Origin of the sequence: Bacillus stercoris (genome assembly GCF_029772985.1) — a bacterium.
Classification (GTDB): domain Bacteria; phylum Bacillota; class Bacilli; order Bacillales; family Bacillaceae; genus Bacillus; species Bacillus stercoris.
The window spans coordinates 3,270,192-3,327,862 of the sequence record NZ_CP121861.1 but is presented as its reverse complement, the minus strand read 5'-3'; the positions used below and the strand labels follow the sequence as shown (position 1 = coordinate 3,327,862).

Below are 57,671 nucleotides of genomic sequence, written 5' to 3'. Positions count from 1 at the left end.
GATAGGCCAAAAGCGCTTCATTAAGCACATGTTTTAAGCCGCACACCGGGGAAATAATGCAGAGATTCTTGTTCGCATCAAAACATTCAACAATATTAAAATCGTCCTCCGTTTTTCTGACAACCTCACCGATGTTGATGTCTTCAGGAGACATGCCTAATCGTATGCCGCCGCCTCGTCCGCGTATCGTTTCTACGTAGCCGAGCTGGCCGAGCCTGTAAATGACTTTCATAAGATGATTTTTTGAAATAGAATACGTTTCAGCAATCTGTTTTATATTTGAAAGTTCTCCGGGACGCACTGCAGCCAGAAAAATTAACACTCTTAATGAATAATCTGTATAATTGGTTAACTTCATAATAAGACCTCAGAATAAGACATTTTCTATATCTTATCATAATCGATTGAAAAATGAAAAAAAAGGAATTAAAAAACATGCACCCTGCTGGGTGCATGTTCTTTTGTTTACATGTCATTTGGCGGATTTTGGTTTTGGCGTTTTTTTTCAATTTCGGTGTTTTGCATTTTGCGTTCAAATGTAGACAGATAACGTGATGCAAAATCTTTTCCGCCAAGGCCGAAGGATAAACCAAAAGCAAGTGCGAAGCCGCTAAGAACGATGATGAACGCGGAATTGACAATTGTCGCAGCGACACCAAGCTGATCCAGGGCCATAAAGAAAGCAAGTGCGATAATGGTGTATTTAGCGATGGCCGCTAAAGATTTGAATTCCTTGCCTTTTATCATGCTTGCGAGCACTTTCCGCACCAATTCCCCGGCGTAAAGGCCGATTCCGAGAATGAATACGGCGACAAGGACATTCGGCAGATACGCGATGATGCCAGTCGCAATTTCTACGAGGAAGTGCAGCCGAACAATTTGAAGCGCCTCGGCTGTAAACAGCAGAATGACAATGATTTGCGCAATCAAACCGACAACTTGAGACAAGGACAGCTTTGCAGGCGTTCCGGCTTCCATGCCCATTTTCCCTAAGACAGAATCAAAGCCTGCGCGATGGAGCAGTCCGGACACCATGGATTTCACCCATTTTCCTGCCCATATACCCGCTAAAACAAGCACGATGGCAATCATGATGTTCGGAAGCATGTTTAAAATCGTATTCAGCATAGAGACAGCCGGTTTTGAAATGCCCGCGACATCCAGCTGATCCAGCGCCGAAATGACCACCGGAATCATAATCAGCACATAAGCGATTGTTCCGATGACTGCAGAAAGGCTTGTATCTTTTAAGTAAATAGATAAACCCATACGTGCCGCGAATCTTTCCGTGCCGATGCTTGCAAGGAAATTCGTAACGATATCACGTACAAGGCGGGCAACAAGCCAGCCGATTAATACGATAAGCGCCGCTGCAAATAATTTCGGCAGAAAAGCGAGCACGCTTTCCATCATATTTGTAAAAGGACCTGAAATGCCGCTGATTTTCAAAGAAGATAAGACCCCTGGCAGGAAAACAAGCAGCACGAGATAAAAGACAATTTGTGAAGCGGCATTGACAGCCTGATGAATATCTTTTCCTTCAGACACCAAATTCCACTTGAGCAGTTTGTCACTCGTGTTCAGCTTCATCCCGATTTTTTTGACAAGGAAGCTCAAAACAGAGGCTGCAGCCCATCCTAACAGCAAAATGAGTCCGGCTTTCAGCACGCTTGGGATCGCCGCTGCAATCGCCGACAGCATACTGACAAATGGTGATGCCACTGTTGTCAGGTGCAAAATGTTAAAGAATAAAATAAAGACGATGATCAATGCGATAAAATAAACGACCTTGCTTATGACTTTTTCCGAGGAATAGCGTGAAGGCTTTTTCCCAGCAAAGAGCTTGTCATCGATTTTTGTTTTGCTGAGTCCTTTGTATACCGCTTTTTCAATGATTTTAGCGATAGCCCATCCGATTAATAAGACAAGTAAAGCAATAATTACGTTTGGCAGCTTACTGAGATAAGAAGAAAGCACGTCTGCTACATTCAATTGGTATCGCTCCTTTTTTTCGTAGTATGGTGTGTGTTTACCCACTGATCCAATAAGCAAACTACTGAATGTGCCGGGGAATTTTTTTCTAGCCAGAGTGAGGCTATCATCTTTTGTCTGGCGGGCTCATACATTATAGATAAGTCCAAGTAGGGGGGATTCGGTTGAACGCGGAGGAGAAGAAAGAATTACAGCGGGCAATTGAGGAAATTACCGAAATTGCAAAAGGATTCGGCCTTGATTTCTACCCGATGAGATATGAAATCTGCCCGGCTGAAATTATTTATACATTTGGCGCGTACGGGATGCCGACAAGATTCAGCCACTGGAGCTTTGGCAAGCAGTTTCACAAAATGAAGCTGCATTATGATCTGGGGTTAAGCAAGATTTATGAGCTGGTCATTAACTCAGATCCATGCTACGCTTTTTTGCTGGACAGCAACTCACTGATCCAAAATAAATTGATTGTCGCTCACGTTCTTGCCCATTGCGATTTCTTCAAAAACAACTGCCGTTTCCAAAACACGAAGCGCGATATGGTGGAAAGCATGGCGGCAACGGCTGAACGGATAAAACACTATGAACAGGTTCACGGGATAAAAGAAGTAGAGTCATTTTTAGATGCGATCCTTGCGATTCAGGAGCATATCGATCCGTCGTTGGTCCGCCCAAAGCTCCAATGGAGTGTGGATGATGAGGAAGAGGAGATTGAAGAGGCAGCCACACCTTACGATGATTTATGGTCTTTGGATGAAAAGAAACCGAAAAAACAAGTGAAAAAATCGAAAAAACCGTTCCCGCCGCGGCCGGAAAAAGATATCCTGCTTTTTATCGAGGAGCATTCCCGGGAGCTGGAGCCATGGCAGCGTGATATATTAACGATGATGAGAGAGGAAATGCTTTATTTCTGGCCTCAGCTGGAAACAAAGATTATGAATGAGGGCTGGGCTTCCTATTGGCACCAGCGAATTATACGTGAGCTTGATTTAACCTCTGATGAAGCGATCGAGTTCGCCAAGCTGAATGCAGGTGTCGTTCAGCCGTCCAAAACAGGCATTAACCCTTATTATTTAGGGCTGAAAATATTTGAAGACATTGAGGAGCGGTACAACAACCCGACGGAGGAAATGAAGAAAATGGGCGTGCAGCCTGACTCCGGCCGGGAGAAAATGTTTGAGGTCAGGGAGATTGAATCCGATATCTCTTTCATCCGCAATTATTTAACCAAAGACTTAGTCATGCGCGAAGATCTTTATTTGTTTCAAAAACAGGGCAGAGATTATAAGATCATTGATAAAGAGTGGAAGTCGGTGCGTGACCAGCTCGTAAGCATGCGGGTAAATGGCGGCTTTCCATATTTGACGGTAAACGACGGCGATTATATGAAAAATAACGAACTCTATATTAAGCATTGGTATGAGGGCATAGAGCTGGATTTGAAATACTTGGAGAAAGTGCTCCCTTATTTATTCCAGCTTTGGGGAAGAAGCGTGCACATTGAGTCTGTGCTTGAGGATAAGGAAGTCATGTTTTCGTACGATGGAAAAGGTGTTCACCGCAGGTATTTATAAAAAAAAGGATGCAGCGTTCTGCATCCTTTTTATTTTCCAGTTTTTAAAATCTTAAATATGATATTTGCCTGATCAGTATTGTTAATCAATCCGCGGAATTTTTCTTTTCCGGGACCGTACGCGTATACCGGCACTTGTTCGCCGGTGTGATCGGTACTCGTCCATCCGCTGTTAGAGCGAGTATTAAAAATCTTGATGATGGCTTTGTAGGCGCCTTTGCTTTTGTCAGCCTGTGCAGCAGCTTCAACGCTTTTGATTTCTTCTGATGTAAATTTCAGATTTGTATAGCGGGCGAGCACATCTTTGACCGGTTTGCCTTCACTGATTTTTTTGGCCATAAATTCAGGCGTTTTCTTTGCGGAGAGAATCGGCTCTGCATGCCAATTCTTTTCGCCGTTTGCGCCAATGGTAAAGCCGCCGGTTGTATGGTCTGCAGCTGCAATCACAAGTGTATGTTTATCTTTTTTCGCAAATTCAATCGCGGCTTTATAGGCCTGTTCAAAGTCTTTCACCTCGCTCATGGCTCCTACTGTATCATTGTCATGGGCCGCCCAGTCAATCTGGCTCCCCTCGACCATTAAGAAAAATCCTTTTTTATTTTGGTTCAAGCGTTCAATTGCTGAAACCGTCATTTCTTTGAGAGACGGTGTTTTGCTGTCGCGATCAAGCGCTTTAGCAAGCCCTCCATCCGCGAAAAGCCCGAGCACCTGCTGATCCTTATTTTTCTTCAGTGCTTCTTTAGTTGTCACATAGCTGTAGCCGGCTTGTTTGAATTCCTTTGTCAAGTTTCTGTCCTTGCGGTTAAAATACGATTTTCCGCCGCCAAGCAAAACGTCTATTTTTTGTTTGCCTTTTATTTTGTCATCCATATAGCTATTGGCGATTTGGTCCATGTTTTTCCGAGATTTATTGTGGGCCCCATATGCGGCAGGGGTGGCGTGGTTAATTTCAGACGTTGCAACAAGCCCTGTTGACTTGCCTTGCTGTTTGGCCTCTTCAAGCACAGATTTCACTTTTTTCCCGTTTTTATCGACGCCAATTGCATTGTTATATGTCTTAACGCCTGTCGCTAATGCTGTTCCGGCAGCTGCTGAATCTGTGATATTATAATCAGGGTCATCCGGATGCGTCATCATCATGCCTGTCAAATTCCGGTCAAATTCAGTCAATTTGGGGTTATTCGGTGTTTCACCGTTATTTTTCATGGAACGGTAGGCGTTTATGTAAGACGTCCCCATGCCGTCGCCTATCATCACAATGACATTTCTGATCTCAGCTTTGTCTTGTTTTTTGGCGCTGGCCTTTTCTGTTTGCTGGAGCTCGGCTCCGGCAAAGATTCCAGCTGTAAGGACTGAAACAGCGGCGATTGGCAGAAGTTTTGATTTCATATTTTGAAACAAATTCATTTTTAGCATGCCTCCTTTAATGTGTTCCATTTATTATGTTAGGGGAATATTGTTAAATATGGATGTTGATCATGTAAACAATAAGTAAAGCGTTGTAAGGAAATGAAAAAACGCTTTTCGTTATCTTGCCATATTTGATGTAAAGCATTCCTTTTTCAGAAAAATCTTTACCTCTCTGTCCTTGCATGATATGTTTGTTTAAATAAAAAAACTGCGGATAACCGCAGCTTTCCTCTTATATTCTTTATCATACATTCTTCCATAAGTGAGTGAACCCCCCCGAAAGTTTTCATTGATTTCCTTTATGTTGAAAAACATCCCATAAAACATGACAAAAGCACTCGTTTTTTGTCACCTTTGCAACGAAAATGAAATATTTAATACCCTTAAAAACTTTTTTTTAGAACGAATAATTAAGAAATTTGTCACATGAAGTCAAGACTATTTCTAATGGGAATCTATCCTTATAATAGAAACCAATAAGATTAATTAAAAAAAAGAGATACATATATAGAGAGTTAACATTTGGGGAGGAAAATATGAAAAAGCAAATCATTACAGCTACGACAGCAGTTGTTTTAGGATCGACATTATTTGCAGGAGCGGCGTCTGCACAAAGCATTAAGGTGAAAAAAGGCGACACGTTATGGGATCTTTCAAGAAAATACGACACAACGATCAGTAAAATTAAATCAGAGAACCACCTTCGTTCGGACTTTATTTATGTGGGACAGACTTTATCGATTAACGGCAAATCTACAAGTTCAAAAAGCAGCAGTTCTTCTTCTTCCGCTTCTTCTACATACAAAGTAAAGAGCGGAGACAGCCTGTGGAAAATTTCAAAAAAATACGGCATGACAGTCAATGAACTGAAAAAACTGAATGGCTTAAAATCAGACTTGCTTCGTGTTGGACAAGTCCTGAAACTGAAAGGCTCATCAAGTTCAAGCAGCTCCAGCTCATCGAGCGTATCAACGTCTTCAACTTCCACTTATAAAGTGAAGCGCGGGGACAGTCTGTCTAAAATCGCAAAACAATACGGCACTACGGTTAGCAAATTAAAAAGCTTAAACGGCTTAAAATCAGATGTAATCTATGTCAACCAAGTATTGAAGGTGAAAGGAACAAGCACAAGCAGCTCCAAGCCTGCTTCTTCTTCATCATCTTCAAGCAGCAAAGCATCATCTACTACATCACTGAATGTGAGCAAGCTGGTTTCTGATGCGAAAGCGTTAGTCGGCACGCCATATAAATGGGGCGGAACGACAACTTCTGGCTTTGACTGCAGCGGATTCATTTGGTATGTACTGAATAAACAAACAAGTGTGGGCAGAACAAGCACTGCGGGATACTGGAGTTCTATGAAAAGCATTGCCAGCCCGTCTGTTGGTGACTTCGTCTTCTTCACAACATATAAATCCGGCCCTTCTCACATGGGGATTTACATTGGAAACAACAGCTTCATTCATGCAGGATCTGACGGCGTACAAATCAGCAGCCTGGACAACAGCTACTGGAAGCCTCGTTACCTCGGTGCGAAAAGATTCTAATTTTAGAGGAAACCCGTTCATTGGAACGGGTTTTTTTCATTAGACGGAGCACATCCATTTTGGTTGCTCCTAAAAATGAAAATGTGATAAAAAATCCAAGAATTTTTTTTCTTTCTTATTTTCATAAAGGGCGATTGCATAAGCGCCGGCATAGGGCAGCTGAGCAGACTGATAAGGGATTCTGATCATCTGTTTTTCTGCTAACTCCCGCTTTACTGTAGATAAAGGCAGAAATGAAACCCCGAGTCCTTCCTTGATAAACCGTTTCGTTATATGTGTTTGTGTAACCTTCATTGTCCTCACAAATGGAAATGTCACTCTGACTTGACGGAGCAAGTCGTCCCAGTAATCAGGATGATTGTGGGTCAAAAGCAGGTATTGCTCGAGCACCTCTTTGGCATCAATTTCTTTGTCTTCTATGAAGCGCTGATCGGGCGGGGCAACAAGGACGACAGGGTCTTTATAAAGGCAGTGGCAGCTTAAAGAGGAAGACTGTACCTTTAGACAGCTCAGTCCGATATCAGCTTCCCCGGCTTTTATCAGTGACGCGATTTCCGCTGATTCGAAAATCGTCACCGCCATTTCTGTTTCCGTGTTCATTGCTGTGTACCGCTTCATGACAGAAGGAAGCACAGTATCTGCAATAAGCGGAGAAACCGCGAGCTGTAAGGTTTGAGAGTAGCCTTGTCGCACTCTGTGAAGCTCTGCCATGCTGTTTTCATAATCATCAAGCAGCCTGAGCGCATACGGTAAATAAGCCCTGCCTTCATCAGTCAGCTGGATCTGTCTGCCTTTTCGCTCAAACAGCTTGCAGCTGATTTCTTTTTCTAATTGCTTGATATGCACAGTCACAGTGGGCTGAGATAAGAAAAGCGTTTCCGCTGTTTTTCGGAAGTTTTCATATTTCGCAGCAGTCACAAAGGTATGAAGCCATTTGAAATCCATTTCTATTCTCCCTCTGATTAATATTTTTAATTAATTTCCTTTAAAATATTCATTATTTTTTAAATATTATATTTACTATAATAACAGAAAAGGATAGGGGGAATACAAATGGTACATTACGGATTAAAGGGAATTACATGTGTGGAAACATCCATCAGCCATATTGATGGTGAAAAAGGGCGTCTGATTTACAGAGGCCATCATGCAAAAGACATCGCACTGAATCATAGCTTTGAAGAAGCGGCTTATTTGATTTTATTTGGGAAACTGCCTTCAGCTGAAGAATTGCAGGTATTTAAAGATAAGCTGGCTGCGGACCGGTACCTTCCGGAACACATTGAGCGCTTGGTTCAGTCATTGCCAAACAATATGGACGATATGTCGGTGCTGAGAACGGTTGTGTCAGCATTGGGGGAAAATACGTACACATTCCATCCGAAAACAGAAGAAGCAATCCGGCTTATTGCAATCACGCCCTCCATCATTGCCTACAGAAAAAGGTGGTCGCTCGGTGAACAAGCAATAACACCTTCTTCCCAGTACGGACATGTCGAAAACTATTATTATATGCTCACAGGTGAACAGCCTTCAGAGGCAAAAAAGAAAGCGCTTGAAACCTATATGATTCTGGCCATGGAGCACGGCATGAACGCATCCACTTTTTCGGCAAGGGTCACATTATCTACAGAAAGTGATTTAGTGTCAGCCGTCACGGCTGCTCTTGGCACGATGAAAGGCCCGCTCCACGGAGGCGCCCCTTCTGCTGTGACAAAAATGCTTGAAGACATTGGAGAAAAAGAACATGCTGAAGCATATCTGAAAGAAAAACTCGAAAAAGGAGAGCGCTTGATGGGATTCGGCCACAGGGTGTACAAAACAAAAGACCCGCGGGCAGAAGCTTTGAGACAGAAAGCAGAAGAGGTGGCCGGCAATGACCGCGATCTCGATCTTGCACTCCATGTAGAAGCAGAAGCGATTCGTTTGCTTGAAATCTACAAACCGGGACGAAAGCTGTACACAAATGTTGAATTTTATGCGGCTGCTGTGATGAAGGCCATCGATTTTGACGATGAATTGTTTACACCGACCTTTTCTGCAAGCCGAATGGTGGGATGGTGCGCCCATGTGCTGGAACAGGCGGAAAACAACATGATTTTCCGTCCATCAGCGAAATATACAGGTGCCATTCCTGAGGAAGTTCTTTCATAGCATATTTTGGCGTTTACTCACTTCTGTCGTGTGGTAACGTTCAGTATTAACCACATGTCTAGGAGTGATGAATGTGAACCCAATGGACAGACAAACAGAAGGACAAGAACCCCAGCATCAGGACAGACAGCCGGGCATTGAATCAGAAATGAATCCGCTGCCCCTGTCAGATGACGAGGATTATCGAGGAAGCGGAAAATTGAAAGGAAAAGTCGCGATCATTACCGGAGGCGACAGCGGGATAGGGAGAGCGGCTGCCATTGCGTTTGCTAAAGAGGGGGCTGATATCTCCATTCTTTACTTAGATGAGCATTCGGACGCAGAGGAAACACGTAAACGGATCGAAAAGGAAAATGTCCGCTGCCTGCTTATCCCGGGAGATGTCGGGGACGAGAACCATTGTGAACAAGCTGTGCGGCAAACAGTGGACCATTTTGGCAAACTAGATATCTTGGTGAACAACGCCGCTGAACAGCATCCCCAGGACAGCATTCTCAATATTTCAACAGAACAGCTGGAAAAAACCTTTCGCACAAATATTTTTTCCATGTTTCATATGACGAAGAAAGCTTTGCCTCACTTGCGAGGGGGCAGTGCCATTATCAATACGACATCGATTACCGCTTATGAAGGAGATACGGCGTTAATTGATTATTCCAGCACAAAAGGTGCGATTGTCTCCTTTACGCGGTCCATGGCGAAGTCGCTTGCGGATAAAGGCATCAGAGTGAATGCGGTGGCGCCTGGTCCGATTTGGACACCGCTTATTCCGGCGACATTCCCTGAGGAAAAAGTGAAACAGCACGGCTTGGATACCCCAATGGGAAGACCGGGACAGCCGGTTGAGCATGCGGGCGCCTATGTTCTGCTGGCGTCTGACGAATCTTCCTATATGACAGGGCAGACCATTCATGTGAATGGCGGCCGTTTTATTTCAACGTAATCAACGAAAAACCAGCTTTGATAGCTGGTTTTTTTGTGTGGTTAGAAATTGGAAAATAAAAAATTTGTCGATTTTTCTAACAATTTTGTTTTCATTTTTGCAATTTTATATATAATATTGAGTAGGAGAAAGGAATGATTCACGACCAGTACAAATATAGTAGAAAAACAGAAAAATGACCATTGCCGCTCATGAATTCAGAAAATTCAAATAAAATATATAAAAATAGATGATCGGGAGTTGAAGGGGAATGAAAGGGAGCGTATTTAGGAAGAAAAGCATTCAGGATTTAATCGCTGCGACGAGCGGTGAAAAGTCTTTAAAAAGAGAATTAGGGGCGTTCGATTTAACGTTGCTTGGAATCGGCGCCATTATTGGTACAGGAATTTTTGTTCTGACGGGAACAGGCGCAGTCACGGCAGGTCCCGGACTGACCATTTCATTTGTTGTGGCGGCGCTGGCTTGTTTATTCGCCGCCCTGTCTTACGCGGAGTTTGCGTCAAGTGTGCCTGTTTCAGGTTCGGTGTATACATTCACTTATGCGACATTGGGAGAGCTTATGGCCTTTATTATCGGGTGGGATTTAATTTTAGAATACATGCTGGCGGTAAGTGCAGTGTCGGTCGGCTGGTCTGGTTATTTCCAATCATTTTTATCAGGGCTCGGCATTCATCTTCCGGTTGCTTTAACAGCGGCACCGGGCGCAGTGAAAGGCACCTTTACTCTGTTTAATCTTCCTGCATTCGTCATTGTAATGGCGATCACATATTTGCTTTATTTAGGCATCAAAGAATCAAAAAGAGTCAACAATATCATGGTTATCTTGAAGATACTGGTTGTTCTGCTGTTTATCGCGGTGGCAGCCGTTTACGTGAAGCCGCACAACTGGCAGCCGTTTATGCCAATGGGCTTTGGCGGCGTATTCAGTGCAGCGGCGCTCGTATTCTTTGCTTTTATCGGATTTGACGCTGTATCCTCTGCTGCGGAAGAGACGAAAAATCCCGCAAAGGATCTGCCTAAAGGCATTATTTTCTCTTTACTGGTTTGCACGATTTTATATGTCACCGTATCAGCAATCATGACTGGGGTTATCCCGTTTGCTCAATTTGCGGGTGTGGATCATCCGGTTTCTCTTGTTCTTCAAAGCGCAGGGCAAAACTGGGTGGCTGGCATCATTGATATTGGCGCCGTGCTGGGAATGACAACAGTTATGCTCGTGATGCTTTACGGGCAGACCCGCGTCATGTTTGCCATGTCGCGTGACGGACTTGTGCCGGGCTCACTTTCTAAAGTGCATCCAAAGCACAAAACACCTTATGTAGCCACTTGGTTTTTCGGAACGATGTCGGCGCTTCTCGGCTCACTTGTTCCGCTGGATGAACTTGCAAAGCTGGTAAACATCGGGACGTTGTCGGCATTTGTCCTGATTTCTGTGGCAGTTATCGTTTTGAGAAAGAAACAGCCTGATCTTCCGAGAGCTTTTAAATGCCCGGGAGTTCCCGTGATCCCAGGCCTGGCGATTCTGTTCTGCCTGTTCTTGATTTTAAATCTGGGATGGGTGACGATTGTCCGCTTCCTGGTGTGGCTGTTAATCGGCTTGGTCATCTATTTTCTGTATTCAAGAAAGCATTCAAAATTAAATCAATAAATAACCTTTTGATAAAGAGAGCGGCCATACAGGCCGCTCTCTTTTCTGTTCTTGGCAAATGAATCTATAGAAATGAAGACAAAAATAAGAGATAATATAGGCTGGAAAGGAAGTGACGTTTATTGTCTGAGCAAAAACCAGTCCAATGGGCTTCGAAAATTGGTTTCGTCATGGCAGCGGCCGGCTCGGCTATCGGCTTGGGCGCGATTTGGAAGTTCCCTTACGTAGCGGGGACCAATGGGGGAGGAGCCTTTTTTCTTATCTTCGTGTTATTTACCATCCTCTTAGGCTATCCGCTTTTGGTGGGGGAATTTATTTTTGGAAGACGGAACCAGACGAATGCCATTGATGCATATAAAAAAGAAGCGCCGCGATCAGCTTGGTTTCTTACCGGGTGGATCGGTGTAGCCGCGTGTTTCTTAGTGCTGTCGTTTTACAGTGTAATCGGGGGATGGATTTTGCTGTATATCGTAAAAACAGCGTCAGGCTCACTGTCCGGGCTTTCCCAAGCACAGTATGGCGCTCTTTTTGCTTCTATTATCCAAAATCCGGTGCAGACGCTCACGGCTCAGCTTGTTTTTATGGTACTGACTGTCATCGTTGTCGCCAGAGGGGTTCAAAAAGGGATTGAACGGGTCAGCGCGGTGATAATGCCGATTTTGTTTTTGTTGTTTATTCTGCTTGTTCTCCGGTCTCTTACGCTTAATGGTGGAATGGAAGGCGTAAAGTTTCTGCTTGTGCCACATTTCAGCGATCTGACTCCGGAATCTATATTATTCGCTCTGGGACAGGCTTTCTTTACGTTAACATTGGGGGTATCGGTGATGGTGACCTATAGCTCTTATTTGCCGAAAACACAAAATATCCCTCGTTCAGCAGCCTCCATTGTCTTGATGAATATCATTGTGACACTCTTGGCAGGTTTGGCTATTTTTCCGGCGGTTTTCTCATTCGGTTTTCAGCCGAATGAAGGACCGACACTGCTGTTTACAGTGCTTCCAGCCGTTTTTGAACAGCTGCCGTTTGGCACGTTGTTTTTTATCGGCTTTCTCGTTGCATTTTTATTTGCGGCCTTAACCTCAGCATTTTCGATGGTTGAAATTATTGTCGCCACAATCGGAAAAGGGGACGAAAAGAAGAGGAAAAAACTGTCATGGACGAGCGGGCTTTTGATCTTTTTGGTCGGAATCCCATGCTGCTTGTCTTATGGCGTATTGAGTGATGTGCACCTATTTGGCAAAACGTTTTTTGATATTGCTGATTTTACCGTCAGCAATGTTTTAATGCCCTCAGGCGCTCTGTTAATTTCTCTTTTTATCCCGCTTAAAATTTCGAAGAGTGAGCTCTTGGCAGAAATGAGAAATGGATCAAATACAGGCAAAGCATTCTTTTACACATGGTTTTATTTGCTTCGTTTTATCGTGCCGCTTGCCATTATTATCGTGTTCTTAAATTTAATTGGAATTTTATCTTTTTAAAAAAACAGGCTCCGGGAATGGAGCCTGTTTTTTTATTTAATAAGATGATATCAACGGCGCCCATGCCGTTTTTAGTTTTTGGATGCCGAGCCTGATGTCCTCTTCTGACAAACCGCCATAACCGATTAAGACAGAAGCAAAAGGTGTTCGTTCTTTATATGAAGGGGAGACGGGATAGATGGTTACACCGTTGTTTGCGGCTGCTTTTATTGCTTCTTCCTCATTTGCTGGAAACAAAAGACGCAGCAGAATGTGAAGCCCTGAGTTTTTACCGAGAATCTCAACGGTGTTTCCTAGTTCAGAGCGGATGGCTTCTAACAGGACAGCGTGTTTTTTTCGGTATAGGCCTCTCATTCTATTTATGTGTTTTTGCCACTCTCCGGTTTCGATGAAGTCTGCCAGCGCGAATTGCGAGTGGGCAGAGACGGTTTGCTTCATTAACTGAGCGTTGTTTTTGATCGATTTCATGAGTTTAGGGGGCACAATCATGAAGCTAAGCCGCAAGGAAGGCAGAAGTGACTTTGAAAAAGTGCCAAGATATATGACTCTGCCATTCGGATCTAGGCCCTGTAAAGACGGAATGGGATGGCCGCTGTAGCGAAATTCCCCGTCATAATCATCCTCTATAATGAATGAATTTGATTTTGCTGCCCATGCAAGCAGCTCCTGTCTGCGGGTTATCGTCATGATGGTCCCAAGCGGAAACTGATGCGAAGGAGTCGTATACATGAAATAAGGATTCCGGCGGTAGAGCTCATCCGGCAGGACGCCTTCTGCATCAGTACAAATCGGAATGACATTCATGCGATTTGCTTCAAACATCCTTCTTGAACGGTGAAAGCCCGGTTCTTCAAAGCCGATTTTTGTACCTGGTTTTAGCATAAGGCAAAGAATTTGCAGAAGCACGGTGGTTCCTGCACCAATGATAATCTGGCCGGGATCGCAATTTACTCTCCGAGACAGCCTGACGAATCGGGCAATCGTGTGCCTGAGTTCGTGTTCTCCCTGAGGGTCACCAGAGGTGTGAAACGAATCGGAATAGCGATCCAGACTTTTTACTATGCTTTTTCTCCATGCGGTAAACGGGAAGTGGGCCGGATCAACATTGCCTTGATGGAAGTCAATAGCAGGTGCGTTCTTTTTATGTGAGCCAGGCTGTGCAGACTGCTGAAAATGGTCAGGAGCTGACGGAAAGTCTGGCTCTACTTCTGCCGCGAACCAACCGATTTTCGGCTTGCTTTTGACATAGCCCTCAGCAGTTAATTGCTCGTAAGCTCGTTCTATTGTTGCCGTGCTGACATCGAGCAAGCTGGAGAGCCTGCGTTTTGAAGGAAGTTTTGTTCCCTTTGTGATTCGCGCATGTGAAATCTCTTGTTTGAAAAAGGTATAGAGCTGCTCATACAGCGGTATTTGCTCTTTTTATCAAGAAACGGCGTGATATCCATCTCATGTCTCCTTTTTATCTGGCATGGTCATTTTTTCTGATATTGGCTATTTGGTAAATGCCATTTATTAGCTATGATCATTGTAACGAAAGGAAAGGGGATTGAGAAGATGATTCATATCAAACAATTAACCACGAAAGAAGAATGGGCTGAGTCGTATCCGGTCATGGGTGAATTGAGAACAGAACTAGATATCGAGACATATTTACAAAGGCTTGAAGCCTGTGTGCAGAAAGAATCGTATATGCTTTTTGCCTTATATGAAGATACAGAGATCAGAGCGCTGTGCGGCGCTCAGCCGAGGGTTTCCATTCATAAAGGAGAGCACTTGTGGGTTGCGGATCTAGTTACAACGGCACCTAGCCGATCAAAGGGATACGGCAAAATGCTTTTGGATTATGCCGCAGACTGGGCGAGTAAAGCCAGACTTGGCTTTGTCAGTCTTTCATCTGGCCTTCAGCGTAAAGACGCACATCGATTTTATACAGAAAAAATGGGTTTTGCTATAGAAAGCTATTTGTTCCGAAAACCGGTGTAAATGAAAAAAGACGCCTGAAAAGGCGTCTTTTTTTAAAAGCCAAACTGTAAATTTGTATCTACAGAAACAATGGTATACACACAAATAATCACAAAGAGATTAAGGATGACGCCGAGCAGGCCGGGGCCTGTGCGTCCTCTCTTGATGAAGAGTTCAACAACGCCGAACGGAACGGCAGCCATGGCGAACGGAAGCATTTGATAGGAATAAAACGTGACATTGCTGATAATCGCCAAATTCAGCAAGAGCAGGGACAGAACCGCTGTCCCGACAGAGATCCAGCCGAATACATTGTGTTCTTTAAAAATTCTTACCAGTTCCATAATTCCACCTCGCCGACATTCGCTGATTTTACAGATTTGTTTTTCAGCATCCGCTGGATTTCCTTGGTTGGTCCTGTAACGACCGAACCGTAAACATTGACACCGTTTTTCTCTACATAATCTAATCGGTTATCTACATTCAGGTCTTTGCGTTTTGAAATGACCTGAGCCCATTTTTCGTGTTTGGACATAAATTTCAGGGCGTTAATAAACTGATCGCCATTCGACTTGCCTTTTGTATTAAGGGCAGCCAAGAACTTTGAATCCTTTCCAGGATAGCCAAGAGGTTCTGTTGAAGCTGTCTTATTTGTGTTTTTCTCTGTTTCGATTGCGTTCCACAAAAAGCTCACATCATAGCCTTTGAATTTGTTATACACGTCTTTTGTCGGATATGCGCGGTCATATGAAAGGTAGACCTCGGATACCGTTCCTTCAGGCAATGTCTTTAATGTTTTTTCTGCTTTTGCGGTTGTTTGTTCAGACGTGTTTGAAGGGTGTGTGAAGTAATGGCCGGTTTTATTCGCTTCTAAGTCATAGTAGTTTACAGCCGGCGCTTTTACTTTGTTATAAAACATTTCAACCCGTTCATTCCCTACGGCAGCCGTCTTCGTGCCAATCTGCTTTTGCAGCGGGAATTCCGTATTCATGCCAAACAGCTTCACTTGGCTTTTCAGCCCGGAAGTATCAACAAGAACATTCGGCATGGTCAGGGCTACAGTGACGGCGGCGGTTTCCATAAACTCATTGCCGGTGCTGTGTTTTCCGCCCATCCCGTAATAGAGGTAGCTTCCCAGCGTGCAAAGCGGCAAAATCATCAATGTCGAAATGACGGCAAGCACAGAAATTCGCAAATAAGATTTGCGTTTGCCGTAGGCTAAAATCGCTTTTTGTTTTTCAGGACTGATGCTGATATCCCAATCGTTATCGTCCTCTAGCTCGCTGTCAATCAATTCCTGATATACTTCGAGCTTCTCAAGTTCTTCCTCAAATGCGTTCATTTCCTGGTCGCTCATTTCCCCATTTTTATATTGATCAAAACGCTTTTTAAATTCTTCATTCATCATTAACACCTCTATTATAAAGTGCTTTCAGCCGCTGTCTGGCACGAAATAAAACACTTTTAAAATTCGCCTCTGAAATATTCATAATATGGGATGCTTCTTTGTAATTTAACTCTTTTAAATAATATAACGTTAAGGCCTCCCGATAATTATCGGGGAGCTCGGACATATAACCAGTCAGCACTTCCTTTATCTCTACCTGATGGGCAGGGCTCTGAACAGCATTTTGAAAGAGGCTTCCGATTAAGTCATCAGAAATGGTTACTTCTTTCTTATGCTTTCTGACGTAATCAATGAAGGCGTTTCGCGCCACTTGAAAAAGCCAGGGCTTTACTTTGCTGTGATCATAGGAGTGAATGTGTATGTATGCCCGCATAAAGGTTTCCTGCAGCAAGTCTTCGGCAAGATGCTTGTCTTTTGTCATGGAGAGCAGGAACCTGTAAACATCATTCATGTATATTTGGTAAATTTCATCGATCGTCACTGCCTTTTCTCCCCTCTATGTTATACACGCATAAGAAAGGTTTAAAGTTGCACATTACATGCAAACGGCTTTTTTATACCTAATCAAACACCATTCCTATATAGTACCCAAAAATGGCCGCAAAAGATAGTGCGGAGAAATGTTTAACAATTTTTCCAGAGGGGAAAAGATAGTGAAAAAGTGAAGGAGTGGCACAATGGAATATACCAGTATCGCAGAAACAGGAATAGAAGCCTCCAGAATCGGCCTCGGCACATGGGCGATTGGAGGAACGATGTGGGGAGGCACTGACGAAAAAACATCGATTAAAACAATCCGCGCCGCTCTTGATCAGGGGATTACACTGATTGACACCGCGCCGGCTTACGGCTTCGGGCAGTCCGAGGAAATCGTCGGAAAGGCAATCAAGGAGTACGGCAAAAGAGACAAGGTAATTCTCGCAACCAAAACGGCTTTGGACTGGAAGAACAACCAGCTGTTCCGCCATGCGAACAGAGCGAGAATTGTAGAGGAAGTTGAGGATTCTTTAAAACGGCTTCAAACAGATTATATTGACCTTTATCAGGTGCATTGGCCTGATCCGCTTGTGCCAATTGAAGAAACAGCGGAAGTCATGAAGGAATTATATGATGCGGGAAAAATCCGGGCGATTGGCGTAAGCAATTTTTCGATTGAGCAAATGGATACATTTCGCGCCGTTGCACCCCTCCATACGATTCAGCCTCCTTATAATTTGTTTGAAAGAGAAATGGAAGAGAATGTTCTTCCGTATGCGAGAGATCACAAGGTGACAACCTTATTATACGGCAGTTTATGCAGAGGGCTGTTAACAGGCAAAATGACTGAAGAATATACATTTGAGAGCGATGATCTGCGTAATCACGATCCAAAATTCCAGAAGCCCCGCTTTAAAGAGTATCTTTCTGCTGTGAATCAATTGGATAAGCTGGCGAAGACTCGTTATGGAAAATCAGTGATTCACTTGGCTGTCAGATGGATCTTAGACCAGCCGGGAGCGGATGTCGCTCTTTGGGGGGCAAGGAAGCCTGAGCAGCTTGAGGCGCTATCTGAGATTACAGGCTGGACGCTGAATAGTGAAGATCAGAAAGATATCAATACCATATTGGAAAATACAATTTCAGACCCAGTCGGACCGGAGTTTATGGCCCCGCCGACCAGAGAGGAAATATAACAAAAGCTGAGGGCGAATCCTCAGCTTTTTGGCGTTTTAACGGGAGAAATCTTAAAAATTAGTACCAGGTAATAAAAAATATTGTTATAATAGATGACAGAAAGAATCATTGATTACGACAAAGGAAGTGCGATATGTATAAGTTTTGTGCAAATGCTTTAAAAGTTATTCTTTCTCTTCGCGGAGGAGTGAAGGTGTATAACAAAGAAAACCTTCCGGCCGATTCAGGTTTTGTCATCGCGTGTACACATTCCGGCTGGGTTGATGTGATTACACTCGGAGTCGGGATTCTTCCTTATCAAATACACTACATGGCGAAAAAAGAGCTTTTTCAAAATAAATGGATCGGTTCGTTTCTGCAGAAAATTCATGCCTTTCCGGTAGATCGGGAAAATCCCGGGCCAAGCAGTATTAAAACACCGATTAAGCTGCTGAAAGAAGGAGAGATTGTCGGTATCTTCCCAAGCGGAACAAGAACCTCTGAGGACGTGCCTTTGAAAAGAGGTGCGGTGACAATTGCGCAAATGGGGAAAGCGCCGCTTGTTCCTGCTGCATATCAGGGCCCTTCAAGCGGAAAAGAATTGTTCAAAAAAGGAAAAATGAAGCTGATTATCGGTGAGCCTCTTCACCAGGCTGATTTTGCCCACCTGCCGTCAAAGGAAAGACTTGCAGCAATGACAGAGGCTTTGAATCAGCGGATTAAAGAATTAGAGAATAAACTTGATCAGCTATAAGGCGTTAGCCTGAAACTGTGAAAATAAGAAAAGCACCTTTTATAAGGTGCTTTTCTTATTATGCTTCCTGCTGGTTAGCAGTCTCGAGAAGTTCTTCTTCTTGAAGCTTTTTCACTTCAATATATGCGACGTGGTGGCCGTCAATTTCATTAATGATGAATTCGCAGCCTTCTTCGATGATAGAATCATCTTTTTCAACATCGTATTTTTGAGTAAGGAACCAGCCGCCGATTGTATCGACTTCTTCGTTCTCTAAATGAATGCCGAGCAGGTCGTTTACTTGGTCAATTAGCACTTTTCCGTCAAGAATATAATGGCCTTCGCCGATTTTGCGGATTTCGCTAATTTCATCAATATCAAATTCATCGCGAATTTCACCGACAATTTCCTCGATGATGTCCTCAACCGTTACAAGCCCGGCAGTGCCGCCGTATTCATCAGACAAGATGGCCATGTGGACCCTCTCTTTTTGCATTTTGACAAGCAGGTCTTGGATCGGCGCAGATTCAATGACATGAATGATCGGATTGACGAATTCAGAAATGGTCGAATCAACAGATACCTCGCCGCTGATGCAGGCGGTCAGCACTTCTTTTATGTTAATAACCCCGATAATGTTATCTTTATCGCCCTCTTCCACAGGGTAGCGGGTATATTTTTCGATCTGAATGATATCCATCATTTCAGAAATCTTGATATCATGCGGAAGGCTGACAATTTCGGTCCGCGGAATCATAATTTCTTTCGCGAGCCTGTCGTCAAATTCAAAGATTTTATTTACATATTTAAACTCTGACTGGTTGATTTCACCGCTTTTATAGCTTTCAGACAAAATGATTCGCAGCTCTTCTTCAGAGTGAGCCAGTTCGTTTTCTGAAACGGTCTCCAGGCCAAATGCTTTTGTCAATAACCGTGCGGAATTGTTCAAAAGCCAAATGAACGGGAACATAATGCGGTAAAACCAAATCAGCGGTTTCGCAAACAGCATAGACACTGCTTCCGCCTTTTGGATAGCGACTGTCTTAGGTGCAAGTTCTCCAACAACAACGTGCAGGAACGTGATAATGGCATACGCAAAAATAAACGATATGACATGTGAAAGGGAACCTGGAACGTTCAATTTTACGAAAAGCGGGTGAAGCAGCCTTTCAATCGTTGATTCACCTAAGACCCCTAATCCGATGGAAGTCAGTGTAATTCCGAGCTGACACGCAGATAAATATTCATCAAGATGCGTGGTCACTTTTTTTACGGCTATTGCTGCTTTATTTCCTTCCGCGATCAGCTGATCGATCCGTGAGCCTCTGATTCTGATAATGGCAAACTCAGATGCCACGAAAAATGCCGTCAGGGCGATTAAAACAGCAACTAAAATCAAATTCACTATGTCCAATTAGAACCTTCACTCTAGCAATGAGAATGAAGGTAACACCTCCTGTTAGATAAAATGGTTTTAACTTAACAGCAGCATTAATGATTGGAACACGGCGAGCTTTTCAGGCGGGAGCTTGCTTTTCAGCTTGTCACGATCCTCAGGCTTCAGCCGTTCAAACCGATGCAAGATTCCGGAGATGTTTTGATTCATATGATCAATTTCTAATGCCAGATTTCCAATTTCATCATTAAGTTTAGCTGAAGAGGGAAACTGGTTCTCCAGTCGATCTTTAATATCGGACAGGGCCAATCGCTGCTTCTTGCAATCTACAATAAATATAAGCCGTTTGAGTGCATTTTCGTCGTAGTAACGGTAATTTGAACAGGATCTGGCCGGCGTAAGCAGACCGAGATTCGTATAATAATCAACTGTCCGTTTCGTTACTCCGGCGAGCGCCGCTAGTTCACTGATGCGATAAGTCTCAGCCCCATCTATATCCCTCCCAACCATCACGTTATAGTTATGAGAATAGTTTAATATATGAACGGTGTCTTGCACAAGTTTATTGTTTTTTCCTAGATGGGAATTGGAAGTTGTGGAATTCATGATCTGATTGAAGTAACATAAAAAGATAGAATTTTCAAATGATGATACACGGAAGGGACAGATGAAATTGGCTGGGTTATCCCGGGAAGTTAAAGAAAACTTAAATAAAGGATCATGGATTCGCAAGCTGTTTGATGAAGGTGCAAGGCTGAAGAAAGAGTTCGGGGAGGAACAGGTATTTGATTTTTCACTCGGCAACCCGATTGTTGAACCTCCTGAAGCTTTTAAGAGAGCGTTAATAGCGGAAGCTGAAAAAGGCAGCCACGGATACATACAAAACCAAGGTCTTCCGGCAGCGAGAGAAAAAGTCGCGCAATTTCTGGGGTCACGTTTTGAAGCTGATTTCCTAGCGGAGCGCATCGTCATGACGGTGGGCGCGGGCGGCGCTTTGAATGTTGCGTTAAAAAGCATCATAAACCCTGGGGAAGAAGTCATTATTCTCGCACCTTATTTTGCCGAATATAAGTTGTATATTGAGAACTATGGGGGCAAGGCCGTCAGCTGCCCGTTGACAGACCGGTTCGAGATCGACATTGAAGCGGTAAGGCAATCGATCACCCCGCAGACAAAAGGGCTGATTCTCAATACACCGCATAACCCGACAGGCACTGTTCTCAGCCAGAAAAATATAGACGATTTAGGTGCTTTATTAAAAGAAATAGAAGAAAAAAACGGCCAGACGATTTATGTGCTGTTTGATGAACCGTATAGTCAATTAATCTATGATGAAGAGCTGGCAAATCCGTTTCAATCGTATCATCGTGTGATTTTGGCCAGCTCATTCAGTAAGGATCTCGGCATAGCCGGGGAGCGGCTCGGGTATATCGGATTAGACAGCCGAATGCCGAATGCGGACCTTTTGATCAACGCTTTTGTGTATTGTAATCGAACGCTTGGATTTGTGAATGCCCCTGTTATGATGCAGCGGACTGTGGCACGAATGGATGATTTAAGAGTAGACGCAAGCGCGTATAAGGAGCGCCGGGATTTAATGGTAGATATTTTAAAAGAAGCCGGTTTTGAATTTGAAATGCCAAAGGGAGGCTTCTTTGTTTTTCCGAAATCGCCGATTGAAGATGAAGTCGCATTTTGTGTGCATGCCGCCCAAAAATACAAATTATTAATTGTGCCGAGCAGCGGTTTTGGAATGAGCGGGCATTTCCGTTTATCCTTCAGTGTGCCGATCGAGCAGATTAAAAACTCACGGGATATTTTCATTTCTTTATATAAAGATTTTGCTTAAGAAGGCAAAGAAAGAGAAAACAGTTTTCCATGCTGTTTTCTTTTTTATATTCACGAAATCCTTACTTCTCCAATCCAGGCAGTCAGCAGAATTGACAAGCAGCGCGTGCAATTAAGGCTTTCTCTATAATAAAAGTCTAAAAATTAAAAAAACATTTTTGGAATGAGTTGTGTTACAATAAAATATACAATTTATAATCAAACTTTGACTTTTGGAGGTGGTATGATGGGGCCCTCTGCTTAGGCAACAATACACCGCGTACCTCAATGTTAAGGAAAAATGATTATATCAGGAGGTGACTCCTTATCCTTTAATAAGAGGGATAAGGTTAAATGGACGATATTGACAGTCTGATTTTAATTGGCGTGCTCATTGCTTTAACCGCGTTTTTCGTTGCAAGCGAGTTTGCGATTGTTAGAGTAAGGAGATCCAGAATAGATCAGCTTATCACAGAAGGAAACAAACGGGCGATACTCGCAAAGCGTGTCATTACAGATTTGGATGAATATTTATCCGCATCCCAGCTGGGCATTACATTGACATCAATTGGACTTGGCGTACTGGGTGAACCGGCCTTTGAACGGCTTCTGCATCCATTATTTGAACCGCTCGGCTTGCCGGACTCGGTTTCTCATGCAGTCTCTTTTGCAGTCGCGTATGGCTTGATCACATTCCTGCACGTCGTTGTAGGTGAACTGGCCCCGAAAACGGTCGCGATTCAAAAGGCAGAGCAGCTGACCTTGCTGATAGCGGGTCCTTTGCGTTTATTCTATTTGCTCCTGTTTCCGTTTATTTGGATCCTCAATGGATCGGCGCGGCTTTTATGCGGAATGTTCGGTTTAAAGCCTGCGTCAGAACATGACGGTTCCCATTCTGAGGAAGAACTCAGGATGCTATTGTCTGAGAGTTTAAAAAACGGAGAGATTAATCCGTCTGAATATAAATATGTGAATAAGATTTTTGAATTTGATAATCGGATCGCGAAAGAAATTATGATACCGCGGAAGGAAATGGCCGCGGTCTCCACAGAGATGACGATGGCTGAAATGCTTGAAGTCATGCTGAAGGAAAAATACACGCGCTGGCCAGTCACAGCTGGGGACAAAGACAGTGTGATCGGTTTGGTCAATACGAAGCATTTGTTTTCTGATTTGCTGTTTATGACAGAAGAAGAACGAATGAAGATGACGATCCATCCGTATGTGCGGCCGGTCATCGAAGTGATTGAAACGATCCCGGTTCATGATTTGCTGATTAAGATGCAGCGCGAGCGCATTCATATGGCTATATTGTCTGATGAATACGGAGGAACCTCGGGACTTGTGACGACAGAGGATATTCTTGAGGAAATTGTCGGCGAGATCAGAGATGAATTTGATGAAGATGAACAGCCGCTGATCCAAAAGCTTGGCGACGGCCATTATGTGATGGATGGAAAGGTTCGGATCGATCAGGTGAATAGCCTTCTTGGCGCGTCGATTCAAGAAGACGTCGATACGATCGGCGGATTGATATTAAAAGAAAACATCGATATTGAGGCTGGTGAATCCATTCGCATCGGTTCATATACGATAAAGGTGCTGAAGATGGACGGCCGATTAATCAAGCAAATCGATATAAAAGGAGAAGCCGGCAGCACAACAGGGATTATGGCGCACCGCAAGCTGCCGCTGCCCGAGCCTGTGATGCTGAACAGTGCAACCTTGAGCGAGAAATAAGCTCAAGGTTTTTTTACATTGCGATTGTCCAGCCGCACCAAAACGCCAAAAGCGACCCGCAAAGTGTCAGGGCGATGTACAGGAGGCTTTCCATTACACGTTTGGCCATTAGGAGTTGAACACTTTCAACGCTGAAAGTGGAAAAGGTCGTAAAGGCGCCAAAAAAACCCGTTCCGATGATAAGCGAAACCGAAGCATTTGTAACGTGAAGCCCTGTAAATATTCCGAGCCCGAGAGCTCCGAGAATATTGACTGTCAGTATGCCAATGGGCAGGCTGAGACCTTTGGCTCTGGCGGTTATCACATTGCCAAGCCAGAAGCGAAGCATGGCGCCAAGTCCGCCCCCTATGAAAATACCCGCTAGTGTCATCTTTCCTGCAGCCCCTTTCTTTGCTGAATGTCTGCTATGCGCCGTCCTGCAAAAACACCAATCAGTGCAAATATGATCCCTGATATCAATGAGATTGCCAGATACAAAACAGCCAGTGAGGGTTGTCCTTGCAAAAGCATCACTGTTTCCTTAGAAAACGTGGACATTGTTGTGAAGCCTCCGCAAAAGCCGGTGCCTAACAAAGCTGACAGCAGAGGGCGTTTTGCCCCAATCATAAAAAATCCGGTTAGAATGCCTAATAGAAGGCTGCCTGCCGCATTTTCCAGCCAGGTTGCCGCAGGGAACTGACCGGTGTGTATCCATAAGTTTAATCCGTATCGGAGGCAGGCGCCAAGCGCGCCTCCGATAAAAACCGCGCTATATCTTTTCATGTTTGCCATCCTTTATGATCAAATCCGGGTAATCTGTAACGATGCCGTCCACGCCCATGGCTCGTAATTTTGCCGCTGTCTTTTCATTGTTGACAGTCCATGCAAATATGTTTAAGCCGCTTTTATGGACGGAACCAATCATCATACGGTTGAGCCGTGTGTATTTTATATTGACATAGTTTGCAAAAGAGCGGAAGGCCCTCAGCTGATTTCTGGACAGCATGCCAAAATTGGGTCTTGTAATGACCGCTGTCGGAATCGATGGATAAAGCTCGCGGAACCTCTGAACGGAACGTAACTGAAAGGATTGGACAATATTGTTGATAGAAAAAGAAAATTGCCCTAACAGCTGTCCCACCTCTTCTTCAATTCCAACTTGAGACGGATGGCCTTTTAGCTCAATTAAAAGGCCGATTTTTTTGTGGTAGCGCTTGAGCACCGCTTCCAGGGTCGGAATACGCTCACCTTGAAAAGCGGGGCCGTACCAGCTTCCTGCATCGAGTTTCTGCAATTCCTCCAAGGTAAAATCCTTAACAAAGCCCGACCCGTTTGTCGTTCGGTCAACTCTGTCATCGTGTATCACAACAATCTGCCTGTCTTTTGTAAGCTGGACATCCAGTTCAATCATATCTGCATTCATTTTCACCGCAAGGTCAAATGCGGCAATCGTATTTTCCGGAGCGTAACCTGATGCTCCGCGATGGGCAATGGTGTACAAGCTAAGTCAGCTCCTCGTATGGGCATTTCTGTTATTGTATCAAATCCATATATGCACAGCGATACAAAGTGGTGAATTTTTTCTGCCATATCGGAATGGTCCGGGCTGAGGAATGCGTATAACTAAAAAAAGACATTCAGCGTATCAGAACACATTTCGTCAGAAAATTAGGTCTTTCGACATGTTCACAACAAAATATGATCCTTTATAATAGCAAAAAAGGAGGCGAGATCATGGGAAAAGGGAGAATCAGAGTGGAGGAAAGAATTAAAGCCGAAACGGATGCTGAAATGCAAAAAGCAACTCTCCTTGATCAGACACAAACGAAAAAAGGTAAGTGACTGTCCCTATTGAATCTGGCTGATAGATGAATTGAGAAATGACCCCGGCGTTTCGCCGGGGTTTTGTGCTTGAAAAAAGACATTTAAATAAGCATCATTACGAATATTTTAGTATAATAAACAATCGATTGGGATAGAGGGGAGACAGTCATGCCAGATTATTTGCAGCAGTATTTTACGCTTGATAACATCATACAAATCGGCATCAGCTTGGCGATTTTGCTGGTGTTTCTTATACTCAGAAAATTGTTCACGAGATATTTCTTTAACCTGCTTTTTAATTTGACAAACCGGCCGAAAACAGAAATTTTTAAACAGGTGGTACTGGCGTTTGATAAGCCGGCCAGATGGTTTTTTGTTGCCCTTGGGCTGTTTTTAGCGATCCGGTATTCACCGTTTTTTGACGAGCAAATGCCTGTCATCAGCAAAATATACCGTTCGCTGATTGTGGCGCTCTTGTCCTGGGGGCTTTGTAATTTGACCGCAACGTCGTCGTTTATCTTCCATAAGGTGAATCAGCGCTTCGATTTGGACATGGATGACATTTTGGCGCCGTTTTTATCCAAGCTGCTCCGTTTTGTGATCATAGCGCTCAGTGTCAGTGTGATCGCTCAGGAATTCAATTATGATGTCAACGGATTTGTAGCGGGCCTTGGTCTTGGCGGACTGGCTTTTGCGCTTGCTGCAAAGGATACCATCAGCAACTTCTTTGGCGGTATTATTATTATTACTGAAAAGCCGTTTACGATTGGTGACTGGGTGGAGACGTCGACGGTAACAGGGTCAGTCGAGGATATTACCTTTAGGAGCACGAGATTCAGAACAGCACAGGGGGCGCTTGTAACAGTGCCGAACTCTACGCTGTCGATGGAAGCGATCACGAACTGGACAAGAATGACCAAACGTCAGATTACGTTTTCCATCCATGTGTCCTACGCTACGCCGATTGAGAATCTTGAACGTTCCATTCGTTCTCTCAGAACAATGCTGCTGGAGCATGAAGGCGTTGATAATGAAACAATCATGGTCAACTTTGATACGTTTGCCGACAGCTACTATAGTTTATTTTTTAATTTCTATACAAAAACGACGGTTTGGGCTGAAAACCTTGATATTCGAGAGGACATCAACTATAAAATTATTGATATTTTAGGTGCGGAAGGCGTCCAGTTTGCATATCCCGGCCAAATGGTTGTTGTAAAGCAAAAGCACGAAAGCGACCCATTCCAAGTGAATCTAAATAAAGAGGAAAAGGAACGGGCTTAAAAGAGAGACTTCGTCTGACAGAGGCGGAGTCTTTTTCATGGTAAAATAAGAGAAAAAGGCGGTGTTGAGTTGGAAGCATTCAAAAAAATTCTAAATGAAGCACAGAGAATTGTCGTGCTGACTGGAGCGGGGATGAGCACAGAATCAGGAATTCCAGACTTTCGTTCAGCAGGGGGCATTTGGACGGAGGATGCCTCAAGAATGGAAGCGATGAGCCTTGATTATTTTTTAAGCCATCCGCGTCTGTTTTGGCCCAAATTCAAAGAATTGTTCCAGATGAAAATGAGCGGCAGCTTCGAACCGAATGAAGGGCATTTGCTTCTAGCTGAGCTCGAGAAACAAGGGAAGCAGGTCGATATTTTCACGCAAAACATTGACGGTCTTCATAAAAAAGCCGGGAGCAGGCATGTATACGAGCTGCATGGTTCTATCCAGACAGCAGCTTGTCCGGCATGCGGCGCCCGATATGACCTTCCTCATTTACTGGAGCGGGAGGTGCCGGAGTGCACGGCCGCCGGAAGTAATGGTGACATTTGCGGAAGGGTATTAAAAACCGATGTTGTTCTCTTTGGCGATGCCGTCTTGCACTTTGACACCCTTTATGAAAAGCTGGATCAAGCAGATCTTTTATTGGTTATCGGCACGTCTCTCGAAGTAGCTCCGGCGAGATTTGTGCCTGAGGATGCAAGCCTGATTCCCGGCATGAAGAAAGTCATCATAAACCTTGAACCAACGTATTGTGACAGCCTGTTTGACATGGTCATCCATCAAAAAATCGGCGAGTTTGCCCGAAGTTTGGGCATAAAAAAGTGAGCCGCCTTATGCGCCTCACTTTTTTATTCATGAACAGGAACCATTGTGTCCTCTAACACTCCGAAGGAATAGCCCTTTTCTTTTAATTTATTGATTAGCACCGGCAGCGCGTTTACGGTAGCGGGAAGGTCATGCATGAGAATTACGTTTGGGCGGCTTGAAGAGCTGTGTTCCATATTCTCAAGCTGCTGTAATACAGCGGTCACATACTGTGAATTCCGGTATTTCCAGTCCATGCTGTCGATCGTCCAATCCCAGTACACAAACCCCTCTTTCTCCAGGTTGCGGATTTGTGGGGCGGTTAGTGACGGCTTGCTTCCGTATGGCGTTCTGACAAGATCGGTTTTATATCCTGTAATGTCTTGCAGCGTGTCACGCGCCTCCTGCATTTCTTTTAACGGAGATGTCTCTGTTTGATAGAACAATCTGTTATTATGAGTCACGCCATGTAAACCGAGTGCGTGGCCTTCCTTTTCTGCTCTTTTCACCGCCTGCTTGAATTCATTCATCCGCGGTGAAAGCATGAAAAATGTCGCTTTTACATCAGCGCTTTTCAGTACATCGAGCAAGCGGGTTGTAACGGCTGACGGGCCGTCATCGAAGGTTAAGTAAACTGTTTTATCTCCCATGTTCTGCTTTGTCTGCAGATGTTTTATCAGCAGGTCAGGGGAGTCGTTTTTCAGCTTAAGGCTTTCCTTCTCATCTCGAAGCTGGCCGTTTGTTGTGACAGTGACTTCCTTTGCTTTCGTTGAACTGTTGGAATAACCCAAAATCACCATAAGCAAAAGCAGCACACATAAAACTGCTAAACTTGCAAATTTAAAAGCAAGCGAAACTGCAGAAGGAGAAGCTTCTCCTCTCGTTTGTCGCATAACAATCTCTCCATTGGCATAAAATCTCTACATAATGCTGTACAGCAGGCAGCTTATGAAGATGCCATATGATTACAACCTATGTATTACCAATTAAGTATACAGGAATAAAACTGGAAAGAACATAGAAAATTTGTCGAAATATCAGATTTTAAGGAAAAAATAAACTCCTTTCCGCTATAGATCTCTTGATCTTTCTGTTTTTCAGCATGTCCAATATGATAGAATTAGTGACAATGACAGCTTGAAATACATCAGGGAAATCTCGAAAAGGGAGGGCTTTTATGAAGGTTTTAGTCAATGGCCGGCTGATTGGGCGCAGTGAAGCATCGATCGATTTGGAAGATCGCGGTTACCAGTTTGGTGACGGCATCTATGAAGTGATCAGGGTGTACAAAGGAGTATTGTTTGGATTACGTGAGCATGCAGAGCGTTTTTTCAGAAGTGCGGCTGAAATCGGAATTTCACTGCCGTTCAGCATTGAAGATCTCGAGTGGGACCTGCAAAAGCTTGTACAGGAAAATGCGGTCAGTGAGGGAGCGGTATACATCCAGACAACTAGAGGCGTGGCCCCGCGAAAACATCAATATGAAGCAGGCCTTGAGCCGCAAACCACTGCTTACACGTTTGCTGTGAAAAAACCGGAGCAAGAGCAGGCATACGGAGTGGCGGCCATTACAGATGAGGATCTTCGCTGGCTAAGATGCGATATCAAAAGTCTGAATTTACTGTATAATGTGATGGCGAAGCAAAAGGCCTATGAAGCGGGAGCCTTTGAAGCCATTTTACTGAGGGACGGCGTTGTTACGGAGGGCACATCCTCTAACGTTTATGCCGTTATCAACGGGACGGTGCGAACACATCCGGCTAACCGACTCATTCTCAATGGAATTACCCGGATGAATATTTTAGGACTGATTGAAAAGAATGGGATCAAACTGGATGAAAATCCTGTCAGTGAAGAAGAGTTGAAACAGGCGGAAGAGATCTTTATTTCGTCAACGACGGCAGAAATTATTCCGGTCGTGACGCTAGATGGACAATCGGTCGGAAGCGGGAAACCCGGACCAGTGACAAAACAGCTTCAGGCTGCTTTTCAAGAAAGCATTCAGCAGGCTGCAAGCATTTCATAAAACAACGAAAAAAAGAGCCCGCTATTGCAGCGGAGCTCTTTTTATTTTTTCACAAATCCAATCAAAATGGAGATCATTGGCGATATATAGAGGAAGAACGCAAAAGGGAAGTAGTCTATGACGGGAACACCAAGCGCGCTCGCCATAAAAGCGCCGCTGACGCCCCAAGGGATTAACGGGTTAATTAATGTTCCGCCGTCCTCTAATGATCTTGTCAAAAGTTTTCTCTGGATGTTTTGTTTGTCATATAAGGATTTAAATGATTGTCCCGGTATTAATATCGATAAATACTGTTCGCCGGTTGCCAAATTGACGCCGATGCTTGAGCAGACAGTTGCCGCAACAAGACGGCCTTTTGAACGGATGCCTTTCATGACGCCTTCCAATAGTGCTGAAATCAATCCGATTTTCTCCATCAATCCGCCTAGTGCAAAAGCAATCATAATAAGAGAGACTGAGCCCATCATGGATTGCAGTCCGCCTCTGTTGATAATTTTAGCGGCTGCCTCATTGTCAGTGTCAAAACTCGTGCCATTTTGCAGAGCTGTCATAAACGCCTGCAGGCTGCTGTCGGGTACAAATATAGCAGTCAAAATTCCCGAGGAAATAATTCCGGCAGCCAGAACGGGAATGACTGATACCCGTTTAATTGCCAGCAAAACGACTAAGAGCGGGGAAAGAAGGGCCCACGGTGTCACGTTTGCGGCATCTTTGATTGCGGTTATGACTTGTTGAATATCATCGGTTGAAGCAGCGTCCACTGACACTGATGAACCGAGAAAATAAAACAGAACGACAGTGATGAGCAAAGCTGGAATGGTTGTGCCTGTCATATGGCGAATGTGTTCGAAGATCGGTATTTCGCCTATTCCGGCGGCAAAGTTGGTTGTGTCCGACAGCGGCGACATTTTATCACCAAAACAAGCGCCGCATATGACTGCGCCTGCCGTCCATTCAAGCGGGACGCCTGCCGCGCTCGCCACGCCAATCAGTGCTACTCCGATTGTGCTTACAGTTGTCAGGCTTGAGCCAACAAGTGTGCTGATGATCATGCATGAAAATAAAGCGGTCAGCAGAAGGTGGCTTGGTTCAATAAAGGATAGGGCATACACCGTCACAGACGGTATTGCGCCGCTGTACATCCATGCGCCGATTAAGATGCCGATCAGCGCCAGAACGATAATCGGCTGTACGCCGTTTTTGATCCCGTCTACAATCCCTTTTTCAATACTCTTCCAGGAAAATCCGAACCATAATCCAGCTGCTGAAAGCGTGACAACACATAAAAACAGCGGGATATGCGGTTCCACGTGAAGAAAAAATAAGCAAGAAATAATAATGCATAACATAAATATAAATAAACCGACGGCTAACGGAAACGTCAGCTTTTTTTGAGAATCCAAAATAACACCCCATAATTATCTTTAATGCTTTTGTGCTTTTGGGCACGAAAGCATTATAACAGAAAAAAACGAAAATCTATGTTTTTTCACAATTATGAATATAAAAGAAGTGAGCACAGGGCGTGCTCACTTTACAATCAGGACGGGTATATCCGATTTCGCTGAAAGCTTTTCACTTACACTTCCGAATATTAATTTTTTCAGCCTGTTTTGGTCTCTGCTTCCGGTTACGATCATATCGGCAGAAATGCGGTTCGCATGCTCGATAATTGATTCAGCCGGATCGCCTTCTAATATATCGATATCTCCATCTGCCTGCTGTTCATTCAGCATCATTCTGGCTTCGGCGACGACTTCTTCCGTACGGTCTTCATAGATGATTGGTTCAGGTGAAGCAACATCTGATATCAGCGGATCGGGAACACCTGTCATGCCTCCGCTGATATAGCTTGCCTCAGCTGCGGGTCTGGGCGGGTCGATGACGGTCTGATTGTCTTTCATATCATGTGAATGGGCGACGGTAATAGCGGCATTTACGGTTTTAGCAAGATCAATAGCTGTCTGAAGCGCTTTCTTACTATTTTCACTTCCGTCAAACGCAACGATGATACGGTCAGCATGGAACATCCTTCTCACCCTTTCAAAGCGTCTTACAACACTACTACCCGAAATTGAACCCCATTAACCCTTTCCTATTCAAGTAATGATTGACAAAAAAAGGTTTTGTTTATATGATGATAAAAAGATGAAATCAGAATGGAAGGAGGGTTTGCTATGCCAAGGAATTTGCGTGTTTATCAAACAGTTTCATATTGGCGCGGCAAACCCTATGTTCTGTTTTCGTGAACGGTTTTTTAGGCTTGGCCGCGCGCTGAAAAGCGCTGTGCATAACATATCGGTTAAAAAAGGCATGGAGCTGACGCTTCATGCCTTTTTTATATACAAAATCTAAGGAAAGACAGGTGTATGGGATGTGAAGACAAATACAGAGGCGAGGGCTGTTCATGCCAAATTGGATGAAAAAAGCTGCAAGGAAAAAATAGAAGGCGGCTGATGAGGAGATGGGGATAGATGTTTTCAGTATTAAAAAAGCTTGGCTGGTTTTTTAAGGCGTACTGGCTGCGCTATACGATTGCGATTGTCCTTTTATTAGCAGTCAATGTCATTGAAATGTTTCCGCCTAAGCTCTTGGGGAACGCCATAGATGATATGAAATCGGGGGCGTTTACTCCGGAAGGGCTGCTGTTTTATATCGGTATCTTCTTTGTACTGACAGCAGTCGTGTATATGATGTCTTATTTTTGGATGCACCAGCTGTTTGGCGGTGCAAATCTGATGGAGAAAATTCTTCGTACGAAGCTGATGGGGCATCTGCTGACTATGTCGCCGCCGTTTTATGAAAAAAACCGGACAGGCGATTTAATGGCACGGGGGACGAATGATCTTCAGGCCGTCAGTTTAACGACAGGGTTTGGCATCTTGACGTTAGTCGATTCTACGATGTTTATGATGACGATCTTTTTGACGATGGGGTTTTTGATCAGCTGGAAGCTGACCTTTGCCGCCATTATCCCGCTTCCAGTCATGGCGATTGCAATCAGCCTATATGGAAGTAAAATTCATGAGCGGTTTACGGAGGCCCAAAATGCGTTCGGGGCGCTGAATGACAGGGTGCTGGAATCTGTTTCCGGCGTGCGGGTGATTCGTGCGTATGTACAGGAAACAAACGATGTTCGCCGGTTTAATGAAATGACCGCTGATGTTTATCAGAAAAATATGAAAGTGGCTTTTATTGATTCACTGTTCGAGCCGACCGTGAAGCTGCTTGTCGGCGCAAGCTATCTGATTGGGCTCGGCTACGGAGCGTTTCTTGTGTTCCGGAACGAACTGACGCTTGGAGAGCTTGTGTCCTTTAATGTTTATCTCGGTATGATGATTTGGCCGATGTTTGCAATTGGTGAACTCATTAACGTGATGCAGCGCGGCAATGCGTCATTAGACCGGGTAAATGAAACCCTTTCTTCTCAACCGGACGTGACAGATCCAAAACGGCCCGTTGATCTTAAAGAGCCTGGAGATATCGTTTTCAGCAATGTCAGCTTTACATATCCAAGCTCAACAAGCTGCAATATTCAGGATGTTTCATTTGCGGTGCGAAAAGGGCAGACGGTCGGAATTGCCGGTAAAACCGGGAGCGGAAAAACGACAATTATTAAGCAGCTTTTGCGCCAGTACCCTCTAGGTGAAGGGAGCATTACATTTTCAGGCGTGCCGATTCAGCAGATCCCTCTTGACCGGGTCCGCGGGTGGATCGGGTATGTGCCACAGGATCATTTGCTGTTTTCGCGGACTGTAAAAGAAAATATTTTATACGGAAAACAGGATGCGAGTGATGAAGAGGTTCAGCAAGCCATTGCGGAAGCATACTTTGAAAAAGATTTACACATGCTTCCAGCAGGTCTAGAGACAATGGTCGGCGAAAAAGGCGTGGCACTGTCAGGCGGACAGAAACAAAGAATTTCGATTGCAAGAGCACTTATGGCGAATCCAGAGATCTTGATTCTGGATGATTCGCTTTCCGCTGTAGATGCCAAAACAGAGGCTGCGATTATCAGGAACATCAGAGAAAACCGCAAAGGAAAAACGACATTTATTTTGACGCACCGATTATCCGCTGTAGAGCACGCTGACCTGATCCTTGTGATGGACGGCGGCGTCATTGCAGAGAGAGGCACGCATCAAGAATTGCTGGCCAATAATGGGTGGTACCGGGAACAATATGAAAGGCAGCAGCTGTTCACTGCGGAAGAAGGGGGAGCAGGGGCATGAAAATAGGAAAAACGTTATGGAGATACGCACTCCTTTATCGAAAATTGCTAATCACGGCCGTCCTATTGCTAGCTGTCGCCGTCGGTGCAGAACTGACCGGGCCGTTTATCGGCAAGAAAATGATAGACGACCATATCCTCGGCATTGAGAAAACATGGTATGAAGCTGCGGAAAAAGATAAAAATGCCGTTCAGTTTCACGGCGTCTCATATGTCAGAGAGGACCGAATGCAGGAACCTGTTTCAAAAGCAAAAGAAGCGCATATTTATCAAGTGGGAATGGCGTTCTATTTTGTTGATCAGGCTGTCAGCTTCGACGGGAATAGAACGGTTTCTGACGGGAAGCTGACGATTTCAAACGGAGACGAGAGCCGAACATATCCTGCCGAAAAGCTGACTAAGCAGGAACTTTTCGGGTTCTATCAGCCGGAAATAAAGGGAATGGTGTTTCTGATCTGCCTGTATGGAGGCTTGCTGGTGTTTTCGGTGTTTTTTCAATACGGACAGAATTATCTGCTGCAGATGAGCGCCAATCGTATTATTCAAAAGATGAGGCAGGACGTGTTTTCGCACATACAGAAAATGCCGATTCGATATTTTGACAACCTTCCGGCCGGAAAAGTCGTTGCGCGGATTACCAATGATACGGAGGCTATCAGGGATTTATATGTCACCGTGCTTTCTACATTTGTGACAAGCGGAATCTATATGGTCGGGATATTCACGGCTTTGTTTCTGCTTGATGTGAAGCTTGCGTTTGTATGTCTGGCAATTGTGCCGATGATCTGGCTGTGGTCGGTCATTTACCGAAGATACGCCTCATATTACAATCAAAAAATCCGCTCGATCAACAGTGACATTAACGCAAAAATGAATGAATCCATCCAAGGCATGACCATTATTCAGGCTTTCCGCCATCAAAAGGAAACGATGAGAGAATTTGAGGAATTAAATGAATCACATTTTTATTTCCAAAACAGAATGCTGAATTTAAACTCCTTAATGTCCCATAATCTGGTCAATGTCATCCGCAATCTTGCATTCGTCTGTCTAATCTGGCATTTTGGCGGTGCGAGCCTGAATGCGGCTGGGATTGTTTCTATCGGAGTGCTGTACGCGTTTGTCGATTATTTGAACCGGCTGTTTCAGCCGATCACTGGCATCGTCAATCAGTTTTCAAAGCTGGAGCTTGCTAGGGTCTCCGCCGGGCGTGTTTTTGAACTGCTTGAAGAAAAGAATACGGAAGAAGCAGGTCAACCGGCGAAGGAGCGTGCGCTGGGACGGGTTGAGTTTCGTGATGTGTCATTTGCCTATCAAGATGGTGAGGAGGTATTAAAACATATTTCCTTTACCGCGCAAAAAGGCGAAACCGTAGCGCTCGTCGGTCATACCGGATCAGGAAAAAGCTCGATTTTAAATCTTCTGTTTCGTTTTTATGATGCGCAAAAAGGTGATGTACTGATTGATGGGAAAAGCATTTACAACATGTCAAGACAGGAACTCAGATCTCATATGGGCATTGTGCTTCAGGACCCGTACTTATTTTCGGGCACAATCGGATCTAACGTAAGTCTGGATGACGAAAGAATGACTGAAGAAGAAATGAAAAAAGCACTGCGGCAAGTCGGTGCCGAGCCGCTTCTAAAAAAGCTTCCGAAGGGCATGAATGAACCCGTGATTGAGAAAGGCAGCACGCTATCCTCTGGCGAGCGGCAGTTAATTTCCTTCGCCAGAGCTTTGGCGTTTGATCCCGCAATTTTGATTTTAGATGAAGCAACGGCGCACATTGATACAGAGACAGAGGCCGTAATCCAGAAGGCGCTTGATGTCGTCAAACAAGGACGCACTACCTTCGTCATCGCTCACCGGCTTTCAACAATCAGAACTGCAGATCAGATTTTGGTTCTTGATAAAGGAGAAATCGTTGAGCGAGGGAACCACGAGGAATTGATGGCATTAGAAGGCCAATATTATCAAATGTATAAACTGCAAAAGGGACAGAAACATTCCATTGCATAACGCTAAAAAACCCAAAACAATTGTGTTTTGGGTTTTTGATTATGTAGTTAATAAGCCAGCCCGACTCGGAATCCGACATACTCTCCTGTAACGAGCTCACGATATAGAAAGTCAGCAGTATCACCGACCGAAATGCTTGTGCCGCCCTCAGGCAAAACGTTACGCTCCGTACGATAAATGCCGGTTGCTGTTCCGTCCGGGAGGTAAGTGGGGCAGATGATTGTCCAGTCTAATGATGATTCTTTAAGCATTTCGTATACTTTTGCATGCTCCTTGGATGCGCGGGTCTGCTTTCGTTTCGATTCATTTGTTTCAAACCGGTATTTTCCCGGTTCATATCGGGAATCAAGAATGCCTGCGGTGCCGATCGAAATAAGCCGTTTGATATGTTGTTCCTGCATCGTGGAGAGAATGTGTGACATAGCAGTTGACAAGGTATCATCACCATCTGTGCCTAGACAGCTGATCACAATTTCGGCATTCTCCAATATTTTTTTCACATCTTCTAAGCGGCGGGCGTTCCCCATGACGATTCGATCATTTGGAAGGGGAAGACCAGCATGTTGAGATCTGATCAGAGCGTAAATGTCAAACCGTTCATCTGCTGCAGCTTGAGTTAAAAAGGCTTGTCCGACGCGGCCACTGGCTCCTAATAAAGCGATTTTCATCAAAAAACCTCCTCGCCTTTCATTATAAAAGGGTGTTCTCAGTTTGAACAGCGCGGGAAAGAATACCTGTACCAATAGACAGAACGATGGGAAACATATTCATGAATCATGGATACACTTACGAACTGAACCAGCTCCCAATTCACAATGGTGATAAATGACACCCTGATTCCCTCCCTTTCTTTCTAGGATATGTGGAGTGGGAAAAATGGGTGACAAAATAAAGAGAGCGCGGAAACCGCGCCCTCTATAGCCATATATTGAGTTGTTATTGAACTCTGCCGCCCATTTGCTGCTGAGCGAAAGATACTAAACGTTTTGTGATTTCTCCTCCGACAGAACCGTTAGCGCGGGAAGTTGTATCCGCTCCAAGGTGAACACCGAATTCAGAAGCGATTTCAAGTTTCATTTGGTCGATAGCCTGAGCTGCGCCAGGAACTAGTAAATCATTTGAAGAGTTTTGGTTAGCCATGTGTAAAATCTCCTTTTTATTTAGTATGGTTGGGTTAACTGGAGTTGCACCAGTCTGTGGACCCTTCTTGGGTGTCACTGCCCCTCGGCGTAACCCAATGCTTGCCGGCTTGTTACTAGTATTATGTTAAAATGGCCGGAAACTCATGCGGAGAATTGTATGGTAAATGTTGAGAAAGTACAAAAAAAGCCTAGCCATTTGGCTAAGCTAGTCATAAATATGAAAAAGCATCAGTTCATGTATCTCGTTTGTAAGAGCAGGCTCGTCAGCGCGGGCGGGAAACAAATCTCCCCATTCAATCTCACCGCTCTTATGATAGATGCCTTCATAATGAGTACCTTTAAAATAAAATGAAATTTTCCATCCGGGCAGCTTTTCTTTTGGGAATAAAGGTTTCCAGCTGAAATGAGAAATCATAACGGCCACGCTCCTTACATTTAGTATCAATTGACCTGAATCTAAAACGGCTTATGTTCATTGTATCACTGTTTCATAACATCACTGAAGGGTCTTACTGATGCAGTTTGTCCCAGCTTTGGATAAAGATAAGCCCGCTTTATTAAAAAAGCGGACAGGTTACGAAGGCCACAGTGCTTCAGGGGATGTGATTGCCTTCTCAGATAAATAAGACGCGTATTCAAAGCTTCTTCGTTTTGTCAGAGAATCAACATGATGCAAGTTTGGATGAGAAAAAATGCTCCGGCCCGGGCGCGAATTTGCTTCAAACATCCATACTTTACCGTTCTGATCAATGCCAAAATCGAAACCGATCTCGCCGATAAACCCCTCGATATGATCATGAAGCACATGGCTTGCAGTCAGCGCCGCTGCAGAAAGCTTTTTAATGACCTCAACTCTTTCAGCGGGATCATCGTATACTTCCGCAAGTGTCTTTACAGTGCCGCCGTTAGAAAGATGTGTTGTTATGCTGTTTTCTCCGGAAATTTTTACGGCTATTGCTGTTACTGTCCATTTCCCTTTTCTGTTTTTATTGGTATGGACACGGAAATCCGCTGGTTTGCCTTGAAATTCGATGAGATCAACACCTTGCTGAATGAGAAAGTCAGATGGGCTGTGCTGTTTTTGAAATTCTGCAAGAAAAGCGGCGGCATCAGGATAATCAATGGAAGTAAATGTTTTGGCGTCATTCGTGTGCTTCACCGTCAGACTCTCATCTGTCCTTGTCAGCTGATAAATGCCGGTGCCGAGTGCTCCGTTTGCCGGTTTGATATAGACTTTTTTGTATGCATTACAGAGCTCATCGATCAGCTCTTCAGACGGTGTCAGCTCGGATCGAGGCAAAAAAGGAGCTGTTCTCGGGTCTTTTTCGAGCAATTGATGCACGCTCCATTTATTGAAAAACGTTTTATTAAACCATGGGATTTGATATTCATCGATCAGTCTCTTTTTTGTATGTTGCAAGAGAAGTGAATCTTCAATTTTTCGGTTAGGCAAACGGTCATAAACGACGTTCGGCAATGGAACGATTTTTTTCACCCAGCCGTTTTCCCTGTAAAGGAGGCCTTCAATCGTGCCTTCCTCCCAATTGATTTGATGCGCGCCAAAAACGAAACAGTAACCTCCGGCTTGCTCGTGTAATGTGACAAGCTTAGAAAAAAAGAGGGAACGATCCTTAAAAGGACGCTCAAGAGATACCGTAAACCCTGCCGTAAAGATGCCGACTAACGGCCCGATATGCACTGTATGATCATGAATCAGTATATCAGCCCGGCTGCGGTGGGGGAGCAAAAGCTCATGAAACAGATTTTCAGAGAGAAGCACGGTTTGTTCCAGATGCCGTCTGTAAGCAACGTGGCATCTGACAACCTTCGTTCCGAACGCGGCATGCAAAAGTCCGTCTTCCTTCAGCGAAGAGGGTAGAAACAGGGTGTTTTCACTGGTTTTGTCTATGCCGATCAAAAACCGTTTACGATTCACGCGGAAGAACTCCTTTCTGGCTTTGCTCAGAAAACAGGTACTGGCAGCGTTTTAGAGGACAAGTGTACAGCTGTTCTTTTTGCTCGGGAGAGACACGCAGGATTGACTTCCTGCCCGGTTTGGAATTGATATCTAAAATCCAAATTCTCCCGTCCTTCGCAAGACATATATCAAGCCCGAGTTCAAACAGCGGCCCGTAGCGCTCATCAAGATAATACGGAACCGATTGGGTAATCGAAAACACATCATCCAGTAAGACCACTTGCTGTTTTTTCGGTATATCCTCAAACCATGAGTCAAATGTCAGCGCATCAGATCCGCCTGACAAATTGGCCAGCAGCCCGTGTTTATAGCCGCGTCTCACTGCCTTTCCGACTGTATTCCATTCACCTGCTTCGTTTTTTTCCATAAACAGGCGAATATCACAAGGGTATTGTTCCTTATCTTGAATGTTTAAGTAAGGCTGAAGCAAATATTGATGCTGAAGCACTTTTTTGCACCACGTTTTAAAAGAAGTCTGGTTGGAAAACGTTTTTGTCTGCTTATCCTTTCCGATGTGATAAGTAGCGGTGATGTTTTTCTTGCCCAGCTTCAAAAGAATCACGCCTCTGCCTCCTGCGCCGAATGCCGGTTTAAGGATACAGGCTTTTTCTTTGGATAAAAAGGAATGAATTTGTTCATAGCGGCTCACCTTCATTGTTTCCGGAATATAGGGGTTGATTACAGAATTCTGCTGCAAATCGTGAAGGACGGTCCACTTATCGGGAAGACCCCGCCCGATAAATTCCGTTTTCGGATATTTTTTAAGCCACTCAACGATCGGTTTTGCTTTTTGGGAATGTGAATCCTTGCCGTAAAAACAGCGATCATAAATATAATCTGGAATCGCCATTTCAGTTTCGTTCCATGTGCTGCTGGCGGAATGATAGACCGATGCTTTGACACGCAAGGTGTCAGGTAAAATATCAAATGGTGTAAACCGAACGAAACGTATGCCAAATTCGGGTGCTCTTTTGGCCAGTTCTGCGGAATAATCCGCTTCATGCTGGCGGGATAAGGACATAAAACCGAGTGTTATCATGATGAGACTCCCCCTTTTATTCAAAAGCTGCCGGCGGGTGTCAGCAGCTTTACGGTAAAAACATTCAGGACGTACGCAGCTGACAGTATTCTACTTTACAGATTACGATTCTTTACCTTGCCCTATTCCAAAAGAACAAGCTGATTTTCTGAGAACAGGAATTTGTCTCCTTGTTTGCTAAGTGATTGCATGAGCCTCTATAATACGTATAGGTACATGATCTATATGAAAAAAGCTGAAGCACAGATGGAGGAAGATGAATAGGAATGGGTATTGCAGGAACCTTTATTTTTATGATCGTGATCGGCGCTGTCATTGGAGCGGTGACCAATCATTTAGCAATTCAAATGCTATTTAGGCCGTATAAAGCGTACTATTTGTTTGGGAAACGAGTTCCTTTTACGCCTGGGCTGATCCCGAGACGGCGGGATGAACTTGCAAAACAAATGGGACTGGTGGTGGTCAATCATCTCTTAACCCCTGAGGGCATTAAAAAGCGGCTCGTCTCTGATGCCGCTAAAACGAAGGCTCTTCAAGTGGGGGAACAGCTGATTCAAAAGCTGTCACTTTCTGAGGTGACAGTCAAAGAGGCGCTTGAAAAAGCCGGGGTGAAGCGTCCTGATGAAGCGGCAGATGCATGGATTAGCAGTTGGACGGATGATAAGCTGCACGAGCTTTTCCGCCGATACGGGAATCAATCGTTAAAAGAGCTGGTGCCTTTAGAGGCGCAGGAAAAGCTTGAAGAAAAGATTCCGATGATTTCAGAATATATATTGTCACGGAGTGTCCGTTATTTTGAAAGTGATGAAGGGAAAATGCGTCTCGGCAATATGATTGATGACTTTTTAAAAGAGCGCGGCATGCTTGGAAGCATGGTGCAAATGTTTCTCGGCAATTCAAGCTTGGCGGATCGCGTGCTGCCGGAACTGCTAAAATTTTTGCGGAATGAGGAAACAAATAAATTGCTTTCTGATCTCTTAAAAAACGAATGGGGCAAGCTGAGGGAGTATACGTTTAATGAAGCAGACGAAAAATGGAATGCAAGGGCGCTTATTTTCAGTTTGAAACGAAGCGTGCTGCAAGCATTTTCGACTGCTCCTTTCTTCGACAATACGATTGGGACGCTTACCGTTCGTTATGAATCTGAGCTGACCCAGCACATGCTGCCGGCACTGTTAGACAAATTGCTTGAAGGGGTTTCGGCCAACCTTGAAAGTGTCTTTAAACGGTTGCGTCTTGAGGAAATCGTCAAGGAGCAGGTGGATCAGTTCCCGGTGGAGCGTCTTGAAGAAATGGTGCTGTCCATTTCAAAAAAAGAATTTAAAATGATTACCTATTTGGGAGGCCTTCTTGGCGGAATGATAGGCGCGGTTCAAGCACTGTTTGTCATCCTTTTTTAAGAAGAAATGGTCTTTGATTAATGAAAGGAGTTCCATAGTCTGTTATAGTGGAGTGGTATGTCAAACGGCAATGATGAAAGGAGCTATTTACAATGGCTGTTAATTTTTATGATGTAGCGTATGATCTGGAAAATGCATTACGCGGGAGCGAAGAGTTTACCCGTTTAAAAAACCTTTACGACGAAGTGAACGCAGATGAATCAGCGAAGCGCATGTTTGAAAACTTCCGTGATGTGCAGCTTAGACTCCAGCAAAAACAAATGGCAGGGGAAGAAATTACACAAGAAGAAGTGACACAGGCTCAAAAAACAGTTGCGCTTGTACAGCAGCACGAAAAAATTTCTCAGCTGATGGAAGCGGAGCAGCGCATGAGCATGCTGATCGGTGAATTGAACAAAATCATTATGAAGCCTTTAGAAGAGCTTTACGGCAGTGTTGAAGGCTAATCAGTAAATCCCTTCTTGGAAAAGAAGGGATTTTTTATTCATCAGACAACTTGGAAATCCAATGAATCTTTTACCTCTCCATTGATAATCACTGATAATGTATGGATTCCTTTGTAATGCTTTCTGGTAGTCAGATCTTTGAAGGATTGGATTCTTGTGTATGACTTCGTTTCGTTTTTTCTTATATTTGTTTCTGTTATGTTAAATACTTTCTGATGACGCTGGCCTCTTGCTTTTACAAAATCAATTGCGTATTCAATTCTTACTTTTTGATCCCTGTCTGAATGAATATAGAAAGAAAATTCAAGGCTTTCGCCAATAGCTATCCGACTGGGCTGACATGTTAAATCATGTAGATGTATCGAATCAGCATTTCCATAACCAAAAAGCGCTAAGGCCTGTTTATCACCCTTTTTTAATAAGGTACGATAGGCGTGTTTGATAATCCAATCTGTATGGGGATGTGTTCCGTACCATTGATCTGCGACTTTTTCCAGCAAATGAGGATGCGTTTTTGATATATCATTAAGATTGTTGGCCACGCTTTTCCTTACATATAAGGACTCGTCCTGCATCAGCTTCTCAAGGATCGGCAATACGGGCGTAGGGTCCGATTTCAAAGCCGGTATCGATTTTCCCCATGGCAGGCGGGGCCTGCTTCCTTCGCTCGCAAGTCTTCTCACGTGTTCATTTTCATGCTCAGACCATGTACGCAATTGTGCAATCATTTTTTCTTGGTCTAACAGCAAAAAAGGCCTTACAGCGAATTCTGAGGTCGAATATTGTGTAAAGTATTCCAATGCCTTTATTGATTCTTCCCAATGCGCCAACCCGTACTGCTCCACATAATCAGGGAATAAAATTCCGCTGAGTCCTTTAAAATGAGGAGCTGTCTCCCGTAAAATGGCCAGAGCTTCAACGTATTGTTTTGGCAAAGTTTCGTATAAGGAAACTGTAATACGGCGCATCCGCTCTTTTAAAGTGAGTTCAGGCCAGATTTCGAGCTGCAACGTATCCTTGAATTGGTCTTTGTTAAAGTCAGGATAGGATGACCTTACATGATGGATCAAACGAGTTAACAGTTCTTCATTAAATATTTCTTTTAAATCAGCCATATCAACACCGCTTTTTCGTTTAGTATTTATATTGTATGGGAATGTATGTTCTAAATCAAGTGATGAATCCCAATAATTAACAACGAATCCTACCAGGGATACACAAAAGCTGATTACTTTTTTTAGTTAAAAAAACCCTTGTCATCGGTAAGGAAAACTGAGATAATAGCATTGAAAGCGCCTACACTTACCTATTTCAAATGGATACGGTCGCATATCATGCCGTTATATTGAGGGGATAAGCAACAGAGAGTAAGTGTTCGGAGCGCATCATTGGTCAAACAAGGGGTTCCTGATACATGATTTTTCGTAAAACGAAATAACGATATTAGGGAGAATGGCTGCTTCGATCGTATCCTATCAACAAGCCATACATAAAGTCTGCTGAGCCAGGCTTTTTTTGCTTTAAGAAAAGGTTGTTCTAAACACAGAGACAGGGTCATATCCTATACACAAGTACAGTCATCAAGGAGGGGGACATCTCTGTGTCAAAACAATTGCTTGCCTTAAATATAGATGGAGCGCTGCTTCGGTCGAACGGGAAGATTCATCAGGCAACGAAAGACGCCATTGAATATGTAAAGAAAAAAGGGATTTACGTCACACTCGTGACCAACCGCCACTTTCGTTCAGCACAGAAAATAGCGAAATCGCTAAAGCTTGATGCCAAGCTGATCACCCATAGCGGGGCATATATCGCTGAGAAAATAGACGCCCCGTTTTTTGAAAAAAGAATTTCTGATGATCATACCTTTAACATTGTTCAAGTATTGGAGAGCTACCAATGCAATATTCGGCTTCTTCACGAAAAGTATTCCATTGGAAACAAGAAGAAGGTCAATTCGAATTTATTGGGGAAAGCACTCATTCATCCGTCTGACCCGATCTTTTATCCAGTCCAGTTCGTGGAATCATTAAGCGATCTCCTCATGGATGAGCCAGTGAGCGCACCCGTCATCGAGGTGTACACGGAGCACGACATTCAGCATGATATTACAGAAACGATTACAAAAGCTTTCCCTGCGGTTGATGTGATTCGCGTGAATGATGAGAAGCTGAATATCGTTCCGAAAGGCGTCTCGAAGGAAGCGGGTCTGGCCCTCGTCGCTTCAGAACTGGGCCTGAATATGGAGGATGTCGTGGCCATTGGGCATCAGTATGACGATCTGCCGATGATCGAACTTGCCGGTCTTGGGGTAGCGATGGGGAATGCCGTGCCGGAATTGAAGAGAAAGGCAGACTGGGTCACAAGGTCCAATGACGAGCAAGGTGTCGCTTACATGATGAAGGAATATTTCCGAATGCAGCAGCGAAAAGGGTTTCTTGATAAGTTCCACATGAAACGTGTGTAAAAAAGCCGCTCGCGCCCTAATAGGTGCGGCGGCTTTTTTGCCGGATTGATTTTAGCGGTTTATTTCTGTACACTAAAGAAAGTTTTGAATCTGATAAATTAGGTGATGAAGTTGCAAATAAAAATAGAAGGCATACATGATGACCGCTTGCATCGGCCTCTGCAAAATATTGCAAATTTGTTTTATGAAGAGTGCGAGCTTGTGTATGGCGGAGACGAGCCCGCAGATGTTGTCATTTCTTTAGCGTTCTCACAAACGAATGAGCATGTGACGGTTTCGGGAGAAGTAAAGGGAACGGGCATAAAGGAGCAGCATACAAAATCCTTTTCTCCCGGCATGAATGAAAAAGAAGCTTTTAAGCAAGTGAAAAACACAATGTCTTATGTGTATCTCAATCTTCTACAGGCGCACACGGGCATCACGCAGAAGTGGGGAATCCTCACAGGAATCCGGCCCACAAAGCTGCTTCATAAAAAGCTGCAAAGCGGAATACCCAAGGAGCAAGCGCATGCTGAATTGAAAAAAGACTATTTAATTCACGATGAAAAAATCAAGCTCATGCAGGAAATTGTTGACCGTCAGCTGGCGGCAGTTCCGGATTTGTACCGAGTAAAGGATGAAGTCAGCATTTATATCGGCATTCCGTTCTGCCCGACAAAATGTGCGTATTGCACATTCCCTGCGTACGCCATTCAAGGACAGGCGGGCAGAGTCGGCTCATTCTTATGGGGGCTGCATTACGAAATGCAGAAAATCGGTGAATGGCTGAAGGAGCATGATGTTAAGGTGACAACCATTTACTTTGGCGGCGGAACGCCGACAAGCATTACAGCGGAAGAAATGGATCTGCTGTATGAAGAAATGGTCCGCTCCTTCCCGGATGTGAAAAACATTCGCGAGATTACGGTGGAGGCCGGCCGCCCTGACACGATCACAGAAGAAAAACTCGCCGTTTTAAACAAATATGACATTGACCGGATCAGCATCAATCCGCAATCCTATGAAAACGAAACGCTAAAGGCGATCGGGAGGCACCATACGGTTGAAGAGACCATTGAGAAATATCATCTGTCACGCCAGCATGGCATGAATAATATCAACATGGACTTGATTATCGGTTTACCTGGGGAAGGCGTGAAGGAGTTTAGGCACAGTCTTTCAGAAACGGAAAAGCTGATGCCGGAATCCCTGACCGTTCATACCCTTTCTTTTAAACGGGCGTCAGAAATGACGAGAAACAAGCATAAGTACAAAGTCGCCGGCAGGGAAGAGGTTTCTCAAATGATGGAAGAAGCGGTAGCCTGGACGAAAGAGCATGGGTACGTGCCCTATTATTTATACCGCCAGAAAAACATTCTTGGAAACCTTGAAAACGTCGGATACTCTTTGCCTGGGCAAGAAAGCATCTACAACATTATGATTATGGAAGAGGTGCAGACGATTATCGGCATCGGCTGCGGAGCTGCCAGTAAATTTATTGATCGGGATACAGGGAAAATCACACATTTTGCGAATCCGAAAGATCCGAAATCGTATAATGAGCGCTTCGAACACTACACGGACGAAAAAATCAAATATTTAGAGCAGATGTTTGAGAAAACGACAAAGCAGCACTGATCACAGTGCTGCTTTTTTTATCCCTGTTTTTTTGCGGGCTGAACATCAGGCTTCCATTTAAATACCTTGTTCAGCAAGCGGTAAATCCGTTTTGATTCCTTTGTTACGAGCGGTCCCAAAATCGCCAGAATGAGGACATATAATGCGGCAAACGGCTTTAATGTGGCTGACAGTCCGCCGGCTATCCCAAGATTGGCAACGATAATCGAAAATTCTCCCCGTGAGATGATCGTCAGCCCGATATTGGATGAAGCCTTATGAGAAAGCCCTGCGCGTCGTCCTGCGACCATTCCGGCGATAAAGTTTCCCACAATGGTCAAAATCACTGCACCTAACGCAAGCCAAACCGCTTCACCGAGCGAAAACGGATCAATGCTGAGGCCGAAGCTGAAAAAGAACATCGCACCGAAGAAGTCGCGGAACGGAATGACAAGGTGCTCAATCCTATCGGAATGCTCTGTTTCTGAAAAGACCAAACCGAGCAGCAGCGCGCCGATGGCTTCCGCTACATGGATCGTCTCTGAAAACCCGGCGATAAAAAAGAGCGCTGCGAAAATGACAATAATAAACACTTCATTTGAGCGAATGTCCAACAGTTTATTCAGCAGCGGCGGGAGTTTTCTGGCTGCGATAAAAAACAGCAGCATATAACCGAAGGCGATCAAAATGGACAAGAGCGCACTCCCTACGGATGTCGCATCACCTAGCACAAGGCCGGAAACAACGGACAGATATACGGCAAGGAAAATATCTTCAAACATAATGATGCCGAGAATCAGTTCGGTTTCGGGATTGGCGGTTCTTTTTAAATCAACGAGCACTTTTGCGACAATCGCACTTGACGAGATTGTGATGACGCCTGCGAGGACGAGGACTTCCAGAAAGGAAAACCCGGTGATAACCCCGTAAAGCAGCCCGAGGGTGAAGTTAATCAAGATATAAATCGTTCCGCCGACCGCAATTGATTTTCCTGATTTGATTAATTTCCCGACGGAGAATTCGATCCCGAGATAGAAGAGGAGGAACAGTACGCCCATTCGCCCGAAAAACTCAATGATTTCACTGCTTTCAATAAATGTAAGATCAATAATTCCCATTTTCGGCGCGTGCGGCCCAACCAGCATGCCCAGCACAATCAGAAATGGAATAATTGAAAATTTAATTTTGTTGGCGATCACACTGGCGATTGCCACAAGCACAAGTGCAGTTCCGACTTCAAATACAAGATGGTCCATCGGCGCTCACACGCCCTCTCCAGAAAGAAAATCGTGAATCAGTTTCTTCAGATGCTTTCTCTCACCTGAGAGGACAAGGGTGTCATTTTCTTCAATAATCGAATCGGCTCCGGGATTTAGGAGCTTTTCCTGATTGTGTTTGATGATGGCAATCACAGTGACATCGTAGTTCTGGCGGACATCAAGCTCTCCGAGTGTGCGCCCGATCGATTTGGCGCCTTTTTCGACCTTAAACCATTCAATAATAAGGTCGCTGAAGGCCATTTCGATGGACTCCAGAGCTTGCGGTTTATAGACCATGCCTCCAAGAATAGCTGCAATTTGCCTTGCCTCAGAATCATCCAATGAAATATTTGAAAGGAGCTCATCCGGGTCTCGGTCATTAAACCGGTAAATTTCCCTTCTTCCGTCATCATGAATGATTATCGTCATTTTTTCGCGGTTTCTCGTTTCGATTTCAAACTTTTTGCCGATGCCCGGCAGATCGTTTTCTTTAATATTCAATGAAAATCCCTCCGAATGTAGTGTTGGCAATATGGGGTGAGTTACAAATAAAACTTGAGCAAATTATATTCGGAGGTAATTAGACTGGTATTTGACAGGGGCGGCAAAAGCTTTTTCCAGCCTGTTTATCAGCGGTTCGTCAAGGGGCTTGACAGAGAGCTGCCTGATAGAGTGCGACAGCGGGCTGTACGCGTTGATCAGCTCAGCAGGGTGCACGCTGCCCGGCGACGGTGTTTTTGCCGATTGTGTTTCCTGCGGATATGAGGACATAGGCACATAGCTGTCAGAGCTTGCTTCAAGCTGGGAAGGCAGAACCACGTCCGAAGGGGGAAAGTACACCATAAATAAACTTAACAGAAAACTGATCAGCAATTTATCCATGTTTCTTTCCTCCTTTCTCATCAAGATATCCCTTCTTTTTCACTATATAAAACTTTATGTTTCCATTCAAACAATATGCATTTTTCAGTATCTATTGACCTTGAAAAATAAAAAGGTTTATTTGAGGATGGCGGGGAATGTATAGGAGAAAGAAAAAAGTAAGCGCATACATGGAGGTGCTTTATATGGAGTTTGTTCAATATGCATGTAATGGGGCCGTTGCAGAGATTATCCTGAATCGGCCTGATGCCCATCACGCCCTGAATGAACAGATGCTGTCTGAATTGAAGGAGGCAGTCGAAATGGCGGCTGCAAGCGAGGCGCTCATCGTTCTCCTGAGAGGAAGCGGGAAAGGCTTTTCGGCCGGCGGTGATATCAGGATGATGACGTCAGAGCATGAACCTGATCAATTTAAACGACTGATGGATACGATTGAGGCTGTCACCCTGAAGTTATACGAGATGAAGAAAGTGACAATTGCAGCCATTCACGGTGCTGCTGCGGGGCTGGGCCTGAGTTTGGCACTTTGTGCGGACATTGTGCTCGCTGAAAAAAACGCCGTTCTCGCGATGAATTTTATTGGCATTGGGCTTGTTCCGGACGGCGGCGGACATTATTTGCTGAAGAAAAGAATCGGCGAAGCAAAAGCGAAAAAGCTGATTTGGAGCGGGAAAAAACTATCTGCCTCTGAAGCTGCCGATATGGGGCTTCTAGATGGAACATTTACCGGAGATCCTGCTGAAGGTGCAAGACCCTTTATCGAAACCCTGTTGGCTTCACCTCTTTTGGCGATGATCGAAACGAAAGCCATCTTTCAAAGCCTCCATCTTGAAGAACTGAAAAAGGTGCTTTCTCTTGAGCGCAATGCCCAAGAGAAAATGAGAATGACCAAGGATCATCAAGAAGGAATCCGTGCCTTTTTAGAGAAACGGGAACCGAAGTTTCAAGCGTAACAGATCAGCCGGAAAGCTGATCATCTGTGAAACAAAATCAGCTTTCCGGCTGCATTGACTAAACGATGAGTATGACTGTGAAGCTCTTTTTCTTTTAAGATAACTTCACCATGCGTTTTAGCCGCTTCTTCATTTTCCGCCTCGAATCGCTCGTTTACCAGAGTGTTCCCCGAAGGATCAAAAACGGTTAGGAAATAATCAGCCATCAGGTTTCTCCTCCATTTTTCATGATTTATCAGTCTTTCTTCATTTATATTCTAACCAGGAAATGAAAATCCTCTATTATGTTTCATCCAAAATTAGTATATAATGGGTCAGGGAAGGAGGAGATTCGGTGCTTACAATTGATCACGTAACGAAGACATTCGGAGATTACAAAGCTGTTGACGGATTGGACTTAGATATTCCGGAACAGCAAATGTTCGGTCTGTTAGGCGCAAACGGAGCGGGAAAAACGACGACGTTTCGCATGATCCTAGGATTATTAAGCATTACGGAGGGCTCAATCAGCTGGAAGGGCCGTCCTGTGAATTATCATATCAGCAACAAAATCGGTTATTTGCCGGAAGAGCGGGGTCTTTATCCGAAAATGAAGGTAAAGGATCAGCTTGTCTATCTCGCCAGATTAAAAGGGATGGAGAAGCGGGAGGCTGTAAAAGAGCTCGGAACATGGCTTGAACGCTTCAATATTACAGATTACGAGAATAAGAAGGTGGAAGAGCTTTCAAAGGGGAATCAGCAAAAAATCCAATTCATTTCGGCAGTTTTGCATAAGCCGGAGCTGCTGATTCTTGATGAACCTTTCAGCGGCCTGGACCCTGTCAATGTTGAGCTGTTAAAAGAGGCTGTGATCTCGCTGAAAAACAGCGGCGTTTCTATTTTATTTTCAAGCCATCGGATGGAACATGTGGAGGAGCTCTGTGAGAACCTTTGCATATTGCAGAAAGGAAGACCGGTCGTGCAAGGCAAGCTGAAGGAGATAAAGCGCTCCTTCGGTAAAAAGAATGTTACCATTCACTCCGATGACGATCTGCGCTTTTTGCAGTCTCATGAGGGTATTCTTCAATGGAAGGAAACGGCCGACGGCGTCAAGCTGCAGATCGCCAATGAAGACATCTCTCAGGAGATTTTTGCGATGCTTCAGGGAAAAGGATTTATCAGAAAGTTTGAGCTTGAAGAGCCGTCACTGCATGATATTTTTATAGAAAAGGTGGGGGCCGTCTATGAATAAATTTTGGATCATGCTCTCTCATACATACAAAAATAAGATTATGGCAAAATCCTTTATTATTTCGACTGTCATCACGGTGCTGCTTGTTTTAGCTGTAACGAATCTGGAGTCGATCATTTCTTTGTTTCAAGGTGACGACGCGAAAGAAAAAATCGCTGTTATTGATGAAACAAACGAATTATATCCGATTTTTTCAAAGCAGCTGAAAGCGGTCGATACAGACGGCGATCTTGATCTGAAGCTGTCGAAGCAATCGGAGGATGAGGTCACAAAGCAAGTCAAAGATGAATCACTCGATGGCATGCTCAGCATCAAACGAGATGAAAAAGGGACCATTTCAGGAACATATAAAGCATTAACGATTTCTGATGAAAGCACGTATCAAACGCTGCAGCAGGCGCTGACGCAAACCAAAACGGCTGTCGGAACGGCGGAGCTCGGCGTGTCGCAGGAAACGATCAGCAGCCTTTATGCGCCCGTTACTGTGGGGCAACAGGCGCTGAAAGAAGGAGCGAAGTCTGAGGAAGAGCTTGGCCAGACGGTAGGGCTTGTTTACATTATGCTGTTTGTCATTTATTTTTCAGTGATTATGTATGCCAGCATGATTGCGATGGAGGTCGCAACTGAAAAATCTTCGCGGGTCATGGAAATCCTGATCTCAAGCATGCCGCCGATCCAGCAAATGTTTGCAAAGCTGCTCGGTATCGGGCTTGTTGGGATCACACAGCTTGCTATCATTATCGGAGCCGGCTCTCTGTCTCTTAAGCTGAACCAAAAGAGCGAAACGGCTTCATCTGTCGGCGGATTCCTTAATCTGACCGACGTATCAGCAACGACTGTCATCTATGCTGTCATTTTCTTTTTGCTCGGATACTTTTTATACGCGACACTCGCCGCGTTTCTCGGCAGCGTTGTCAGCAGAATAGAAGATGTGCAGCAAACGATCACGCCGATGACGCTTTTGGTTGTCGCGGGTTTTATGATCGCGATGTTCGGATTGAATGCGCCTGACGCAGGATTTATTACGGTAACTTCGTTTATTCCGTTCTTTACGCCAATGATTATGTTCTTGCGCGTCGGCATGCTTGATATTCCATTCTGGCAGGCGGCAGCCGGAATCGGAATCACACTGCTCACCATTGTCATACTGGCCGTTATCGGCGCCAGAATTTATAAAGGCGGTGTATTGATTTACAGCAATTCAAGCGCGTTCAAAGCGATCAAACAAGCGCTTCGTTTAGCGAAAAACTGATTGGAAAACAGCCTGGGGATTCTCAGGCTGTTTCTTTATTGACAGAACGTGCATTCGCAAGAATTCGGTGCTAAAATAAGGGTACTTCATCCTGGAAAGGAGCAGAATGTTGACTGATCTAACCTTTATTCATGCGGCAGATCTTCATCTTGACAGCCCGTTTTACGGGATATCGCAGTTGCCGGAGCCGATTTTTGCGCGGATTAAAGAAAGCACGTTTGCAAGCGTGAGACATATAATAAACGCCGCAATGAGAGAACACGTTGATTTCATTTTGCTGGCGGGGGATCTGTTTGATGAAGCCAACCGAAGCTTGAAGGCCCAGCTCTTTTTGAAAAAGCAGTTTGAAAGACTCAGAGAGTGCGGAATTTCGGTGTACGTCATTTTTGGGAATCACGATCATCTTAGCGGGGAATGGACGCCGATTGAATGGCCTGAGAATGTCCATATTTTTTCGTCCGCTGTTCCAGAAGAAAAATCGTTTTTTAAAGAAGGCAGGCGCATAGCGAGCATTTATGGCTTCAGCTATCAGGCCAGAGCCATGACGGAAAACCAAGCCGCCCGCTATCGGAGATCAACTGACGCACCGTTTCATATCGGTATGCTCCACGGCACGCTGTCTGGATCTGAAGGGCATGATCCGTATTGCCCGTTTACACATGATGACCTCGTGAAAAGCGGGATGGATTATTGGGCGCTTGGCCATATACATAAACGCCAGGTTCTATCTGCCGAGCATCCGGCAGTCATTTACCCGGGAAACACGCAAGCACGCCATATGAAGGAGACGGGAGAAAAAGGCTATTATCTCGTTGATGTGACAAACGGAGAAATATCTTATGAATTTCAGAGAGCTCATGATGTCCTGTGGGAAAAAGCAGCGGTAGATGTGACGGAGGCAAAGAATATGACCGTTCTCTTCCAAATGGTGGAGGACACGTTTTCGAAGCTGCGAAAAAAGGGGAGCCCTGTTTGTGTAAGGATTGTTTTACAAGGAACTGCGCCAGAATGGCTGCTGAAGGCGCCAAAAGGCGCCTTGGAAGAGTTTCTTGAGACGCTTCAGGAGCAAGAAGTGGAGGAGGAACTGTTCGTTTGGCCTCTTGCATTGGATGATGAGACAGAAAACGAAGCTAACGTAACAAATCTTGATCCTTTTTTTGGCGGTTTATTTGAAGACATAGATCGCAGCGATCTGTCAGACGTGCTGGAAGGGCTTGAGCGGCATCCAGTGTATAGAAGGCACGCAGACCGGTTTAGCCAAGAGGAAGTAAAGGAAATAAAAGAACAGGCACAAATTTTATTGAAAAAGCAGCTTAAGGTGCTTGAACCATGAGGCGGTGACAGCTTTGCGAATTATATCTTTACACATCTACCAATATGGAAAATTTTCTAATCGAACCTTTCATTTTTCCGCCTCTCCTGTCCAAGTTATCTACGGATTAAATGAGGCAGGAAAAACGACGATGATGTCATTTATTGAAAGCATGCTGTTCGGTTTTCCGAAAACGAAAAAATATGAACCGAAATCAGGCGGTGTCTACGGTGGTATTCTTGAAGCTGAACATCCTGAGTATGGGGTGCTGAAGATCGAACGGACGAAAGGGACTGCCGAAAAGTTAAGAGTGTATACAGAAAAGGGCGAAGTAAAGGATGGAGATGTTTTAAAGCGACTGTTCCAGGGCACAGACAGGTCGTTGTACAAAGCCATTTATTCGTTTGATGTATTCGGGTTGCAGGAAATTCATGCTTTTAACCGGGACAAGATAGGGGAATTTTTGCTATTCTCCAGCTTGTTTGGAGCTGAAGCCGTATCAAAGCTTGATTCAAGGCTGACGAAGGAAAGCGAAAGGCTCTATAAACCAAACGGGCGAAACCCTCAATTGAATCAGGAGCTGGAAACGCTTAAGCAGCTGGCAGTGAAGCTAAAACAGGCTGAAGCAGAGGAAGCGGGCTATCATCAGCTTCTTGAGGAAAAACGAACGCTTGAAGCCCGCCTTGCAGCCGCGGAAACCGAATTGAAAGAGACGGCGGAGCATATCCGAATGATAGAGGGAGCGATTGAGCGAAAGCCGCTGTTGAATGAAAAAGCGACACTCGAACAGGTGATTGCGGAATTTCCGGAACATGCAGGACAATTTCCGGCTGACGCACTGCACCAGCTGGAAAAATATGAATCCCACCTTCACCCGAAATCCGCACAGCTTGAGGCGCTTCGGGTGAAGATGGCAGAGCTGGACAAACAGAGGCAAAAGCTTACCCCAGATAAAGAACTATTGGCGAAAGAAACGCTGATACAAGAGCTTTCGGCATCATTTCATGTGTACCAATCATGGGGAGAACAGCTGGCCGCCATTCAGGCACAGCTGCGCCAGTCGTCTGCACAGACAGCGGCAGGTCTCGAACAGCTCAATAAAACAGATGAAAATGAGCTCCTGAATATGAACACGTCATATGATTATGAATGGCAGCTTCAGCAAGCGGTGCAGCAATATGTACAGGCAAGAGACAGAAAACGGCAGCTTGACGAGACGTTTGAACTTGCCCGGCAAGAGCTGGAAGACGCAGAAAAAGCCGTTCATGCCGCTTCGTCCGCCATTCTTGAAGACAGCCAAAGAAAAGATAAAGAAGCGGCACTTAGCGCATATGATGAAACACAAGGGCAGCACCAAGAGCAAGTACTGCTGAGAGAGCAGCTAACGTTTTTTGAAAGACAGCAGGCTAAACAGAGAAAGACTGTCATTGCAGCTGGTATGTTCTTCATCGTTCTCTTTTTTCTGCTGCAGCAGGTGATTCCCGCCATCAGTATCGGCGCTGCACTTATTGTGTATTGGCTTTTATCAGGAAAAAAAACGTCTTCTCGAAACAGCCGGGAGACAAGACAGCCAATGACGGATATTTCACCAGCAGAAGCTGAAAAGCTGAGAGAAGCGTTATGGGAGGACGACCGCAATAAACAGCATCTTCTCACGCAGCGAGCAGCGCTTCAGCAAAAAGAGGCGGCGTATGAAAGGGTCATCCAGCAGTTTGAACAGTGGGAAGCCGATATGGCCCCGTCCTTAACACAGGTCGAGCGTTTTATGAATGAGCTCAGATTTAACGAAGATCCATCGTTTTTGCTTGATGCATACAGCTTAATGAAGGATGTCAAAAAAGAAGTGAGGAAAAAGCATGAGCTGACTATTGAAGCAGGCAGGCTGAAAAAGCACCGGAGAACATTCGAAGAACGCATCAGCATGCTGCATCCTCATAGTCAGGACATCTCCATCTCGGACGCCCTTCACACATTGCGGAAAAACATTGAGCGTGAAAAAGAAATTGAGAAGCAAAAAAAGGAAATTGAAGCAGATATTCATTATACAAAGGAACAGATGCTTGAGCTTGAGCAAGAAATCCAGTATTTTCACGTACAGATCGAACAGTTATTTGCCGCGGCTGCTGCAAAAGACAGGGATGCGTTTTTTGCCACAGCCGACATCAGCAGGCAATTGAAGGATACGGAGAACAAGCTTCATCACGTAAACGCACAGCTTCAAGGCGGGCACCCAGAGGAGCTTGAACTGGCGGATTCCAATACGCTTTCTGAATTGAAAAACAAGCAAGTCATCGAGAATGAAAGAAAAGAGCGGCTGACTGAGGAGATCGAGCAGCTCCGCAGCCAAATCGCACTGCTCTTAGTCAAACAGGAACAATTAGAGGCTTCGGGATTGGTGTCAGATCTCAAGCTTCAAACCGAAATGCAAAAAGAACGTGTGAAAGAAACGGCTAAAAAATGGGCCTCCATACAAATGGTCAAACAAGTGATCAAAAACAAATTGGAGCGGCATAAAAAGGTTGAGCTTCCGCGCCTTCTGGAGACAGCAGGAGAATTCTTCCGCCCCCTGACTGACGGAAGCTACCAAACCATTTATTTTTCCGAAACGGATGATTCGATCATGGTTATGCATCGCGATGGAACTGTCTATCATGCGGAAGAGCTGTCACAAGGGACGTGTGAACAGCTGTATACAGCGATCCGATTTGCTCTGGCTGTTACGCGCCAGGATGGGTCAAAGCTTCCGTTTCAGCTTGACGACAGCTTTGTTCATTTTGATCAGGAAAGGCTGAAACGTGTATTACATGTTCTGTATGATTTAACCGAAGGCGGAAGGCAGATTTTGTATTTTACATGCCATGACCATGTGAAAGATGCATTTCATAGCAGCCAAATTATCCATTTGGTGTCATAAAAGAGGTTCTATAGCTGAAAATCGGTATGTGATATACTGGTATTATGTAAGATACGGAGGGAGCTTTAATAGAATGGCTAAAGGGATTATGCTACATGAGGTTGGCGAACAGGTGGACCAGTATCTATTGATTAAATCCTCGACGAAAGGGATTGCAAGCAATGGAAAACCGTTTTTGACGCTGATGCTGCAAGACCAGTCAGGCGATATTGAAGCAAAGCTGTGGGATGCCAAGCAAAGTGATGAAGTGACCTATGCGCCGCAGACGATTGTCAAGGTTGTCGGCGATGTTCACCATTACCGCGGACGCACCCAGCTGAAGCTGAGAAATATCAGACCAGTAAGCGAAAATGAAAACGTCAATATTGATGATTTTTTAGAAACTGCACCGATTCCGAAAAATGAAATGATGGATACCATCACTCAATATATATTTGAAATGAAAAATCCGAATATCCAGCGAATTACAAGGTTTTTAGTGAAAAAACATGAAGCTGAATTTATGGATTATCCGGCGGCTACGAAAAACCACCACGAGTTTGTCTCAGGTTTGGCGTATCATGTTGTCTCTATGCTGAACCTGGCAAAAGCAATAGCAGATTTATATCCGTCTCTTGATCGTGATCTGCTTTATGCCGGTGTTATTCTGCATGATCTTGGAAAAGTGAAGGAGCTGTCCGGCCCTGTTTCCACTTCATACACGGTTGAAGGCAATTTGCTCGGCCATATTTCGATTATGGTGACAGAGCTTTCAAAAGCGGCTGAGGAGCTTCAAATCGATTCTGAAGAGGTGTTAATTCTTCAGCACTTGATTTTGAGTCACCATGGTAAAGCGGAATGGGGCAGTCCGAAACCGCCGATGGTGAAAGAAGCGGAAATTCTTCACTATATAGACAACCTGGATGCAAAAATGAATATGATGGACAGAGCGCTTGAGCGAGTGAAGCCGGGCGAGTATACTGAACGTGTATTTGCGCTGGAAAACCGTTCCTTTTATAAACCGACATTTCATAAATAACTTAAAAAGGACTGATGCTGACATATTCAGCTCAGTCCTTTTTGATGCGTCTTTCCCGCTCATAACTCGTCTCATTCCCGCATATGGTTAAGAATAAAGAATTTATGCAAAAGGGGGAGGAGCCCGTGTTATTTTTTCCATGGTGGGTGTATCTTTGTATTGTAGGCATCATTTTCAGCGCATATAAACTTGTGGCGGCAGCCAAAGAGGAAGAAAAAGTAGACCAGGCTTTTATTGAAAAAGAAGGGCAGATTTATATGGAGAGGATGGAAAAGGAGCGAGAACGCCGCAGTTCTCAGCAGCATGAAGAAGAAAATCAAAACCATTCCATCGCATAAAAAAAGCTGTGCGGCTCAATGAGCCTGCACAGCTTTTTTATTACTTAGAACTGCTTGAAGATGAAGAAGTGCTGTTGCTTGTTGAAGATGTATTAAATGTGTCTTTCAGATCTTTATCTTTTACTTCGATGTCAGCCTTCTTCATGACTTTTTGAACAGCTTCCTGAACGGCATTGCTGTCATTTAGTTTTTGTTCAAGCACTTCAGATTTCAGTTCTTTTTTCATATCATCGTATTTGCCGCGTTCTTCGGTCTTTTTAATGATATGGTAGCCGTATTGCGTTTTGACAGGATCACTGACTTCACCTGTTTTTAATTTGAATGCAACTTTGCTGAAATCAGCTATCATACCGTCTTTTGCGAACCAGCCAAGATCTCCGCCTTTTGAAGCAGAGCTGTCTGTTGAGTATTCTTTCGCAAGATCTTCAAACTTCTCGCCTTTTTTCAGCTTTTTCTCTACTTCTTCAGCTGTCTTTTTATCAGCGACAAGGATGTGGCTTGCACGGATTTTGCCTTTTAAGCCTTCCCAGTACTCTTTGATATCGGCGTCTGTTACTTTGATGTTATCTTTAGCCGCTTTTTCTGTAAGTAACTCCATTTTAACAGTTTCCTCAAGAAAATCTTTACCATATTGTTTTTCAATTGTTGAATATTGGTCCCCGAGTTGTGTTTTGTATTCCTTCAGTTTATTTTCTATTTCTTTATCAGTTACCTTGTACTTTTTGTCTAATACTTTTTCCTGTGCAAGCTGTGTGAGAGCACTTGCTCCAGCAGTTTTTTTCATGTAAGTGTAAAGCTCGCCTTTAGTTACATCGCCTGCGTCTGTTT

The 57,671-nt window shown here is 44.4% G+C and carries 56 protein-coding genes and 1 pseudogene (2 of these 57 cut by a window edge); 29 read left to right on the top strand and 28 right to left on the bottom strand.

The annotated features are described in order from the left end of the window. Positions 1 to 358, bottom strand: the 5' portion of a protein-coding gene (gene nsrR / locus QA442_RS17365; RefSeq protein ID WP_095432733.1) for a nitric oxide-sensing transcriptional repressor NsrR. The gene continues 83 nt to the left of window position 1, outside the view; only the first 358 of its 441 coding nucleotides appear in the window; it begins with the start codon at positions 356 to 358; its stop codon lies off the left edge, out of view. Positions 359 to 465: 107 nt separating this feature from the next. Continuing rightward, on the bottom strand, positions 466 to 1,992 hold the full coding sequence (locus tag QA442_RS17360) for a mechanosensitive ion channel (protein WP_095432732.1): 1,527 nt from the start codon (positions 1,990 to 1,992) through the stop codon (positions 466 to 468). Between the two features lie 164 nt (positions 1,993 to 2,156). Between QA442_RS17360 and spoVR the strand changes: the two genes are divergently transcribed. Next, complete coding sequence (gene spoVR, locus QA442_RS17355; RefSeq protein ID WP_014663345.1) at positions 2,157 to 3,563, top strand: stage V sporulation protein SpoVR; 1,407 nt, start codon at positions 2,157 to 2,159, stop codon at positions 3,561 to 3,563. 29 nt (positions 3,564 to 3,592) lie between these two features. Here the strand turns inward: spoVR and phoA are convergent, their stop codons facing one another. Continuing rightward, complete coding sequence (gene phoA / locus QA442_RS17350) at positions 3,593 to 4,978, bottom strand: alkaline phosphatase PhoA (RefSeq protein ID WP_080487946.1); 1,386 nt, start codon at positions 4,976 to 4,978, stop codon at positions 3,593 to 3,595. Between the two features lie 530 nt (positions 4,979 to 5,508). Here phoA and lytE point away from each other — a divergent pair. Further along, positions 5,509 to 6,519, top strand: coding sequence for a peptidoglycan endopeptidase LytE (gene lytE, locus QA442_RS17345; protein WP_095432731.1), 1,011 nt, complete (start codon positions 5,509 to 5,511; stop codon positions 6,517 to 6,519). A gap of 69 nt (positions 6,520 to 6,588) precedes the next feature. Here lytE and citR read toward each other — a convergent pair whose 3' ends face one another. Continuing rightward, positions 6,589 to 7,464 (bottom strand): transcriptional regulator CitR, encoded by an 876-nt coding sequence (gene citR, locus QA442_RS17340; protein WP_014663348.1) that lies wholly within the window; start codon positions 7,462 to 7,464, stop codon positions 6,589 to 6,591. A 108-nt stretch (positions 7,465 to 7,572) separates the two neighbouring features. Between citR and citA the strand changes: the two genes are divergently transcribed. From citA to QA442_RS17320, 4 genes are all read left to right on the top strand, one after another. Beyond that, positions 7,573 to 8,673: a citrate synthase CitA gene (citA, locus tag QA442_RS17335; RefSeq protein ID WP_095432730.1), complete on the top strand. Its 1,101-nt coding sequence runs from the start codon at positions 7,573 to 7,575 to the stop codon at positions 8,671 to 8,673. A 73-nt stretch (positions 8,674 to 8,746) separates the two neighbouring features. Next, complete coding sequence (locus tag QA442_RS17330; protein WP_095432729.1) at positions 8,747 to 9,616, top strand: SDR family oxidoreductase; 870 nt, start codon at positions 8,747 to 8,749, stop codon at positions 9,614 to 9,616. A gap of 250 nt (positions 9,617 to 9,866) precedes the next feature. Further along, on the top strand, positions 9,867 to 11,264 hold the full coding sequence (gene bcaP / locus QA442_RS17325) for a branched-chain amino acid transporter BcaP (protein WP_003245791.1): 1,398 nt from the start codon (positions 9,867 to 9,869) through the stop codon (positions 11,262 to 11,264). Positions 11,265 to 11,386: 122 nt separating this feature from the next. After that, positions 11,387 to 12,742, top strand: coding sequence for a sodium-dependent transporter (locus QA442_RS17320; RefSeq protein ID WP_014663352.1), 1,356 nt, complete (start codon positions 11,387 to 11,389; stop codon positions 12,740 to 12,742). Positions 12,743 to 12,778: 36 nt separating this feature from the next. Here the strand turns inward: QA442_RS17320 and pdxR are convergent. Then, positions 12,779 to 14,187, bottom strand: a pseudogene (pdxR, locus tag QA442_RS17315) (MocR-like pyridoxine biosynthesis transcription factor PdxR). A 109-nt stretch (positions 14,188 to 14,296) separates the two neighbouring features. Between pdxR and QA442_RS17310 the strand changes: the two are divergent. After that, positions 14,297 to 14,725 (top strand): GNAT family N-acetyltransferase, encoded by a 429-nt coding sequence (locus QA442_RS17310; RefSeq protein ID WP_040083604.1) that lies wholly within the window; start codon positions 14,297 to 14,299, stop codon positions 14,723 to 14,725. Between the two features lie 32 nt (positions 14,726 to 14,757). Here the strand turns inward: QA442_RS17310 and QA442_RS17305 are convergent, their stop codons facing one another. From QA442_RS17305 to sigM, 3 genes are read right to left on the bottom strand one after another with little or no spacing between them, the layout of a single operon-like run. Continuing rightward, complete coding sequence (locus QA442_RS17305; RefSeq protein ID WP_003233341.1) at positions 14,758 to 15,048, bottom strand: anti-sigma-M factor; 291 nt, start codon at positions 15,046 to 15,048, stop codon at positions 14,758 to 14,760. Beyond that, positions 15,036 to 16,112, bottom strand: coding sequence for an anti-sigma factor (locus tag QA442_RS17300; protein WP_082033029.1), 1,077 nt, complete (start codon positions 16,110 to 16,112; stop codon positions 15,036 to 15,038). The genes QA442_RS17305 and QA442_RS17300 overlap by 13 nt, the downstream gene beginning before the upstream one ends. Beyond that, the gene (gene sigM / locus QA442_RS17295; RefSeq protein WP_095432727.1) at positions 16,102 to 16,593 is read right to left on the bottom strand and encodes an RNA polymerase sigma factor SigM; all 492 of its coding nucleotides are present in this window, start codon (positions 16,591 to 16,593) and stop codon (positions 16,102 to 16,104) included. The genes QA442_RS17300 and sigM overlap by 11 nt, the downstream gene beginning before the upstream one ends. A 196-nt stretch (positions 16,594 to 16,789) precedes the next feature. On the opposite strand from sigM, the gene akrN reads away from it, so the two are divergent. Both akrN and QA442_RS17285 read left to right on the top strand, forming a co-directional pair. Then, positions 16,790 to 17,785 (top strand): aldo/keto reductase AkrN, encoded by a 996-nt coding sequence (akrN, locus tag QA442_RS17290; RefSeq protein ID WP_071580743.1) that lies wholly within the window; start codon positions 16,790 to 16,792, stop codon positions 17,783 to 17,785. Between the two features lie 134 nt (positions 17,786 to 17,919). Next, a complete protein-coding gene (locus tag QA442_RS17285; protein WP_014663357.1) occupies positions 17,920 to 18,519 on the top strand; it encodes a 1-acylglycerol-3-phosphate O-acyltransferase in 600 nt (199 codons plus the stop codon). Between the two features lie 58 nt (positions 18,520 to 18,577). On the opposite strand, the gene QA442_RS17280 is transcribed toward QA442_RS17285, so the two are convergent. Continuing rightward, positions 18,578 to 19,912 carry a hemolysin family protein gene (locus tag QA442_RS17280; protein WP_040083600.1) on the bottom strand — a complete coding sequence of 445 codons (1,335 nt, stop codon included), beginning with the start codon at positions 19,910 to 19,912 and terminating at the stop codon, positions 18,578 to 18,580. A 60-nt stretch (positions 19,913 to 19,972) separates the two neighbouring features. Then, on the bottom strand, positions 19,973 to 20,404 hold the full coding sequence (gene cueR, locus QA442_RS17275) for a Cu(I)-responsive transcriptional regulator (RefSeq protein WP_040083818.1): 432 nt from the start codon (positions 20,402 to 20,404) through the stop codon (positions 19,973 to 19,975). A gap of 157 nt (positions 20,405 to 20,561) precedes the next feature. Between cueR and QA442_RS17270 the strand changes: the two genes are divergently transcribed. Next, positions 20,562 to 21,743: a pyridoxal phosphate-dependent aminotransferase gene (locus QA442_RS17270; protein ID WP_095432726.1), complete on the top strand. Its 1,182-nt coding sequence runs from the start codon at positions 20,562 to 20,564 to the stop codon at positions 21,741 to 21,743. Between the two features lie 332 nt (positions 21,744 to 22,075). Further along, the gene (locus QA442_RS17265) at positions 22,076 to 23,461 is read left to right on the top strand and encodes a hemolysin family protein (protein WP_095432725.1); all 1,386 of its coding nucleotides are present in this window, start codon (positions 22,076 to 22,078) and stop codon (positions 23,459 to 23,461) included. A 13-nt stretch (positions 23,462 to 23,474) separates the two neighbouring features. Here the strand turns inward: QA442_RS17265 and crcB are convergent, their stop codons facing one another. The 3 genes from crcB to QA442_RS17250 are packed head-to-tail and all read right to left on the bottom strand — an operon-like array spanning position 23,475 to position 24,941. Further along, positions 23,475 to 23,831, bottom strand: a complete 357-nt coding sequence (gene crcB, locus QA442_RS17260; protein ID WP_014663362.1) for a fluoride efflux transporter CrcB — start codon at positions 23,829 to 23,831, stop codon at positions 23,475 to 23,477. After that, the gene (locus QA442_RS17255) at positions 23,828 to 24,223 is read right to left on the bottom strand and encodes a fluoride efflux transporter FluC (protein ID WP_014663363.1); all 396 of its coding nucleotides are present in this window, start codon (positions 24,221 to 24,223) and stop codon (positions 23,828 to 23,830) included. The genes crcB and QA442_RS17255 overlap by 4 nt, the downstream gene beginning before the upstream one ends. Continuing rightward, positions 24,210 to 24,941, bottom strand: a complete 732-nt coding sequence (locus QA442_RS17250) for a glycerophosphodiester phosphodiesterase (RefSeq protein ID WP_095432724.1) — start codon at positions 24,939 to 24,941, stop codon at positions 24,210 to 24,212. The genes QA442_RS17255 and QA442_RS17250 overlap by 14 nt, the downstream gene beginning before the upstream one ends. A 233-nt stretch (positions 24,942 to 25,174) precedes the next feature. On the opposite strand from QA442_RS17250, the gene QA442_RS17245 reads away from it, so the two are divergent. The 3 genes from QA442_RS17245 to srtN all read left to right on the top strand — a co-directional run bounded on the left by QA442_RS17245 (position 25,175) and on the right by srtN (position 27,361). Then, positions 25,175 to 25,282 (top strand): YhdX family protein, encoded by a 108-nt coding sequence (locus tag QA442_RS17245; RefSeq protein ID WP_009966908.1) that lies wholly within the window; start codon positions 25,175 to 25,177, stop codon positions 25,280 to 25,282. 150 nt (positions 25,283 to 25,432) lie between these two features. Beyond that, entirely contained in the window at positions 25,433 to 26,548 is a 1,116-nt protein-coding gene (gene mscY, locus QA442_RS17240) for a small-conductance mechanosensitive channel protein MscY (RefSeq protein WP_095432723.1), read from the top strand. Positions 26,549 to 26,617: 69 nt separating this feature from the next. Further along, positions 26,618 to 27,361: a sirtuin NAD-dependent deacetylase gene (gene srtN / locus QA442_RS17235; RefSeq protein ID WP_095432722.1), complete on the top strand. Its 744-nt coding sequence runs from the start codon at positions 26,618 to 26,620 to the stop codon at positions 27,359 to 27,361. Positions 27,362 to 27,384: 23 nt separating this feature from the next. Here the strand turns inward: srtN and QA442_RS17230 are convergent, their stop codons facing one another. Beyond that, positions 27,385 to 28,233 (bottom strand): polysaccharide deacetylase family protein, encoded by an 849-nt coding sequence (locus tag QA442_RS17230; protein ID WP_014663367.1) that lies wholly within the window; start codon positions 28,231 to 28,233, stop codon positions 27,385 to 27,387. A gap of 284 nt (positions 28,234 to 28,517) precedes the next feature. On the opposite strand from QA442_RS17230, the gene dat reads away from it, so the two are divergent. Next, positions 28,518 to 29,366 carry a D-amino-acid transaminase gene (gene dat, locus QA442_RS17225; protein ID WP_095432721.1) on the top strand — a complete coding sequence of 283 codons (849 nt, stop codon included), beginning with the start codon at positions 28,518 to 28,520 and terminating at the stop codon, positions 29,364 to 29,366. Positions 29,367 to 29,407: 41 nt separating this feature from the next. Here dat and nhaC read toward each other — a convergent pair whose 3' ends face one another. Both nhaC and QA442_RS17215 read right to left on the bottom strand, forming a co-directional pair. Next, positions 29,408 to 30,769 carry a Na+/H+ antiporter NhaC gene (gene nhaC, locus QA442_RS17220; RefSeq protein ID WP_095432720.1) on the bottom strand — a complete coding sequence of 454 codons (1,362 nt, stop codon included), beginning with the start codon at positions 30,767 to 30,769 and terminating at the stop codon, positions 29,408 to 29,410. A gap of 126 nt (positions 30,770 to 30,895) precedes the next feature. Further along, positions 30,896 to 31,396: a universal stress protein gene (locus tag QA442_RS17215; protein ID WP_014663370.1), complete on the bottom strand. Its 501-nt coding sequence runs from the start codon at positions 31,394 to 31,396 to the stop codon at positions 30,896 to 30,898. Between the two features lie 163 nt (positions 31,397 to 31,559). On the opposite strand from QA442_RS17215, the gene QA442_RS17210 reads away from it, so the two are divergent. The 3 genes from QA442_RS17210 to bmrD all read left to right on the top strand — a co-directional run bounded on the left by QA442_RS17210 (position 31,560) and on the right by bmrD (position 35,616). Continuing rightward, positions 31,560 to 31,721 carry a hypothetical protein gene (locus QA442_RS17210; RefSeq protein WP_095432719.1) on the top strand — a complete coding sequence of 54 codons (162 nt, stop codon included), beginning with the start codon at positions 31,560 to 31,562 and terminating at the stop codon, positions 31,719 to 31,721. Between the two features lie 119 nt (positions 31,722 to 31,840). Further along, positions 31,841 to 33,598, top strand: a complete 1,758-nt coding sequence (bmrC, locus tag QA442_RS17205; RefSeq protein ID WP_095432718.1) for a multidrug ABC transporter ATP-binding protein BmrC — start codon at positions 31,841 to 31,843, stop codon at positions 33,596 to 33,598. After that, on the top strand, positions 33,595 to 35,616 hold the full coding sequence (bmrD, locus tag QA442_RS17200) for a multidrug resistance ABC transporter ATP-binding protein/permease BmrD (protein ID WP_095432717.1): 2,022 nt from the start codon (positions 33,595 to 33,597) through the stop codon (positions 35,614 to 35,616). The genes bmrC and bmrD overlap by 4 nt, the downstream gene beginning before the upstream one ends. A 47-nt stretch (positions 35,617 to 35,663) precedes the next feature. Here bmrD and QA442_RS17195 read toward each other — a convergent pair whose 3' ends face one another. From QA442_RS17195 to spaC, 6 genes are all read right to left on the bottom strand, one after another. Further along, positions 35,664 to 36,284, bottom strand: a complete 621-nt coding sequence (locus QA442_RS17195; RefSeq protein WP_095432716.1) for an NAD(P)-dependent oxidoreductase — start codon at positions 36,282 to 36,284, stop codon at positions 35,664 to 35,666. Between the two features lie 38 nt (positions 36,285 to 36,322). Next, positions 36,323 to 36,448, bottom strand: a complete 126-nt coding sequence (locus tag QA442_RS17190; RefSeq protein WP_014663375.1) for a hypothetical protein — start codon at positions 36,446 to 36,448, stop codon at positions 36,323 to 36,325. 104 nt (positions 36,449 to 36,552) lie between these two features. Further along, complete coding sequence (gene sspB, locus QA442_RS17185; RefSeq protein ID WP_095432715.1) at positions 36,553 to 36,756, bottom strand: beta type acid-soluble spore protein SspB; 204 nt, start codon at positions 36,754 to 36,756, stop codon at positions 36,553 to 36,555. A 207-nt stretch (positions 36,757 to 36,963) separates the two neighbouring features. Continuing rightward, positions 36,964 to 37,182: a YheE family protein gene (locus QA442_RS17180; protein WP_080487948.1), complete on the bottom strand. Its 219-nt coding sequence runs from the start codon at positions 37,180 to 37,182 to the stop codon at positions 36,964 to 36,966. 150 nt (positions 37,183 to 37,332) lie between these two features. After that, positions 37,333 to 38,694: a spore coat associated protein YheD gene (gene yheD / locus QA442_RS17175; protein WP_095432714.1), complete on the bottom strand. Its 1,362-nt coding sequence runs from the start codon at positions 38,692 to 38,694 to the stop codon at positions 37,333 to 37,335. Next, positions 38,684 to 39,775 (bottom strand): spore coat associated protein SpaC, encoded by a 1,092-nt coding sequence (gene spaC / locus QA442_RS17170; RefSeq protein WP_014663379.1) that lies wholly within the window; start codon positions 39,773 to 39,775, stop codon positions 38,684 to 38,686. Before spaC ends, yheD begins: the two co-directional genes overlap by 11 nt. A 266-nt stretch (positions 39,776 to 40,041) precedes the next feature. Here spaC and QA442_RS17165 point away from each other — a divergent pair, with 266 nt between their 5' ends. Continuing rightward, complete coding sequence (locus tag QA442_RS17165) at positions 40,042 to 41,175, top strand: DUF445 domain-containing protein (RefSeq protein WP_095432713.1); 1,134 nt, start codon at positions 40,042 to 40,044, stop codon at positions 41,173 to 41,175. 92 nt (positions 41,176 to 41,267) lie between these two features. Continuing rightward, a complete protein-coding gene (locus QA442_RS17160; protein ID WP_003224239.1) occupies positions 41,268 to 41,621 on the top strand; it encodes a YlbF/YmcA family competence regulator in 354 nt (117 codons plus the stop codon). Between the two features lie 41 nt (positions 41,622 to 41,662). On the opposite strand, the gene QA442_RS17155 is transcribed toward QA442_RS17160, so the two are convergent. After that, a complete protein-coding gene (locus QA442_RS17155; RefSeq protein ID WP_095432712.1) occupies positions 41,663 to 42,736 on the bottom strand; it encodes a DNA alkylation repair protein in 1,074 nt (357 codons plus the stop codon). 485 nt (positions 42,737 to 43,221) lie between these two features. Here QA442_RS17155 and QA442_RS17150 point away from each other — a divergent pair, with 485 nt between their 5' ends. Then, positions 43,222 to 44,088, top strand: a complete 867-nt coding sequence (locus QA442_RS17150) for a Cof-type HAD-IIB family hydrolase (RefSeq protein ID WP_014663382.1) — start codon at positions 43,222 to 43,224, stop codon at positions 44,086 to 44,088. Between the two features lie 111 nt (positions 44,089 to 44,199). Beyond that, positions 44,200 to 45,705, top strand: coding sequence for a coproporphyrinogen III oxidase (locus QA442_RS17145; RefSeq protein ID WP_095432711.1), 1,506 nt, complete (start codon positions 44,200 to 44,202; stop codon positions 45,703 to 45,705). 17 nt (positions 45,706 to 45,722) lie between these two features. Here QA442_RS17145 and khtU read toward each other — a convergent pair whose 3' ends face one another. The 3 genes from khtU to QA442_RS17130 all read right to left on the bottom strand — a co-directional run bounded on the left by khtU (position 45,723) and on the right by QA442_RS17130 (position 47,846). Next, positions 45,723 to 46,940: a K(+)/H(+) antiporter subunit KhtU gene (khtU, locus tag QA442_RS17140; protein ID WP_095432710.1), complete on the bottom strand. Its 1,218-nt coding sequence runs from the start codon at positions 46,938 to 46,940 to the stop codon at positions 45,723 to 45,725. A gap of 6 nt (positions 46,941 to 46,946) precedes the next feature. Further along, positions 46,947 to 47,444: a K(+)/H(+) antiporter subunit KhtT gene (gene khtT, locus QA442_RS17135; protein WP_014663386.1), complete on the bottom strand. Its 498-nt coding sequence runs from the start codon at positions 47,442 to 47,444 to the stop codon at positions 46,947 to 46,949. Between the two features lie 63 nt (positions 47,445 to 47,507). Next, positions 47,508 to 47,846, bottom strand: a complete 339-nt coding sequence (locus tag QA442_RS17130; protein WP_095432709.1) for a hypothetical protein — start codon at positions 47,844 to 47,846, stop codon at positions 47,508 to 47,510. 164 nt (positions 47,847 to 48,010) lie between these two features. On the opposite strand from QA442_RS17130, the gene QA442_RS17125 reads away from it, so the two are divergent. Then, complete coding sequence (locus QA442_RS17125; protein WP_095432708.1) at positions 48,011 to 48,778, top strand: enoyl-CoA hydratase; 768 nt, start codon at positions 48,011 to 48,013, stop codon at positions 48,776 to 48,778. Positions 48,779 to 48,798: 20 nt separating this feature from the next. On the opposite strand, the gene QA442_RS17120 is transcribed toward QA442_RS17125, so the two are convergent. Continuing rightward, a complete protein-coding gene (locus QA442_RS17120; RefSeq protein ID WP_014663389.1) occupies positions 48,799 to 48,984 on the bottom strand; it encodes a YhzD family protein in 186 nt (61 codons plus the stop codon). A 128-nt stretch (positions 48,985 to 49,112) separates the two neighbouring features. Here QA442_RS17120 and QA442_RS17115 point away from each other — a divergent pair, with 128 nt between their 5' ends. From QA442_RS17115 to yhaL, 6 genes are all read left to right on the top strand, one after another. Continuing rightward, complete coding sequence (locus tag QA442_RS17115) at positions 49,113 to 50,009, top strand: ABC transporter ATP-binding protein (RefSeq protein ID WP_040083572.1); 897 nt, start codon at positions 49,113 to 49,115, stop codon at positions 50,007 to 50,009. Continuing rightward, on the top strand, positions 50,002 to 51,261 hold the full coding sequence (locus QA442_RS17110; protein WP_095432707.1) for an ABC transporter permease: 1,260 nt from the start codon (positions 50,002 to 50,004) through the stop codon (positions 51,259 to 51,261). The genes QA442_RS17115 and QA442_RS17110 overlap by 8 nt, the downstream gene beginning before the upstream one ends. 106 nt (positions 51,262 to 51,367) lie before the next feature. Then, a complete protein-coding gene (locus QA442_RS17105; RefSeq protein WP_095432706.1) occupies positions 51,368 to 52,594 on the top strand; it encodes a metallophosphoesterase family protein in 1,227 nt (408 codons plus the stop codon). Between the two features lie 4 nt (positions 52,595 to 52,598). After that, positions 52,599 to 55,487: a DNA repair/recombination ATPase SbcE gene (gene sbcE / locus QA442_RS17100; RefSeq protein ID WP_095432775.1), complete on the top strand. Its 2,889-nt coding sequence runs from the start codon at positions 52,599 to 52,601 to the stop codon at positions 55,485 to 55,487. 73 nt (positions 55,488 to 55,560) lie between these two features. Then, positions 55,561 to 56,505 carry a 3'-5' exoribonuclease YhaM gene (yhaM, locus tag QA442_RS17095; RefSeq protein WP_014663394.1) on the top strand — a complete coding sequence of 315 codons (945 nt, stop codon included), beginning with the start codon at positions 55,561 to 55,563 and terminating at the stop codon, positions 56,503 to 56,505. Between the two features lie 125 nt (positions 56,506 to 56,630). Further along, complete coding sequence (gene yhaL / locus QA442_RS17090; RefSeq protein ID WP_003233252.1) at positions 56,631 to 56,843, top strand: sporulation protein YhaL; 213 nt, start codon at positions 56,631 to 56,633, stop codon at positions 56,841 to 56,843. 40 nt (positions 56,844 to 56,883) lie between these two features. Here the strand turns inward: yhaL and QA442_RS17085 are convergent, their stop codons facing one another. After that, positions 56,884 to 57,671: the 3' portion of a peptidylprolyl isomerase PrsA gene (locus QA442_RS17085; protein WP_069839095.1), read on the bottom strand. The gene runs 88 nt beyond the window's last position; the window shows 788 of its 876 coding nt (coding positions 89-876); its start codon lies off the right edge, out of view; it ends in the stop codon at positions 56,884 to 56,886.

Coding starts and splice junctions, on each gene's coding strand:
- phoA (WP_080487946.1), bottom strand. CDS start 4,978: ATGCTAAAAATGAATTTGTTTCAAAATATGAAATCAAAACTTCTGCCA.
- lytE (WP_095432731.1), top strand. CDS start 5,509: ATGAAAAAGCAAATCATTACAGCTACGACAGCAGTTGTTTTAGGATCG.
- citR (WP_014663348.1), bottom strand. CDS start 7,464: ATGGATTTCAAATGGCTTCATACCTTTGTGACTGCTGCGAAATATGAA.
- citA (WP_095432730.1), top strand. CDS start 7,573: ATGGTACATTACGGATTAAAGGGAATTACATGTGTGGAAACATCCATC.
- bcaP (WP_003245791.1), top strand. CDS start 9,867: ATGAAAGGGAGCGTATTTAGGAAGAAAAGCATTCAGGATTTAATCGCT.
- QA442_RS17310 (WP_040083604.1), top strand. CDS start 14,297: ATGATTCATATCAAACAATTAACCACGAAAGAAGAATGGGCTGAGTCG.
- QA442_RS17305 (WP_003233341.1), bottom strand. CDS start 15,048: ATGGAACTGGTAAGAATTTTTAAAGAACACAATGTATTCGGCTGGATC.
- QA442_RS17300 (WP_082033029.1), bottom strand. CDS start 16,112: ATGATGAATGAAGAATTTAAAAAGCGTTTTGATCAATATAAAAATGGG.
- akrN (WP_071580743.1), top strand. CDS start 16,790: ATGGAATATACCAGTATCGCAGAAACAGGAATAGAAGCCTCCAGAATC.
- QA442_RS17285 (WP_014663357.1), top strand. CDS start 17,920: ATGTATAAGTTTTGTGCAAATGCTTTAAAAGTTATTCTTTCTCTTCGC.
- cueR (WP_040083818.1), bottom strand. CDS start 20,404: ATGGTTGGGAGGGATATAGATGGGGCTGAGACTTATCGCATCAGTGAA.
- QA442_RS17270 (WP_095432726.1), top strand. CDS start 20,562: ATGAAATTGGCTGGGTTATCCCGGGAAGTTAAAGAAAACTTAAATAAA.
- QA442_RS17265 (WP_095432725.1), top strand. CDS start 22,076: ATGGACGATATTGACAGTCTGATTTTAATTGGCGTGCTCATTGCTTTA.
- crcB (WP_014663362.1), bottom strand. CDS start 23,831: ATGACACTAGCGGGTATTTTCATAGGGGGCGGACTTGGCGCCATGCTT.
- QA442_RS17255 (WP_014663363.1), bottom strand. CDS start 24,223: ATGAAAAGATATAGCGCGGTTTTTATCGGAGGCGCGCTTGGCGCCTGC.
- QA442_RS17245 (WP_009966908.1), top strand. CDS start 25,175: ATGGGAAAAGGGAGAATCAGAGTGGAGGAAAGAATTAAAGCCGAAACG.
- mscY (WP_095432723.1), top strand. CDS start 25,433: ATGCCAGATTATTTGCAGCAGTATTTTACGCTTGATAACATCATACAA.
- QA442_RS17230 (WP_014663367.1), bottom strand. CDS start 28,233: ATGCGACAAACGAGAGGAGAAGCTTCTCCTTCTGCAGTTTCGCTTGCT.
- dat (WP_095432721.1), top strand. CDS start 28,518: ATGAAGGTTTTAGTCAATGGCCGGCTGATTGGGCGCAGTGAAGCATCG.
- QA442_RS17215 (WP_014663370.1), bottom strand. CDS start 31,396: ATGTTCCATGCTGACCGTATCATCGTTGCGTTTGACGGAAGTGAAAAT.
- bmrC (WP_095432718.1), top strand. CDS start 31,841: ATGTTTTCAGTATTAAAAAAGCTTGGCTGGTTTTTTAAGGCGTACTGG.
- bmrD (WP_095432717.1), top strand. CDS start 33,595: ATGAAAATAGGAAAAACGTTATGGAGATACGCACTCCTTTATCGAAAA.
- QA442_RS17195 (WP_095432716.1), bottom strand. CDS start 36,284: ATGAAAATCGCTTTATTAGGAGCCAGTGGCCGCGTCGGACAAGCCTTT.
- sspB (WP_095432715.1), bottom strand. CDS start 36,756: ATGGCTAACCAAAACTCTTCAAATGATTTACTAGTTCCTGGCGCAGCT.
- spaC (WP_014663379.1), bottom strand. CDS start 39,775: ATGATAACACTCGGTTTTATGTCCTTATCCCGCCAGCATGAAGCGGAT.
- QA442_RS17165 (WP_095432713.1), top strand. CDS start 40,042: ATGGGTATTGCAGGAACCTTTATTTTTATGATCGTGATCGGCGCTGTC.
- QA442_RS17160 (WP_003224239.1), top strand. CDS start 41,268: ATGGCTGTTAATTTTTATGATGTAGCGTATGATCTGGAAAATGCATTA.
- QA442_RS17155 (WP_095432712.1), bottom strand. CDS start 42,736: ATGGCTGATTTAAAAGAAATATTTAATGAAGAACTGTTAACTCGTTTG.
- khtU (WP_095432710.1), bottom strand. CDS start 46,940: ATGGACCATCTTGTATTTGAAGTCGGAACTGCACTTGTGCTTGTGGCA.
- QA442_RS17130 (WP_095432709.1), bottom strand. CDS start 47,846: ATGAGAAAGGAGGAAAGAAACATGGATAAATTGCTGATCAGTTTTCTG.
- QA442_RS17125 (WP_095432708.1), top strand. CDS start 48,011: ATGGAGTTTGTTCAATATGCATGTAATGGGGCCGTTGCAGAGATTATC.
- QA442_RS17120 (WP_014663389.1), bottom strand. CDS start 48,984: ATGGCTGATTATTTCCTAACCGTTTTTGATCCTTCGGGGAACACTCTG.
- QA442_RS17110 (WP_095432707.1), top strand. CDS start 50,002: ATGAATAAATTTTGGATCATGCTCTCTCATACATACAAAAATAAGATT.
- QA442_RS17105 (WP_095432706.1), top strand. CDS start 51,368: ATGTTGACTGATCTAACCTTTATTCATGCGGCAGATCTTCATCTTGAC.
- yhaM (WP_014663394.1), top strand. CDS start 55,561: ATGGCTAAAGGGATTATGCTACATGAGGTTGGCGAACAGGTGGACCAG.